Annotated in this window: 54 protein-coding genes (2 of these 54 cut by a window edge); 17 read left to right on the top strand and 37 right to left on the bottom strand. The window is 64.2% G+C overall.

The annotated features are described in order from the left end of the window. From ABFD92_20375 to ABFD92_20390, 4 genes are all read right to left on the bottom strand, one after another. A protein-coding gene (locus ABFD92_20375; protein MEN6506896.1) for a prepilin-type N-terminal cleavage/methylation domain-containing protein crosses the window boundary here: on the bottom strand, positions 1-107 show its 5' end (the start). It extends 433 nt beyond the left edge of the window; the window shows 107 of its 540 coding nt (coding positions 1-107); it begins with the start codon at positions 105-107; its stop codon lies beyond the left edge, outside the window. Between the two features lie 11 nt (positions 108-118). Further along, complete coding sequence (locus tag ABFD92_20380) at positions 119-709, bottom strand: hypothetical protein (protein ID MEN6506897.1); 591 nt, start codon at positions 707-709, stop codon at positions 119-121. Continuing rightward, positions 706-1,530 (bottom strand): AAA family ATPase, encoded by an 825-nt coding sequence (locus ABFD92_20385; protein ID MEN6506898.1) that lies wholly within the window; start codon positions 1,528-1,530, stop codon positions 706-708. Before ABFD92_20385 ends, ABFD92_20380 begins: the two co-directional genes overlap by 4 nt. Before the next feature lie 243 nt (positions 1,531-1,773). Next, a complete protein-coding gene (locus tag ABFD92_20390) occupies positions 1,774-2,742 on the bottom strand; it encodes a hypothetical protein (protein MEN6506899.1) in 969 nt (322 codons plus the stop codon). Positions 2,743-2,879: 137 nt separating this feature from the next. On the opposite strand from ABFD92_20390, the gene ABFD92_20395 reads away from it, so the two are divergent. Together ABFD92_20395 and ABFD92_20400 are read left to right on the top strand one after the other, a co-directional pair. Then, positions 2,880-3,791, top strand: a complete 912-nt coding sequence (locus ABFD92_20395) for a Spy/CpxP family protein refolding chaperone (protein MEN6506900.1) — start codon at positions 2,880-2,882, stop codon at positions 3,789-3,791. A gap of 288 nt (positions 3,792-4,079) precedes the next feature. After that, on the top strand, positions 4,080-4,430 hold the full coding sequence (locus ABFD92_20400) for a hypothetical protein (protein ID MEN6506901.1): 351 nt from the start codon (positions 4,080-4,082) through the stop codon (positions 4,428-4,430). A gap of 95 nt (positions 4,431-4,525) precedes the next feature. On the opposite strand, the gene scpB is transcribed toward ABFD92_20400, so the two are convergent. From scpB to ABFD92_20435, 7 genes are all read right to left on the bottom strand, one after another. Then, positions 4,526-5,431, bottom strand: a complete 906-nt coding sequence (gene scpB, locus ABFD92_20405) for an SMC-Scp complex subunit ScpB (GenBank protein MEN6506902.1) — start codon at positions 5,429-5,431, stop codon at positions 4,526-4,528. Positions 5,432-5,537: 106 nt separating this feature from the next. Then, positions 5,538-6,014 carry a hypothetical protein gene (locus ABFD92_20410; GenBank protein MEN6506903.1) on the bottom strand — a complete coding sequence of 159 codons (477 nt, stop codon included), beginning with the start codon at positions 6,012-6,014 and terminating at the stop codon, positions 5,538-5,540. A gap of 146 nt (positions 6,015-6,160) precedes the next feature. Then, positions 6,161-6,457, bottom strand: a complete 297-nt coding sequence (locus ABFD92_20415) for a HigA family addiction module antitoxin (GenBank protein MEN6506904.1) — start codon at positions 6,455-6,457, stop codon at positions 6,161-6,163. Positions 6,458-6,643: 186 nt separating this feature from the next. Then, on the bottom strand, positions 6,644-7,687 hold the full coding sequence (locus tag ABFD92_20420; protein ID MEN6506905.1) for a Gfo/Idh/MocA family oxidoreductase: 1,044 nt from the start codon (positions 7,685-7,687) through the stop codon (positions 6,644-6,646). 1 nt (position 7,688) lies between these two features. Beyond that, a complete protein-coding gene (locus ABFD92_20425; protein MEN6506906.1) occupies positions 7,689-8,468 on the bottom strand; it encodes a ThuA domain-containing protein in 780 nt (259 codons plus the stop codon). 18 nt (positions 8,469-8,486) lie between these two features. After that, a complete protein-coding gene (locus ABFD92_20430) occupies positions 8,487-9,431 on the bottom strand; it encodes a fumarylacetoacetate hydrolase family protein (protein ID MEN6506907.1) in 945 nt (314 codons plus the stop codon). A gap of 176 nt (positions 9,432-9,607) precedes the next feature. After that, a complete protein-coding gene (locus ABFD92_20435; GenBank protein MEN6506908.1) occupies positions 9,608-10,396 on the bottom strand; it encodes a sugar phosphate isomerase/epimerase in 789 nt (262 codons plus the stop codon). A 162-nt stretch (positions 10,397-10,558) separates the two neighbouring features. On the opposite strand from ABFD92_20435, the gene ABFD92_20440 reads away from it, so the two are divergent. Together ABFD92_20440 and ABFD92_20445 are read left to right on the top strand one after the other, a co-directional pair. Beyond that, positions 10,559-12,583, top strand: coding sequence for an APC family permease (locus tag ABFD92_20440; GenBank protein MEN6506909.1), 2,025 nt, complete (start codon positions 10,559-10,561; stop codon positions 12,581-12,583). Positions 12,584-12,648: 65 nt separating this feature from the next. Next, positions 12,649-14,460 (top strand): ABC transporter ATP-binding protein, encoded by a 1,812-nt coding sequence (locus ABFD92_20445; GenBank protein MEN6506910.1) that lies wholly within the window; start codon positions 12,649-12,651, stop codon positions 14,458-14,460. A gap of 20 nt (positions 14,461-14,480) precedes the next feature. On the opposite strand, the gene ABFD92_20450 is transcribed toward ABFD92_20445, so the two are convergent. The 8 genes from ABFD92_20450 to ABFD92_20485 form a co-directional block, all read right to left on the bottom strand. Then, positions 14,481-15,542 carry an oligopeptide/dipeptide ABC transporter ATP-binding protein gene (locus ABFD92_20450; GenBank protein MEN6506911.1) on the bottom strand — a complete coding sequence of 354 codons (1,062 nt, stop codon included), beginning with the start codon at positions 15,540-15,542 and terminating at the stop codon, positions 14,481-14,483. Positions 15,543-15,849: 307 nt separating this feature from the next. Continuing rightward, positions 15,850-16,863 (bottom strand): ABC transporter ATP-binding protein, encoded by a 1,014-nt coding sequence (locus ABFD92_20455; protein ID MEN6506912.1) that lies wholly within the window; start codon positions 16,861-16,863, stop codon positions 15,850-15,852. After that, positions 16,860-17,771: an ABC transporter permease gene (locus ABFD92_20460; protein ID MEN6506913.1), complete on the bottom strand. Its 912-nt coding sequence runs from the start codon at positions 17,769-17,771 to the stop codon at positions 16,860-16,862. The genes ABFD92_20455 and ABFD92_20460 overlap by 4 nt, the downstream gene beginning before the upstream one ends. Before the next feature lie 8 nt (positions 17,772-17,779). Continuing rightward, a complete protein-coding gene (locus ABFD92_20465; GenBank protein MEN6506914.1) occupies positions 17,780-18,748 on the bottom strand; it encodes an ABC transporter permease in 969 nt (322 codons plus the stop codon). A 5-nt stretch (positions 18,749-18,753) separates the two neighbouring features. Then, positions 18,754-20,964, bottom strand: a complete 2,211-nt coding sequence (locus ABFD92_20470; GenBank protein ID MEN6506915.1) for an ABC transporter substrate-binding protein — start codon at positions 20,962-20,964, stop codon at positions 18,754-18,756. Positions 20,965-21,055: 91 nt separating this feature from the next. Then, positions 21,056-22,486, bottom strand: coding sequence for a hypothetical protein (locus ABFD92_20475; GenBank protein MEN6506916.1), 1,431 nt, complete (start codon positions 22,484-22,486; stop codon positions 21,056-21,058). A 245-nt stretch (positions 22,487-22,731) separates the two neighbouring features. Further along, the gene (locus ABFD92_20480; GenBank protein ID MEN6506917.1) at positions 22,732-23,508 is read right to left on the bottom strand and encodes a hypothetical protein; all 777 of its coding nucleotides are present in this window, start codon (positions 23,506-23,508) and stop codon (positions 22,732-22,734) included. Between the two features lies 1 nt (position 23,509). Beyond that, positions 23,510-24,121 (bottom strand): hypothetical protein, encoded by a 612-nt coding sequence (locus tag ABFD92_20485; protein MEN6506918.1) that lies wholly within the window; start codon positions 24,119-24,121, stop codon positions 23,510-23,512. 184 nt (positions 24,122-24,305) lie between these two features. Here ABFD92_20485 and ABFD92_20490 point away from each other — a divergent pair, with 184 nt between their 5' ends. Both ABFD92_20490 and ABFD92_20495 read left to right on the top strand, forming a co-directional pair. Beyond that, on the top strand, positions 24,306-26,222 hold the full coding sequence (locus ABFD92_20490; protein MEN6506919.1) for a cyclic nucleotide-binding and patatin-like phospholipase domain-containing protein: 1,917 nt from the start codon (positions 24,306-24,308) through the stop codon (positions 26,220-26,222). A 25-nt stretch (positions 26,223-26,247) separates the two neighbouring features. Beyond that, positions 26,248-27,054, top strand: coding sequence for a creatininase family protein (locus ABFD92_20495; protein ID MEN6506920.1), 807 nt, complete (start codon positions 26,248-26,250; stop codon positions 27,052-27,054). Here ABFD92_20495 and ABFD92_20500 read toward each other — a convergent pair. Beyond that, a complete protein-coding gene (locus tag ABFD92_20500; protein ID MEN6506921.1) occupies positions 27,051-28,073 on the bottom strand; it encodes a metallophosphoesterase in 1,023 nt (340 codons plus the stop codon). The two genes, ABFD92_20495 and ABFD92_20500, sit on opposite strands and share 4 nt — an antisense overlap. Positions 28,074-28,221: 148 nt before the next feature. Here ABFD92_20500 and ABFD92_20505 point away from each other — a divergent pair, with 148 nt between their 5' ends. Then, entirely contained in the window at positions 28,222-28,692 is a 471-nt protein-coding gene (locus ABFD92_20505) for a protease complex subunit PrcB family protein (protein ID MEN6506922.1), read from the top strand. A 63-nt stretch (positions 28,693-28,755) separates the two neighbouring features. Here the strand turns inward: ABFD92_20505 and ABFD92_20510 are convergent, their stop codons facing one another. The 5 genes from ABFD92_20510 to ABFD92_20530 all read right to left on the bottom strand — a co-directional run bounded on the left by ABFD92_20510 (position 28,756) and on the right by ABFD92_20530 (position 33,332). Further along, positions 28,756-29,919 (bottom strand): hypothetical protein, encoded by a 1,164-nt coding sequence (locus ABFD92_20510; protein MEN6506923.1) that lies wholly within the window; start codon positions 29,917-29,919, stop codon positions 28,756-28,758. 58 nt (positions 29,920-29,977) lie between these two features. Then, positions 29,978-31,642 (bottom strand): ATP-binding protein, encoded by a 1,665-nt coding sequence (locus ABFD92_20515; GenBank protein ID MEN6506924.1) that lies wholly within the window; start codon positions 31,640-31,642, stop codon positions 29,978-29,980. An 8-nt stretch (positions 31,643-31,650) separates the two neighbouring features. Then, positions 31,651-31,887, bottom strand: coding sequence for a MerR family transcriptional regulator (locus tag ABFD92_20520; GenBank protein MEN6506925.1), 237 nt, complete (start codon positions 31,885-31,887; stop codon positions 31,651-31,653). A 66-nt stretch (positions 31,888-31,953) separates the two neighbouring features. Continuing rightward, positions 31,954-32,781, bottom strand: a complete 828-nt coding sequence (locus ABFD92_20525) for a hypothetical protein (GenBank protein ID MEN6506926.1) — start codon at positions 32,779-32,781, stop codon at positions 31,954-31,956. Continuing rightward, on the bottom strand, positions 32,778-33,332 hold the full coding sequence (locus ABFD92_20530; protein MEN6506927.1) for a LemA family protein: 555 nt from the start codon (positions 33,330-33,332) through the stop codon (positions 32,778-32,780). The genes ABFD92_20525 and ABFD92_20530 overlap by 4 nt, the downstream gene beginning before the upstream one ends. A 136-nt stretch (positions 33,333-33,468) precedes the next feature. Here ABFD92_20530 and ABFD92_20535 point away from each other — a divergent pair, with 136 nt between their 5' ends. Further along, positions 33,469-36,060 carry a MutS2/Smr-associated SH3 domain-containing protein gene (locus tag ABFD92_20535; protein ID MEN6506928.1) on the top strand — a complete coding sequence of 864 codons (2,592 nt, stop codon included), beginning with the start codon at positions 33,469-33,471 and terminating at the stop codon, positions 36,058-36,060. Between the two features lie 123 nt (positions 36,061-36,183). Here the strand turns inward: ABFD92_20535 and ABFD92_20540 are convergent, their stop codons facing one another. After that, positions 36,184-36,603, bottom strand: coding sequence for a type II toxin-antitoxin system VapC family toxin (locus tag ABFD92_20540; protein ID MEN6506929.1), 420 nt, complete (start codon positions 36,601-36,603; stop codon positions 36,184-36,186). Continuing rightward, positions 36,600-36,830, bottom strand: a complete 231-nt coding sequence (locus ABFD92_20545) for a hypothetical protein (GenBank protein MEN6506930.1) — start codon at positions 36,828-36,830, stop codon at positions 36,600-36,602. Before ABFD92_20545 ends, ABFD92_20540 begins: the two co-directional genes overlap by 4 nt. Before the next feature lie 135 nt (positions 36,831-36,965). Between ABFD92_20545 and trpS the strand changes: the two genes are divergently transcribed. From trpS to ABFD92_20560, 3 genes are all read left to right on the top strand, one after another. Continuing rightward, a complete protein-coding gene (gene trpS / locus ABFD92_20550) occupies positions 36,966-37,943 on the top strand; it encodes a tryptophan--tRNA ligase (GenBank protein MEN6506931.1) in 978 nt (325 codons plus the stop codon). Between the two features lie 23 nt (positions 37,944-37,966). Beyond that, positions 37,967-40,045 carry a hypothetical protein gene (locus ABFD92_20555; GenBank protein ID MEN6506932.1) on the top strand — a complete coding sequence of 693 codons (2,079 nt, stop codon included), beginning with the start codon at positions 37,967-37,969 and terminating at the stop codon, positions 40,043-40,045. A gap of 156 nt (positions 40,046-40,201) precedes the next feature. Next, positions 40,202-40,918, top strand: coding sequence for a transposase (locus ABFD92_20560; GenBank protein ID MEN6506933.1), 717 nt, complete (start codon positions 40,202-40,204; stop codon positions 40,916-40,918). A 185-nt stretch (positions 40,919-41,103) separates the two neighbouring features. Here the strand turns inward: ABFD92_20560 and ABFD92_20565 are convergent, their stop codons facing one another. Both ABFD92_20565 and ABFD92_20570 read right to left on the bottom strand, forming a co-directional pair. Beyond that, a complete protein-coding gene (locus ABFD92_20565) occupies positions 41,104-41,622 on the bottom strand; it encodes a flagellar basal body-associated FliL family protein (GenBank protein ID MEN6506934.1) in 519 nt (172 codons plus the stop codon). A gap of 88 nt (positions 41,623-41,710) precedes the next feature. Then, the gene (locus ABFD92_20570) at positions 41,711-42,718 is read right to left on the bottom strand and encodes a dihydroorotate dehydrogenase-like protein (GenBank protein MEN6506935.1); all 1,008 of its coding nucleotides are present in this window, start codon (positions 42,716-42,718) and stop codon (positions 41,711-41,713) included. A 106-nt stretch (positions 42,719-42,824) separates the two neighbouring features. Between ABFD92_20570 and ndk the strand changes: the two genes are divergently transcribed. Together ndk and ligA are read left to right on the top strand one after the other, a co-directional pair. Further along, positions 42,825-43,295: a nucleoside-diphosphate kinase gene (gene ndk / locus ABFD92_20575; GenBank protein ID MEN6506936.1), complete on the top strand. Its 471-nt coding sequence runs from the start codon at positions 42,825-42,827 to the stop codon at positions 43,293-43,295. A 10-nt stretch (positions 43,296-43,305) separates the two neighbouring features. After that, the gene (gene ligA / locus ABFD92_20580; protein MEN6506937.1) at positions 43,306-45,309 is read left to right on the top strand and encodes an NAD-dependent DNA ligase LigA; all 2,004 of its coding nucleotides are present in this window, start codon (positions 43,306-43,308) and stop codon (positions 45,307-45,309) included. 544 nt (positions 45,310-45,853) lie between these two features. Here the strand turns inward: ligA and argJ are convergent. From argJ to rplM, 4 genes are all read right to left on the bottom strand, one after another. Continuing rightward, the gene (gene argJ, locus ABFD92_20585) at positions 45,854-47,062 is read right to left on the bottom strand and encodes a bifunctional glutamate N-acetyltransferase/amino-acid acetyltransferase ArgJ (protein ID MEN6506938.1); all 1,209 of its coding nucleotides are present in this window, start codon (positions 47,060-47,062) and stop codon (positions 45,854-45,856) included. 262 nt (positions 47,063-47,324) lie between these two features. Continuing rightward, complete coding sequence (gene argC, locus ABFD92_20590; GenBank protein ID MEN6506939.1) at positions 47,325-48,362, bottom strand: N-acetyl-gamma-glutamyl-phosphate reductase; 1,038 nt, start codon at positions 48,360-48,362, stop codon at positions 47,325-47,327. 453 nt (positions 48,363-48,815) lie between these two features. Continuing rightward, positions 48,816-49,214 carry a 30S ribosomal protein S9 gene (gene rpsI / locus ABFD92_20595; GenBank protein ID MEN6506940.1) on the bottom strand — a complete coding sequence of 133 codons (399 nt, stop codon included), beginning with the start codon at positions 49,212-49,214 and terminating at the stop codon, positions 48,816-48,818. Between the two features lie 129 nt (positions 49,215-49,343). After that, positions 49,344-49,775 carry a 50S ribosomal protein L13 gene (gene rplM / locus ABFD92_20600; GenBank protein MEN6506941.1) on the bottom strand — a complete coding sequence of 144 codons (432 nt, stop codon included), beginning with the start codon at positions 49,773-49,775 and terminating at the stop codon, positions 49,344-49,346. A 279-nt stretch (positions 49,776-50,054) separates the two neighbouring features. Here rplM and ABFD92_20605 point away from each other — a divergent pair, with 279 nt between their 5' ends. Further along, a complete protein-coding gene (locus ABFD92_20605) occupies positions 50,055-51,488 on the top strand; it encodes a hypothetical protein (GenBank protein MEN6506942.1) in 1,434 nt (477 codons plus the stop codon). A gap of 79 nt (positions 51,489-51,567) precedes the next feature. Then, entirely contained in the window at positions 51,568-52,005 is a 438-nt protein-coding gene (locus ABFD92_20610) for a DUF296 domain-containing protein (protein MEN6506943.1), read from the top strand. Positions 52,006-52,265: 260 nt separating this feature from the next. Here ABFD92_20610 and coaD read toward each other — a convergent pair whose 3' ends face one another. From coaD to ABFD92_20630, 4 genes are all read right to left on the bottom strand, one after another. After that, a complete protein-coding gene (coaD, locus tag ABFD92_20615) occupies positions 52,266-52,781 on the bottom strand; it encodes a pantetheine-phosphate adenylyltransferase (protein MEN6506944.1) in 516 nt (171 codons plus the stop codon). A gap of 104 nt (positions 52,782-52,885) precedes the next feature. Next, positions 52,886-53,224 carry a hypothetical protein gene (locus ABFD92_20620; GenBank protein ID MEN6506945.1) on the bottom strand — a complete coding sequence of 113 codons (339 nt, stop codon included), beginning with the start codon at positions 53,222-53,224 and terminating at the stop codon, positions 52,886-52,888. 85 nt (positions 53,225-53,309) lie between these two features. Next, positions 53,310-53,813 carry a hypothetical protein gene (locus ABFD92_20625; GenBank protein MEN6506946.1) on the bottom strand — a complete coding sequence of 168 codons (504 nt, stop codon included), beginning with the start codon at positions 53,811-53,813 and terminating at the stop codon, positions 53,310-53,312. Continuing rightward, positions 53,785-54,228 carry a YkgJ family cysteine cluster protein gene (locus ABFD92_20630; GenBank protein ID MEN6506947.1) on the bottom strand — a complete coding sequence of 148 codons (444 nt, stop codon included), beginning with the start codon at positions 54,226-54,228 and terminating at the stop codon, positions 53,785-53,787. The genes ABFD92_20625 and ABFD92_20630 overlap by 29 nt, the downstream gene beginning before the upstream one ends. A 272-nt stretch (positions 54,229-54,500) precedes the next feature. Between ABFD92_20630 and ABFD92_20635 the strand changes: the two genes are divergently transcribed. Together ABFD92_20635 and ABFD92_20640 are read left to right on the top strand one after the other, a co-directional pair. Continuing rightward, a complete protein-coding gene (locus tag ABFD92_20635; GenBank protein MEN6506948.1) occupies positions 54,501-56,051 on the top strand; it encodes a YifB family Mg chelatase-like AAA ATPase in 1,551 nt (516 codons plus the stop codon). A gap of 23 nt (positions 56,052-56,074) precedes the next feature. Then, a protein-coding gene (locus ABFD92_20640; protein ID MEN6506949.1) for a hypothetical protein crosses the window boundary here: on the top strand, positions 56,075-56,204 show its 5' end (the start). The gene runs 227 nt beyond the window's last position; 130 of the gene's 357 nt are visible here — the first part of the coding sequence; it begins with the start codon at positions 56,075-56,077; the stop codon falls past the right edge of the window.

Consider the following 56,204-nt stretch of genomic DNA (forward strand, 5'->3'; position numbering starts at 1 on the left):
AGGATCCCCAGGATCACCACCACGATCAGGATCTCGACCAGCGTGAAGCACCGGTCGGGGCCTTTGCCCCCGCGGGCGCGAGTTTCCGGCCAAGTCTTCGTTATCATCGTGATATTCCTCAGAGGCGCACTACCAGCGTTTGTCCGTCAATGGTCAGCAGGACTGACTGACTGTCGATTCGCATCACCCGCGCCCCCTCGATCTGATCGCCCGTCTGCAGGGCGTGCCCGTTGATAATGGCTGCCGGGCCCGATGGTCCGTACATCACGCCGCTGAGCTTGAAGGAACTCGCCGTGGGAGCAGGCGCTATGGTTTGCGGGCCTGTCGCGGCCGCCACCGCTTGCGGTGCAGCGTCCTCTGGGCTGATCGTTTCAAACGCCACCGCCGCGCAAGGCTTGGGCGTGTTGCAGGGCAATCCGTCCCTGTTCACTGCCGGTACGTTTTGCTGGGGGTCGACGTCTGGGGCCCCTGCAGGGACGTCTGTCTTTACTGTCGCCGCCGGCGGCGCGGCATGCGGACGGGCGGCGCCCGTGATGACAAGTGTTGCCAACGCCGCAGCGCCCAGGAGGAGCGCCCCGACGGCCGACTTCGCCGCCAGACTCGACCGTCCGGACGGGGAAGGCAGTTCCCGCAGCGGCGACGCCATAGCAGGATCGAGGCGGGGCTTCTCCAGTTCAGCTCGCTTCAGCGCGTCGTTGATCAGGCTCATGACACGCTCCCTTTGAGCTCACGGGCAGCCAGCCGCACCAGCCGGCGGCTGATCGCCGGCGTCTGGCTGACGTAACCGGCCAGCAACGCCTTATCGCCCAGGGCGTTGATCAGCCGCGGCGTGCCTCGGGCGAAGCGGTGGATCGCCCGGACGGCGGAGGGTTCGAAGTGCAGCCCGCGCGAACTGCCCGCCAGGCCCGCCACGTTCAGGCGGTGGCGCAGATATTCGGCCGTATCGGTGCGGGTCATCGTGCCCAGGTGATAGCGTACGGTGATGCGCTGCGAGAGCTGTCGCAGGTCCTGCCGCGCCAGCGTGTGCGCCAGTTCCGGCTGACCGACCAGGATGATCTGCAGCAGTTTCTGCTTTTCGGTTTCGAGGTTGCTCAGCAACCGAACCATCTCCAGGGCCTGGACGGACATCGTCTGGGCCTCGTCGACGATCAACACCGCGTCCTGTCCGGCGCAGTTGACCTCGATCAGGTGGTAGTTGATCGCCTGGAGCAGGTCGAAGTGGTCGCGACCGACGCCGACGAGCCCGAACTCCTGCGCGATCGCCCGCAGCAGGTGGGTTTCGCTCATGGCCGCGGGGTTGAGCAGCAGGGCGGTCTGGTACTTCTCGCCCAGGCGGTTCAGCAGTGCGCGGCAGAGCGTGGTCTTGCCGGCCCCGACCTCGCCCGTCAGAAGAATGAATCCCTTGCGCTGCTGCACGCCGTAAAGCAAATGGTTCAGCGCTTCCTGATGCTGGTCGGTCAGGTAGAGAAAACGCGGATCGGGCGTGATGTTGAACGGCTCTTCTTTGAGCCCATAGAAGTCTATGTACATGCCGCAAATCCTCGATTCCATTCACGCGGCCGACATTTGGTCCATCAATGCCGTGTTACTTTCTTCGGCGAAATGAGAAATGTTGCTTGATGGTTTCACGTGGAGGGGAAATGCGAGGCATTGCTTGTCTTGTTAGCGGTCGAGCCCGCCACGGCGGATCTTCGACTTGCTCGACGGGTCTTTCCTGTCGCCAACAACCGCGCGGCGCAAGCCCCGCCGCTGACATTCGCCGCTGGTTGCCCCTCACCCAGCCTGCGTCAGCAGCTTGTGCAGGGCCGGCAGGGTCGCCCGGTGGTCGCCGCGGATGTAGAAGCTTGTCCCGCCGTCGGCGACGGTGCGCACCAGCACGGTCTTGTACGGGCGGTAGTAGTACTCGAAGCTGTCCTTGGGAGCCTCGGCGTGTATGTCGCCCGACAGCGGCAGCAGATCGAAAACTGCCGAGGTGATATGACGGATCTGGCGGCCTTGCTGAAACGCCACATTGCGGGCCATCGCCAGGGCCTTGAGGTAGACCTCCGGTCCCATGACGGCAGAGCCGTAGCAGAGCACGGCGCCGTCTTCGATAGTCTCGATCGCCCGGGCGAGGATCAGGAAGTCGCGATAGCTCGCCTCGCCGACGGCCGCCCCGTCGCAGTTGGGGTGCTCATGCAGGATGTCGTAGCCGATCCCGACATGCACCGTCGCGGGCACCGACGCCTCGTACGCGGCGGCGAAGATCGAGACGTCCTTGTGCGGCAGGTTGTCTCGGCAAATCGCCCGGCCGACGGCTTCGCCCAGGCCCAGGCCCTCGACGTTGCCGGTTGACACGATCGTGTTGAGGTCGCCGGTTTCCTGCCACAGCCCAAACTGCCCCGCGCGGATGTAATGCGCCACCGACTCGGTGCTGGCGCCGATGCGGGCCAATTCATAATCATGGATAGCGCAGGCCCCGTTCATCGCCAGGGCGCTGATCCACCCGCCGCGGATCAAGTCGATCACGTAGCGGGACAGGCCCTGCTTGATCACGTGGGCGCCCATGAACATCACCACTCCGGCGCCGCGGTCGCGGGCGGTTCGCATAGCCGCCGCGACGGCAGGCAGATCGGGGTGCTCAAAAGGCACAGGGCGCTGGCCGACCTGCAACACCGATCCGAGATCCATTTCGTGCCGCCGCTGGTCCAGCGGCTCAAGATGCAACGCGCTGCGGTCGAACAGGGGGTATTTGCTGGGCATGTCGTGCTCCCGTGTCTGGTGAGTGATTATCCCCAAATGCCGACAACGAAGCAATATGCGGCGTCAGACCGCGTTGGGCCTTGCGGTGCCGGACCATGCGACCGGCCGACGAATGGTGACGAATCAGGAGCACTGGGATGAAACACGTATTGAGTGTGGTGGCAATGGCGTTTGTCGCGTTGACAGCGAGCTATGCGATGGCGCAGGCGGAGGCCGATCAGGGACAGGATGCCCCGCCGCCCCAGCGCCAGCCCGGTCCGCCGCTGTTCATCGGCCCCATCCCCGATCAGGCGCTGGCCTCGCTGGACTTGACGGCGGAGCAGAAGAAGCAGATCGAGGAGATCCGGGCCGCCAACAAACAGGCCATGCAGGAGTGGATGAAGAACAACGAGGCCAAGCTCAAAGAAACGATGGATAAGGTCCGCGCCGCTGAAGAAGCCGGTCAGACCGACCAGCTCAAGGAACTGCGAGACCAGGTCAAGGCCCTGTACGATTCTCGTCGCGAGCTCGCCGTCGCGTGCAATAAGAAGATCGAAGGCGTGCTGACCGACCAGCAGAAAGCCAAGATGCGCCAGACCCGGACCCGCGGCGGACGACGCACCCAGGAGCAACAGGGCCAGGGCAGGCAAGAAGGCCAAGACGCCCGGGGCGGCCAGCGCGGCGCCAAGGGCCAGCGCGGCGGAGAAGCTCAGCGCGGCGGTCAAGAGCGGGGGGACCAGCGAGGGCCCGCCGGCATGATGCCCATGGGACCGATGGGAGTGGCAAACCTCACCCCCGAACAGCGCCAGAAGATCCGTGCCATCATGGAAGAGGCCCAGAAGAAGATTCACGACGAAGTGCTCACCGATGAACAGCGCGCGGCGATTGAAAAGATGAAGAACCGCCTCGGCGCCCGCGAGGGCGGCCAGGGGAGAGACGCCCAGGTCCGCCCCGGCGGCGAAGAGGGCGGCGACCAGCAAGCCCCACGCGAACGATCCCAGCGCGGTCGTCGCCGAGGCCCCGGCCGTGAAGGCGGCGAATCTGCTCCGGCGCCCGCGCCGAACGAATGACCGCGAAACCGTCGTTTGTGGCAATCCCCCCGTGCCTCGCGCGGGGGGATTGCTTTTTGGGGTTTCACAAAAACCAAGCTTGTCTACTGTCGCTTGACGCTCCCGTGGGAACCATTTCCTGCCTGCCGGCGAAGATAGGTGACGCACCTGCTGCCGCTGGGGCAAGAATCTTATACCTTTTAGGGGAGCGGGGCGGGATTCCTCCTACGATTATTACAGGAGGCGCTGAAGTTGAGACGCCTTTGGTCCGATTAGTAGACGGAAGAGTTTGTGCAAGGAACACATTGCATGGTAACTGTCCGAAATAATTGGGTTGAGTTCAGCTTCTTCCGAGACGCGGCGAAGTCAGTCTTTGTGGCCGGCGACTTCAACGGCTGGCGGCAGGACGAATTGCGCATGTCCAACGACGGGCGCGGCAACTGGCAGGCTCGCCTGAAACTTCCTGTCGGCGAGTTCAAGTTCCGCTACTGCGCCGACGGGCAGTGGTTTACCGATTATGCGGCTTTCGGCCTCGAGCCCGGGCGCTTTGGAATGGACAGCATTGTCCGCGTGCCTGAGAAGTCGCCCGCCCTCAGCCTTGCCCCGATCAAGAAGATCCGCCCGGCGGCAGTGCATCACAAGAGAAGCTTTGCAGCGTAGCCTGACCGTCCCGCCCCTGCATCCCCGTTCACCACGGGCGAGACGCCCGTGGAACTCATGGGCAAGACCTGCCTGCCGGCAGGCAGGTGCCCATGCTACTCCTTTTCCCCGTCCTCCTCCTCATCGTCATCATCTTCCTCATCATCATCCCAATCATCTTCGTCATCTTCGTCATCTTCATCGTCATCCCAGTCATCATCGTCTTCGTCAGCTTCATCCGCTTCTTTGGCAGCGGCGGGATCGAAGAATTCCTCGTCGGCTGGGGTTGCATTCGCCGCTTCCGCGGCGGGCTCTTCCGTTGCAGGCGGGGCCTGGCCCGGATCGACTTCAGCGGGCTCTTGCACGGCGGCCTCGTCGGAGGTCTGGGGCGGGACGGGCTTGTCGCCGCTCTTGAGTTCTTCGACGTTGGGCAGGTCGTCCAGGCTCGCCAGGCCGAAGACTTCAAGGAATCGCCGCGTCGTGCCATAGAGCATCGGCCGACCCAGCACCTCGGCGCGCCCGACGATTTTGACGAGCTGCTTGTCGAGCAGACCGCGCAGCACTTCACCGCACGCCACGCCGCGGATGGCCTCGATGTCGGCCCGCATGACCGGCTGGCGGTACGCGACCACGGCGAGAGTCTCCATCGCCGGCTGCGTGAGCTGCGTTTCTTTGTGTACCTGCAGCAGTCGCCCCAGCACGCCCTGGTGTTCGGGCAAGGTCATGATGAGGAACCCGCCGGCCACCTCTTCGATGCGAAACGCCCCGCCCGTCTGTTCGTAGCGATCATTGAGGGCTTCAATCGCCCCGCGGACCTCCGCCTGGGGCAGCTCGGCCACCGCCGCCATGCGGGCGGCAGTCAGCGGAGCGTTGCTGGCGATGAGCATGGCCTCGACGGCCGCCTGCCCCTGCGCATCGGCGGGGGAGGTGGAAGTATCTTCGGGGGAAGGAGCAGCATCGTCAGGCGAGTCCTGCGCGGCTCCATCCTGCACGGGCACTTCAGATTCAGGGGCGTCATCCATGGGCACCAAGGTATCGGCACACCTCGCGCCGGTCAAGACCTATGGGATGCGGCGGGCTCAGCCACCGCTTTGGATACTGCGGGCACAAGGACCGACTGCGCGGTGGTCAGCGAAACCGCAGGAGATAGAAGACGATGACGGTCAATAGCATTGGCGCAAAGCAGAGGATCGTTCCGGCCACCGCCAGACCTTTCCCGCGTCGGATGCGCAGAGCATTCTGGTAACCCGTCAATCCCAGGATGCCGCCGGAAACTGCACAGACGACCTCCATTATCAACGCGGGACACAGCAAGGACTGGAAAATGAACCCCGATATTGGGATTACGATGCATGCAATGCCAAGCGCAAAAGCGGCGACCGCGGAACGATTGGGAACTGGCACAGCAGGGGCCGGAAGACGTCGCGGTCGTCTTCCCGGCAATTCCGGCTCAGCTAGGGTATCAGCGAGCGACTCCAGCGGATTGCGCTGGTCGAGAGGGACCTGCAACGGTTCGTCGCACTGAGGACAGGCAATGGTGCTGCCTGCCTGGTTTGTCATGGCGGCGATTTCTCGTCCGCAATGTTCGCAGGTGAAGGTGATCATAGGTATCCTGTCGCGGCGTTGAGTGCCCCCGGCGCCGACAGGGGGATATGGGGGCCACTCATCAGCAAGAGGATATGCGGGGTGACTGAGCCGGTCAAGGACTCATGGTAACTGCCAGTGCAGCGGGGGAGCCGCCGCGCCTTGCATCACGCCACACGAACGACCACTTCTTTTTCAATCCGCTTTTCGAGCCGCTCGCGCGCTCGTTCGAGATCGTAGTAGGACTGGAGGTTGAGCCAGAACTGCGGCGACATCCCGAAATAACGCCCCAACCGCAATGCCGTATCGGCCGTGACCCCAAGCCGGCCTTTGATGATTTGGTTCACGCGGGTAGGCTGAACGCCGATATCCTTCGCCAGGCGATATTGCGTAATCCCCATCGGTTTGAGGAACTCTTCCTGAAAGATTTCACCGGGATGAACGGGTTTGAGAACCGTGCTCATGTTCGACCTCAGCGGCTATTATTCCGATCACCAATAGATACAAAAGCCCCGGGCTTCGCTTTCGCGTCACCCGGGGCTGTGTGATCGGTCGCGGACATGGCGGCTGGGAAACGGCCGCCATGGCACCCGATTTCATCGTTCTCGTCGTCGTCCTCGTCCTCGTCGTCGGTTTTGTCTCTTGTTGCGCTACTTTCCGATCTTGATCGGCTTGCCTTGCTTGGCGCTGGCGTAGATGGCGTCGATGAGTTCCATCACGACGAGGCCTTCTTCGCCGGTGGCGGTGTGGGGGCGGTCGTTGACGATGGCGTCGACGAACTGGTAGTAGCAGCTTGCCGCGCCGGGCATCGGCGGGTGCAGCTTCATGTCGAACTGCGCGCCTTCACGCTCGACGAACAACTCGGCTTCAAAGCTGTACCCTTCGCCCAGGTTCCGCTGCACGAGGCCGCCCTTGGTGCCCAGGAGGCGGGTTTCCATCTTCTCGTTTTCGGCGATGTTTCCGGCCCAGGAGGCCTTGACCATCATCGTGGCGCCGTTGGCGAACTTGATCATCGCTGCGGCCATGTCTTCGACGTCGAAGGTCTTGCCCTGCGCCTTGGCGATGGGACGGGCAATGTGGTCGTACGTGTTAGCCAGCACCCACACCGGGCGCGGGTAGCCCATCAGCCACAGCGCCAGGTCCATGCGATGCACGCCCAGGTCGATCAGCGGTCCGCCGCCGGCCAGCGCCTTGGTGCCGAACCATCCGCCGAAGCCCGGCATGCCGCGGCGGCGCATCCAGGTGGTCTCGGCGAAGTACACATCGCCCAGCACGCCCGATTCCACCTGCTTCTTCAGCGCCCACGACTGGTCGTTGAAGCGGAACGAGAAGTTGATGCCCACTCGCTTGCGGGCGGCCTTGGCGGCGGCCAGCATCTTGCGCCCCTCGGCGGCGTTCATCGCCATGGGCTTTTCGCACAGCACGTGGCAGCCGGCCTTGAGGGCCGCAATCGTCAGAGGCATGTGGAACTTGTTAGGCGTGGCCACGCTGACGATGTCGAGCTTTTCGGTCTTGAGCATCTTCTCAACCGAGGTATAGAGCCCCGGGATCGCCAGTTGCTTGCCCTGAGTTTGCAGGCGGGCGACGTTTACGTCGGCCGCGGCGACCACCTCGGCCATCGGATGCTGGCGATAACCATGCACGTGGGCCTGGCCCATTCCCAGGCCGATAACGCCGATGCGTTGTTTCTCCATGTTATTTGCCTTTCAGGTGCGGGACGTTGCTGAGGTCCATCTCGCGGTGGGGAACATTCTCAATGGGTTTGTAGTTGGGGCAAGCCAGGCCGGCGTCGCCGTAGGACAGCGGGCGCGCCCAGCGCACGGCGTTGATGATGACCTTCTGCACGTCGGGGTTGTAGAAGATCGGGCACGTCTCGTGGCCGGGTCGGAAGTAGAACACCTTGCCCAGCCCGCGCGTCCAGCAGCAACCGCTGCGGAAGACTTCGCCGCCTTCAAACCACGAGATGAAAATCAACTCGTCCGGCTCGGGAATGCCGAACGGTTCGCCGTACATCTCGACGTTGGGGATCTCGAAGTAGTCGCCGATGCCCTGCGTGATGGGGTGGCTGGGCTTGAGGTTCCAGAGGCGCTCCTTCTCACCGATCTCGCGCCATTTGAGCCCGCAGCCGGTGCCCATGAGCTTCGTGAACGGCTTGGAAAAATGCCCGCTGTGCAGCACGATCAGCCCCATGCCGTGCAGCACGCGCTGCTGCACCTTGGTGGCAATGGCGTCGCTGACGTCGCGATGGGCCATGTGACCCCACCACGTCAGCACATCCGTCGACTCGAGCACCTCGTCGGTCAGACCGTGCTCCGGGCCGTCGTCCAGCAGGGCGACGCGGACGTTCATGTCGCTCTGGGCCCGCAGCGCGCCGGCGATGACCTCATGCATGCCCTTGGGGTATATCTTCTGGACGGCCTCATGGCTCTTCTCGTGGCGTCCCTCGTTCCAGACCGTAACGTTGATCTTGCTCATCAGTGTCTCCAGGTTCGGTTACCGATTGCAGGGTTCATAAAACTCGGCAGGGGCGCTGCCGAGTGTGTTCGTCAAGTCGCCGATCTTCTCGATCGTGCAGGTGATGCGGTCGCCGGCAGCCAGGAACCGCCCGCTGGCCATGCCCACCCCGCTGGGCGTGCCCGTGGCGATCACGTCGCCGGGCGCCAGCGTCATCAGGTGGCTGCAGAACGAGACGATCTCGGCCACGCTGTGGATCATAAGTTCCGTGCTGGACTGTTGTCGAGTTTCGCCGTTGACGCTCAGGCCGATGGCCAGCTTCTGCGGGTCGCCGACCTCGTCGGCTGTCACCATCCACGGGCCCATCGGGCAGAACGCATCGGCCCATTTGCCGTGCAGCCAGTCGAAGAAATCGTCCTTGGGCCGCTTGCCACGCCCCTGGGCGTGCGTGCAACTGCGGGCGGAAATATCGTTGGCGATGGTGTATCCGGCTACGAAATCCATCGCGTCTTTGGCGCTGACGCGGCGGGCGGTTCGGCCGATCACGACGGCCAACTCGACCTCGTAGTCGATCTGGCGGCTGAAGGCCGGCCAGGGGATCTCGTCGCCCGGGCCTGCCACTGCCGTGGTGGGCATGAGGAAGGGGCGCGGCGTGGTGGTGCGCGAGGGATCGTCGGGCATGTCGTGGCCGCGGTCGAACTCGCGATGATGCTCGAGGTAATTGACGGCCAGGCCCAACAGCTTGGGCGGGGCGGGCAGGGGGGCCAGCAGACGCACCGATTTGAGATCGTGAGTGGCCAGCGGCGAGCGGTGAGCGGCAGAGGCCAGAGCGGCGATCGTTGCCAGTGCCTGTGGGCCGGCTTCAAACGCCGCTAGCAGCGTGGCAGGCCCGTCCGGCCAGAGCGTGGGAATGTCGACGACGCGATCCTCCCGCACGACGCCGAAACTCTGCCGCGATGCAATCTCAAAGGTTGCCAGTTTCATGGCCGGTAGTCTAGCGAGTGGGTGGGTAGACAACAATAATTTATGAAGTGCGCCTGGAGAGGAGTCTATGGAGTGCGGCAGCCTTAGCTGCCGCTTTGGAAGTTGTTCGATCGCGGGGGAAACTTCCGGATTGCGAGAAACTCCCAAAGCGGCGGCTGGTGCCGCCGCACTCCGTATTACCTCAAGCCCTGGAGGTACTCACGCGAGCGGAGCATGCCCTCCGGGGTCACGCGCGAGGGATTGAACTCCAGCGTCATGCCGTAGCGGTAATGGATTGCCGCCAGGCCGCGCATCATGTCGGCGAAGTCGATCAGGCCGGTGCCGGTCTCGATGTGATCCACCTGGCCGTTATGGTCATGCACGTGCAGGTGCATCAGGTGTGGGGCGATCTTGCGGATCAGGCCGCTGATGCCGCCGATCTTCTCGATTCCCTCAACCCCGCCGACGGCCGAGAACAAATGCCCCACGTCCAGCGTCACGCCGATCTGCGGCAAGCGCCAGCGGCCTAGCCACGCGAAGTCGCCCAGGATCTCCAGGCCGATCCTCACTCCAGCCGCGGCGGCGGAAGCGTTGATCTGCCCCATCGTATCGAGCCACTCCTGCGAGGCGGGGTCAGCTTCAGCGGGCAGGGCGGCGTGGGCGGTGATGACATCGACGCCCAGGTCGCCGCCGAAGGCAATGATCGGCGTCAGGGCCGCGGCGGCCTGGGACAGCTTGCCCTGGACGAACTCGATCTCGAAGGGCGCGTGAACTTCCCGCAGGCGAAAGTCGGCAAGGTCGCTGCGCCACTGGCGGCGGGCGGCCGCGTCGCAGGCGGCGGGATCTATGCCCGCCCACCAGGGCAACTGCCCTGCGCAGGCGTGGAATGCCACGCCGTCGAAACCGCCCTGGCGGATCCAGCGAACCTGCTGGGTCGGCTCGACGATATCGCCGACGGCCCAGACCATGTTTGCGATTGGCCACATGACCGTCCACGCTACCGGAGGAAGGCCCCAAAAGCAACGGCACGCGCGCTGGAGCGGCAGAGGCGAATCAAGATTGCGCCACGGCGTCTTGCATCGGTGCGGAATTCCTGACATGATAAGCCCCTTATCAGGCTGGGGCGCGGCCCCAAGGCGGCAATAGCGGTGTCTCAAGACGACAGCAAGAACCTGTTTCAGCGAGCCCGGACGCTGGTTATCGGTGGCGCTCACAGCCTCAGCGATAAGTCGATCTTTCACCGCCTGACGCTGGTGGCGTTCTTCGCCTGGGTCGGGCTTGGGGCCGACGGGTTGTCCTCGACCGCGTACGGACCCGCCGAGGCGTACCTGGCGTTGGAGGGGCACATCTACCTGGGCATCTTCGTGGCGATCGGAACGGCGATCACCGTCTTCGTCATCAGTGCCAGTTATTCGCAGATTATCGACCAGTTTCCCAGCGGCGGCGGCGGTTACGTCGTCGCCAGCAAGCTGCTGACGCCCGAGTTGGGCATGGTCAGCGGCTGCGCGCTGCTGATTGACTACGTGCTGACGATCTCGGTGTCGATCGCCGCAGGCAGCGACGCGATCTTCAGTTCGCTGCCGAAGGACTGGCTGCCTTACGTCGGTCCGTACAAGCTGGCGTTTGCGGGCGTGGGCGTGGTGGGCCTGACGGTGCTCAATCTCCGGGGCGTGCGGGAATCAGTCATGCCGCTGGTTCCCATCTTCCTGATCTTTCTGCTGACACATGCGGCGGCGATCATCTACGGCGTCATCGACAACGCCGGGCAGATTCCCGAAGTGGTGGATGCCGCCCGCCTCGACGTGCACAACGCGGTGACGGAGTTGGGCCTTATCGGAACGATCCTGATCGTCCTGCGGGCGTACGGCATGGGGGCCGGAACGTTCACGGGAATCGAGGCCGTCAGCAACGCCATGCCGCTGCTGCGCGAGCCTCGCGTCAAGACCGCCCGCCGCACGATGCGATACATGGCCTGGTCGCTGGCGCTGACGGCCGTGGGGCTGATGGTCGGCTACATCCTTTACAACCTGGGCAAGCCCCCGGCCGATAAGACCGTCAACGCCGTGTTGCTGGAGACGATGACGTCGCACTGGCCGGCGGCGTGGGCGGGGGCGTTTGTTCTGGTGACGCTGGTGAGCGAGGCTGCGATTCTGTTCGTGGCCGCCCAGACGGGTTTTCTGGGCGGTCCGCGGGTTCTGGCAAACATGGCCAGCGACCGCTGGTTTCCGACCAAGTTCAATATGCTCAGCGACCGCCTGGTGACGCAGAACGGCATCTTGCTGATGGGGGCTGCGGCGCTGGTGGTGATGCTGGGCACCGGCGGCGAGGTGCATCTGCTGGTGATTCTCTACAGTATCAACGTGTTCATCACGTTCTGCCTCTCGCAGACAGGGATGGTTCGGCACTGGTGGCAGGAGCGAAAAGCCGGGGCGAAATGGCGGAGGGGTCTTGCCATCAACGGCATGGGCCTGCTGCTTAGCGCCTTTATCCTGGTATCGTTGACGGTGCTGAAGTTTGGCGAAGGCGGATGGGTGACGCTGCTGATCACCGGGTCGCTGGTAGCCATTGCCTGGTACATCCACCGCCAGTACCAGGTCGACAGGGCCCTGCTCAAACGCCTGGACAGCCTGGTGCCTACCGAGGCCATGCTGGCCAAGGCGCCCGTCCCGGCCAAACCGGTGAAGTTCGATCCGCAGGACAAGACGGCGGTGCTGCTGGTGAGCGGCTTCAACGGCGTGGGGCTGCACTCGCTGCTCAACGTGGTGCGCCTCTTCGGCGAAAGCTTCCAGAACTTCGCGTTCGTCAACGTCGGGGTGATCGACGCGGGCAACTTCAAAGGCGCCGAGGAAGTCGAACACCTCAACACATTCATCAAGGCCGAAATCAACCGCTATGTCAACTACGTCCAGGCCGAGGGGCATTACGCCGAGGGCTTCTGCCGCGTCGGGGTCGATATCGTCGACCAGACGATGGAGATAGTGCCCGAGGTGCTCCAGCGGTTCCCCCGGGCCGTCTTCTTCGGCGGCCAACTGGTCTTCGCCAAGGACTCGCTGCTGACGCGCCTGCTGCACAACAACATCGTCTTTGCCATCCAGCGACGCTGCTACCAGCAGGGCATTCCCTTCGTGGTGCTGCCCATCCGCGTCGAGCAGGCCGTCAAAGGCGCCCGGTAGGCGGGATTGTTCTTTCTTTCACGCCGGCCGGTGATACAATCCCCAACTTTGTCCGGCGAACCACCATGAGCGAGCAGCTTCGCGAAGCCTCATTCAACCTGAAGAAGTATTCCCTGCAGGAGATCGCCCGGCGGATGTGGCCGCTGGTGCGCCCGCACCGATGGCGGCTGTTGTTCGCCAGCAGCGTGGTCACGGCCTGTGCCGTGGCGGTGGCGGCAGGTCCGATTTTCACCAAGTACGTCATCGACGTGGCGATTCCGGAGAAGAGCCTGGCGCTGGCGGGCGGGGCGATGGCGATCTTCCTGCTGATGCAGTTGTCGCGAAACGGTCTGTGGTACGTCTCGCAGAAGATCATCATCCGCGACCAGGAGGCCATCGTCTTCAAGCTGCGGTCGATGAGTTTCCGCCACATCCAGCGGTTGTGCCTGCGATTTCACGGACAGTACCCCTCGGGCTTCTTGCACGACCGGGTATTCGTTCAGTGCATCGTTCGGATCGGGGTGATGGTCTCGTTCCTTTTTTCGCACATGGCCATTCACCTGACCAGCCTGGTCTTCGCCCTGGTGATGTGCGCCTGGCTGAGCTTGCCGATGACGGGGGTGATCCTGCTGGGCGCGGCGGCGTACGTGCTGGTGGCCAAGGCGATGGGGCCTCGGCTGCGGGAGCAGGCCCTGGAGTGCAACGACGCTCACAACTTCGTCTGCGGCTATATTCTGGACAAACTCCAGGGCAACAAGACCATTCAGGCCCACGCCCTGGAAGACCGCGTCGACGGCGACTTCGACCGCGAGATCTGGTCGGTGCAGGAGAAGTTCATCCGCGCCCGCGTCGAGCAGACGCGCCTGGGCTTGATGTCCTCCTCGCTGAGTTTCACCATCACCGCGGCCATCCACGTGCTGGGAGCCTACTACGTCTTCCAGTGGGGCATGAGCACCGGGACGCTGGTGGCGTTCATCACGTACCAGGCCATCTTCGTCAACGTGATTACGTCGCTGACGGAGGTGTACGGGCAGATCGTGACTGCCCGCACGGGCTTCGATCAGCTTTTCAGCGTGCTCGACACCCAATCGAGCGTCATCGACAAACCGGCGCGCCCGCTGCCGGCGCGCCTGACGGGGCGGACCGAGTTCGCCGACGTCATGTTCGCTTATCAGGACAAACCGGTGCTGTCGGATGTGAACTTCTGCGTCGAGCCGGGCCAGAGCGTGGCGCTGGTGGGGCGCAGCGGGGCCGGAAAGAGCACCGTCACCAATCTGCTGCTGCGGTTCTACGATCCCAATGTCGGGCGCATCGCCATCGACGGACACGACATCCGGAGTTTCTCGCTGCGCCAGTACCGCGCGCGGTTCGGCGTGGTGCTGCAGGAACCGTTCCTGTTCGACGCCACGATCGAGGAGAATCTCAGGTGCGTGCGCCCCGATGCCTCGGCGGAAGATGTAAACCGTGCTTTGGAACAGGCCTGTGCGCGTGAGTTCGTGGAGCAACTCGCTGGCGGACTCAATTACCGCGTCGGCGAGCGGGGCATGGGCCTTTCCGGCGGGCAGCGCCAGCGCATCGCCATCGCCCGCACCTTGCTGCTGAACCCGGACCTGCTGATTCTTGACGAGGCCACCAGCGCCTTGGACAACGAGTCCGAAGCGCTGGTCCAGCAGGCGCTGCAGGCGGTCTTTCGCAACCGCACCACCTTCGTGATCGCCCACCGGTTATCGACTATCCGGACGGCTGACCGGATCCTGGTCTTCGATTCGGGGCGGCTGGTCGAGGACGGCAACTACAAGGAACTGATGAGCCGCCAGGGGCTCTTTCACCACCTGCACACCGTGGCCACGTCGACCAGCACACGGCAGTTCAAGCTGGATGAGGCGGGCTTCGCGTAGTCGCGGCGGCGGGGCGGGCATTACTGCCGCAGCAGGCAGGCGTGGCTGTGCGAGGCGTCCGCTTCTGTGGGCAGCAGCTCGGGCACTTCCTGCGTGCAGCGGGCGACGATGCGGACGCTCTGTCCTTCGCTGGCGATGGCGGCGGTCTGGCTTTCGGGCAGGCCCTGCGCCAATTGCCGCGTCAGCGGACAGCGGGGATGGAACGGGCAGCCGCTGGGCGGGTTGATCGGCGAGGGCATCTCCCCCTGCAGGCGAATGCGCTGCGTGCGCTCCTGCGGGCGGATGCGAGGCACAGCCGAGAGCAGCGATTCGGTGTACGGGTGCCGCGGACTGCCGATAATGCGGGTCTTGGAGGCGATCTCGACGATGCGGCCGAGGTACATGACAGCCACGTCGTCGGCGAAATGCTCGACGACGGCCAGGTCGTGGGCGATGAACAGATAGCTCAGGCCCAGTTCGTCCTGGAGATCCTGCAGGAGGTTAAGGATCTGCGCGCGGACGGAGACGTCCAGGGCGCTGACAGGCTCGTCGCAGACGATGAACTCCGGCTGGGACGCCAAGGCGCGGGCGATGCCGATGCGCTGGCGTTGGCCGCCCGAGAACTCGTGCGGGTAGCGCGACGCGTAGGCCGCTGCCAGGCCCACGCGCTCGAGCAGTTGGGCGACGCGCAGACCGATGCCGCCCGGGGCGGTCGTGTGATGCACGCGCAGCGGTTCGGCCACGATATCGCCCACGCGCATGCGCGGATTGAGCGAGCTGAACGGGTCCTGGAAAATGATCTGCATGCGCCGCCGCAACTGGCGCATCGCCAAGCCCCGCAGCGACATCACGTCCCACTCGTCGAAGACAACCTGCCCGGCCGTGGCGGGGATCAGCTTCATGATCGTTCGGCCGACGGTGGTCTTGCCCGAGCCGCTCTCGCCGACCAGGCCCAGCGTGCGTCCGCGGGCGATGGAGAAGTCCACGCCGTCCACCGCCCGGACGTACCCCTGGACGGTCGAGAACACGCCCCGGCGAAGGGGAAAGAACTTCCGCAAGCCGCGGACGGTCAGGATCGGATTGTCGAGGGCGGTGTCAATCATGCGGGTATCCCAACAGCAACAACCGACGACCTGCCTGCCGGCAGGCAGGCGAGGAAGAGGACGACGACGAGGACGAAGTAACCAACAGGTTCCCGGCGCGCCTCGTTAGCGGTCGAGCTTGCTCGACGCGGTTGTTTCCCTGTCCGCAAGGTAACGCGGAGCAAGCTCCGCCGCTAAATGGAAGACCCACGTTTTTCATCCATCCATCCATCCATCCATCCATCCATCCATCCATCCATCCATCCATTCGTCTTGCCCACCCTCATGGCGACGCGCTTCCCGTGTCGCCATGCCACCCATCACTCCCTTATTCCATTCTTCCGCTTTTGCCCTTCTCGTATCCTTTGCATTCCCAGCAGGCGGCCCAGTGCCCAGGCGCTACCTCGCGAAGTTCGGGCTCTTGCGTTTGGCAGCGCTTCAGGTCATGACCGACCGGGCAGCGCGGGTGGAACTTGCAGCCGGCCGGGAACGCCAGCGGGTTGGGCACCGAGCCGGCGATGGCGTTGAGGCGCGCGGTTTCCTGGCCGAGCTGCGGCACGGACGCCAGCAGGCCCAGCGTGTACGGATGCCGCGGGTCGTCGAAGAGCGTCTGCTTGTCGGTCGTCTCGACGATCTTCGAGGCGTACATGACGGCCACGCGGTGGGCGGTTTCGGCGACGACGGCCAGATCGTGCGTGATCATCAGGATGCTCAGGCCGGTGTTGGCCTGGAGTTCCTGGAGCAGGTCGAGGATCTGGGCCTGAATGGTCACGTCGAGGGCGGTGGTGGGCTCGTCGGCGATGAGCAGCTTGGGGTTGCACGACAGGGCCATGGCGATCATCACCCGCTGCCGCATGCCGCCGGACATCTGGTGAGGGTACTCGTCGAAGCGGCGCTGGGGTTCGGGGATGCCCACCTTACGCAGCATCTCGATGCCCAGGTCGCGGGCTTCCTGCCCACGCAGGCCCCGGTGCAGCTCGACGGCCTCGATAATCTGGTTTCCGCACGTGTAGACGGGGTTGAGGCTGGTCATCGGTTCCTGGAAGACCATGCTCACCAGTCGCCCGCGCACGCGGCGCATCTCGTCCTCGCCCAGGCGCAGCAGGTCCATGCCGTCCAGGTCGATCGCGGCGGCCTCGATGCGCCCCGGCGGGCAGGGCAGCAGGCGCAGGATCGAGTAGGCCGTGACGCTCTTGCCGCATCCGCTCTCGCCGACGAGGGCGAAGACCTCGCCGCGGCCGATCTCGAAGCTCACCCCGTCGACGGCGCGCACGACGCCCTGGTCCGTATGGAAATACGTCTTCAAGTCGCGCACGGTCAACAGTGGTTCGCGGGGCGTCATATCTGCTTGGTTTCCTTGGGATCCATTGCCACCCGCATGCCTTCGCCGGCGACGTAAAACGAAAGCGTCGTGATGAAGATCGCCACCGACGGGAAGACGATCAGCCACCACGCGTCGAGGATGTACTGCTTGCCGCCGGAGATAATGTTGCCCCAGCTCGGGTCGGGCGGTTGAACGCCAAAGCCCAGGTAGCTCAGGGAGGCTTCGGTCAGGATTGCGCCGGCGACGCCCAGCACGGCCGTCACGAACACCGGCGGAAGGGCGTTGGGCAGGACGTGGCGGAAGATGATCCGGGCGTGCCCGGCCCCGGTGGCGCGTGCGGCCTGCACGTAGTCCATCTCGCGCAGGGAGAGGAACTCAGCGCGGACGAGGCGGGCAGTGCCCATCCAACTGGTGATGCCGATGATCAGCGCGACGATCCAGATGCTCGGCTGGAGCAGCGCCGCCACGGTCAGGATCAGAAAGAAAGTCGGGATGCACATCATCATGTCAACGAATCGCATGATGGCCGTGTCGATCCGTCCTCCGAAGTATCCGCTGACGCTGCCGAGGATGATCCCGATGACAATGGCGATGCCGACGGCGACAAAACCGATCATCAGCGAGACGTGGGCCCCCAGCAGCACGCGGGCCATGACGTCGCGCCCCAGGTCGTCGGTGCCCAGGGGATGCTCCCAGGACGGCGGGATCAACTGTGCCGGCGGGTTGGGTTCCAGCGGATCGGCAGGCCAGTTCACGCCCATCCCATGCAGGGCCCAATACCCCATGCCGATGACAAACAGCAGGACCATCACGACCAAAGCCGTCACGGCCGGTCCGTTTTTGCGGAATCGCTGCCAGAACCCGATCTGCTTGAGGACCGGTTCCTGCGGGGCATCGATTGCGGGTTGTGTCGCTCCGTCTGGCATGATCTCGCTCAGTTGGGTCTCACTCGGGGGTCGACCACCGCGTACAGCACGTCGGCGATCATATTGCCCACCAGCAGCAGCGCCGAGCCGATCGTCAGCTCGACCATCAGGACCGGCATGTCGCGCTCCAGCAGGGCCTGGTACATCAGGCGCCCCATGCCGGGGTATCCGAAGATCTGCTCGATGATCACCGAGCCGCCCAGAAACGCCGGCAGCAGATACCCCACGAACGTCACGATGGGGCGCAGGCTGTTGCGCAGGGCGTGCTTGTACGCCACGGCAGATTCCGACAGCCCCTTGGCGCGGGCGGTGCGGATGTAATCTTCGTTCATGGCCTCGACCATGGAGGCTCGCATGTAGCGGCTTTCCCCGGCGATGCCGCCCAGAGCCAGCACCACCGCGGGCATGAACACGTGCCAGGTTACGTCGACGGCCTCGGTGAAGCTGTTCTGGAAATCCACCCCGAAGGTGCTCAGGCCCAGGGCGGGAATGTGCAGAACCCTCACGATCAGCAGCACGAGCATGTAGGCCACCCAGAAGCTCGGCAGCGAGAGCATGGCGAAGCTTAGGACGCTGATGACCTTGTCTCGCCATCGGCCTTTGTGGCGGCTGGCGTAAATCCCCAGCGGCAGCGCGCCGCCGGTGCTGATCAGGAACGCCATCACGCTCAAGGCCAGCGTGGCCGGAAGGCGCTCGAGGACCTTGCCGATGGCGCTGCGCTGGTCCTTGAAGCTGGTCAGATCGCCGGTGACCATGTCTTTCATCATCAGGACGTACTGCACCGGAAGGGGCTTGTCGAAATGGAACTGCTTGGCGATCATCTCGCGAACCTTGGGATTAAGCCCCGGGTTCATTTCCATGCCCGGCAGGGCCGCCTGCCCCCCAGGGGCCAGGTTGATGATCAGGAAGCTGATGATCGTGATCCCGATCAGCAGCGGGATCGAAATCAGCAGCCGTCTTATGATGAAAGTCCACATAGGCGTCAGGGCTTCAGGTTCGGCGCGATCGATCGCGGCGCCCACCATTGCATGTAGTACGTCACCCCGGCAGGGGTATTTTCAATCGGGCCGACGACCCATCCGCCTTTGCCGTCGGGGCGGCGAACGACGTACTGGTCTTTCCAGATGGCCGTCGTCGGGATCGGCGTCGAGAGGAACAGGAATGGCTGGTCGTCGTAGATGATCTTCTGCATCCGCTGGCAGAGACTCTTGAGCTTGTCGCGATCGAAGGTAGTGCGGATCTCCGACAGCAGGACGTCGACCTCTTTGCTGTTGTACGAGCAGAAGTTCAGGCCCGGAGGCTTGATCATCGAACTGTGCCAGAGCTGGAACTGGTCGACGCTCTTGCCCAGGCTCCAGCCCAGCACGCAGGCGTCGAAGGTCTGCGTGTTGATGTAGTTCTTGATGAAGGCCGCCCATTCGTACGTCGAGGTGTTGACCTTGATCCCGATCTTCTTCAGGTCGCTCTGGACGAGCACCTGGATCGCCAGGCGCAAGGGATTGCCATTGTTGGTGATCAGGTTGAACTCGAACCGCTTGCCGTCCTTGTCCAGATACCCGTCGCCGTCGTGGTCTTTCCACCCTGCCTCGGCCAGCAGCGCCTTGGCCTTTTCCGGATCGTATGGGATCGTCGCCAGGTCCGGGCTGCCGTACCATTCGTGATAGGGGAAGGGGCCGTTGCTGGCGCGGGCCTGCCCGCGATAAATGTACTGGATGATGCTGTCGACGTTGACCGCATGCGCCAGGGCCAAGCGGACGCGCTTGTCCTGGAACAGGGGCTTCTTGAGATTCCAGCCGATGTAGTCGTACGCGTCGGCGGGGCGGCTGAAAGTCCGGAAGCGTGGATCCTTCTTGTACTGGGCCACCTGGTCGGGTCGGACGCCGTCGACGTCGAACCCGCGCGCCTCAAAGGCCACCTGGTTGACGAACTCGTCGGGCAGAATGCGGTAGGCGAACGACTTGAGATTCGGCGCGCCTTCGAAGTAGTCCTCGTTGGCCTGCATTTTGAGGTATTCGTTGTGGACCCACTCGACGTTCTTGTACGGTCCGGTCCCGATGGGCGTGCTGTTGAAATTCTCCGCCCACCAGTTGCCGCTCTTGCCGTCCAGGATGTGCTTGGGAATCAGGCCCATCATCCAGCTTGAGGTGCAGTCCGTGTACGGAACGCGATAGGTGACGATGAACGTGTAGTCGTCCGGGGTGGACACGCTCTTGATCGTCCAGTAGTCCGACGCGCGGGGCGAGCGGTACTTGGGGTCGATGATGCTGTAATATGTGAAGCTCGCATCGTGCGACGTCAGCTCCTTGCCGTCGTGCCAGCGAACGCCCTTGCGGAGCCGGAACGTGAAGACCGGCTCGTTGAGCAGCGCCTCGTCAAGCGACTCCATGATCGAGACGGCGGCCGGTTCTGGCTCGGATGGTTTCTGCCCCGCCGGCTCGGCTGGGGCAGAGGCCGCCGGCTGCGTGGCGGCCGCCTGTGCCAGAGGCATCGAGAAGCTTCTGGTGAGCACGTCGGTGAAGGCCTTCGTGTCGCCGGCAACCGAAACGCTTAGCAGCGAATCGCCGATCGCGATCATCTCATGCATCGTTGCCGAGGCGGTCTGATGGGCCACGGCGGCAACGAGCGCCTTGACGTTCTCGGTATTGGCGGCCGCGCCGCCGGGGAGCTTGCCGTCCTTGTCGAACTCCAGGGTCAACACCGTCACCGGTCGAAGTGCCTTGCGGTCGATGACTTTGAAGAGTTCTTCTTCATAACTGGTTCCGGCCGTCACGCGGTCGGTCTCGCTGCCGAATTGCAGCACGAGGCGATTGGCGTTCTGGTTGACCGCCTGAAGCTTCATGGCTGCCCAGCGGTCCCTGGCGGCGTTCAGTTTGCCCATCGTGGCCGCGGCTTCGGCGTCGGAATTGAAGAACGCCGTCGAAGTTTGCGTGATGCGGTAGTCGTCCGCCAGGTCGCCGACGACGTTGTAGTCCTGGTCGTATTTCAGGAGCCCATTGAAGAGGAACTGGGCCACTTCCGACGCCGAGGTAGTTTGGGAAATAATCGGATTCAAATCGTCCGGTTCGCCGATGCTGCCCAGCGTCAATTCATCGACCTTATGCGCGACGTGGACGTTGCGCACGACAAAAAAGGCCATGATCATCCAGGCGATGATGACGATCAGCGGAACCAGCAGCAGTTTGCGAAGGAGCATCGATTACCTTGCGTGGGGACTACTTTTGGTGGGCATCCTCGGCCGGCGCCCACCAGTTCATGTAATACGTCGCACCGACCTTGGTTTGGGCCTATTTTCCAGCCGGGGCTGCGGGGTCTGCGGTGGGGCCGAAGTCCGACTCGATGGGCAGACGGATGCCGTCATCCTTGAACGCTTCGACCCACTCGCTGACGGCGCGGATGACGTTGATCCCGCGATTCTTGTCGTCGCCGGAGGCCAGCGCCCGCCGGATGGCGTTTCGCGAGCTGCCCGAGGCCGCGGCCATGGCGATTTCGGCAGACCGCAGCAGCGAGGAGTTCGCCGTCACCAGTTCTCCCAGCGAATCTTCCTCAATGCTCCGCTTGATGATCGGGGGCGGGGTGACTTTGGGTCTGCTGGTGGGTTCTTTGGCTTTTCGCACCGGCCCGCCGGCGGTGGGGTCGCCGGCAAGATGGTCGACGTTCGCCGGCGGCTGCTGGGCGGCGGGGCGTTTGGTCACGGGGGGCTGGGGCTTGGCCGCGGTTCCTGCGGCAGCCTTGGGTTTCACCTGCGTCATCGCCCCTTCGAGCAGGTTCTGCGCCACCTTGGTTGGGGTTGGGCTGCCCGGACCCTCCGGGACGGCGACTCCGGCGGGCGGTTGGTCATCGGCGGGGGGTTGCACGGCAGGGGGCTGCACGGCGGCCTCGGCGGCCTTGGCGCGTTCGGCTTCGACCTCGGCCAACTTGGTGTCGGCCTTTTCGTATATCCGCGCGGCGCACCAGGCCATGTCGACCATCATCTGGCGGACTTTCTTTCGGGCGGCTTTGTCGCTGCCCAGTCCGGCGTCCAGGTCGGCCAGGATGGGCATGGCCGCGGAGCAGGCATCGGCCCATGCGGGATCGGCGGCGAGCACCTGGCGGCAGTAGGTTTTCCAGTTCCGCGAGAGGACGTCGAGGATGGCTTTGCGGACCGGGGTGTTCATCGCCGCTGACGTTCCGCCCTGGCTGAAGCTCATTGCCTCAAGCATGGCGCCGACGACCATGGGGGAGTCTTCCTTGCCCGCGGCGGCGCTGACGGTGGCAACGAGGTCCAAGGCCGGAGCATCGCCGCCGCTGAGCAGTGCCGGGCGGATGCGTTTGTATCCGCCCCATCCCATGTACCGCACAGCCACGTTGGAACTGCCCACCATCTTCTTCAGCGCCGGCTCGATGGGGGCCTGGGCTACCATGGTCAATGCCATCGCCAGGTTGATCTGCTTGGCCGCCAGCAGCGGGTCGTCGGCCTTGAGACCGTCCAGCAGCGGCGTGATAGTGCTTTCAAGACTGGCCGCGAAGGCGTTGGCGAACTCCGAGCCGGAACCGGCGTGGAAGTCCAGCGTCAAGCCGCGCCGCGCGTCGTAGATCTGGGTGCGGCTGGATGCCTTGGCGATCATGCCGACCCAGTACGAGATCCTGGCTTCGAGCGGTTGCGTCAGATCGAGTCCGGTAGCTCCGGCCGGCGGCGCCGGCGGCGCAGCAGACTGGGACAGGGCGGTGGAAGACATGCCTGCCAGAAGGAGGCAAGCGGCCAGTGTTATGGACAGGGCGCTACGCATTATTTTCCCTTCATTTAGCACCAGGCAGAACAACTGAATTGATAGTAGACCGCCCCCTGCGGCCTGTCAAGAATCATATGCGACTGGCAGCAATCGCGACTGAAGGGTGCGGGGATAGCGCGACCGCTTGCGCAATAACTGCTAACCCGCAGGCGGCTCATCGCTTCAGATGCTCTTGCCCTGGGCTACGTGTATTACTTGCTGTCGGCGATGCTGCCCTTGGGCGGCCAGGGCTGATCGCTCAGCCACAGCGGGGCGGCCCGAAGGACGAGCTGTTCTTTGGTCACCAGAAAGTGCGGATTGCCGCTGACGCCGGCGCGGCTGGCGTTGATCTGGTAGAGCTTGGGGTACTTGCCGTAGACGCCGGTGCGCCCGGCAGAGTCGCCGTGTCCGCCGTCGACGTTGCCGAACACGGCCGTGCCGGCTCCCAGCAACCGCGTGTCGTCGGGGTTATAGATGTTGCAGATGCCCTTGCGGGTCATCGTCATCGCCGCCGCCAGCGGGTAGTCAGCCGAGAGGCTCGCGGCCAGCAGGAACGCGCCCTCGATGGGCTTGGCGCCGGGGACCGTCGCCAGGGCTTCGAGCGTGAAGACGGCGATCCCGCCGCCGCCGCTGTGCCCGACGAGGTAGACGGGCTTGCCCGGGTGATCGAGCTGGTATGCGGCGATGCGCTCGGCCAGCGACTCGGCGGCGCGGCGGTTGCCGTCGCTGTCGGTCTGGTTGACGATCAAACCCAGACCGGGGATCGGGAAGCCCCACTTGTGGATCACCAGCGCGTACGGAATGTTCGAGTTCACCAGGCCCTGGCGCAACTCGCGATTGGCCGAGCTCTCGCCCTCGATGCCCGGAAGGATCACCACCAGGCCCTTGTCCATGCGATCCGAGGAGGCAAACATGGCTTCCTCGCCGCAGCCGCCGAGCAGGAGGGCGGCCGCCAGCATCGCGATCGTCAACAGCGCGGTTCCAGACATGTCAGTTCTCCTTTGCCGCCGCCGGCTGGGTCGTTGCGGCTTGCGTGCCGCTGAAGCGGGTCACTTGTCCATCCAGTTCAATCTCGCGGAAGCGGGTCTTGGTTTTGAGCAGGACCTTGACCAGTCCGCCGGGCACAGCGGGGTTTCGCCACGAGCGGATCCACATGTCCTGGCTCTGGTCGACGAATCCGGGCACGGCGGCGTTGACGGTGAGTTCCCAGATGGCGCAGAGCACCTTCCGGTCGCCGACGAGTATCTTTTGAGTGCCCTTGGGCTTGATCTTGGCGCTGGGATGCGTCCGGGGATGGTCAGCCGGGTCGATCATCGCCTTCTCGACGCGCGATGCGACGTGGGGCGGGCCTTTCTCCAACTGCACCGTCCGCTCGATGACGACCTTCTCGGCATCTTTGGAGACGAGCTTTTCGGTCATGGTGACATTTTCGGTGCGCTTGCCGTCTTTCTGCGTGCCTTGCATCGTCACGCTGGCGCCGGTCTCGAAGGGCGCCCATCCGGCATAGTTGGGGTTGGCGACCAGTTCCGGCTGACATCCGCCGAAAACCGCTACACAAAAACCCGCAATGATCGCACAGGCAAAGGGCAGTCGCTTGTTCATTCATGCGTCCTCGAAAAAGTGCCGCTGCTGGCAGCGATTCTACCGCCGAGTGCGACAAATCATAATTCAAACTTCAAATTACATGCAAGAATGCGAATGAAAATGGACGCTCAGTGCAGGAGCCCCGGCGGTCAAGCCGTGATGCCTCCTTGTCAAAACCGCGATCTGGGTGGATAATACCGCCATGACAGCCACGCCATATTCCCCGCGTGATGAATCCGCATCGCCCCAATGGTCGCGCCGCGAGCAGTTGCAGACGATCCTGCCCCGGCTGCTCGGACCGGTAGACGAACCCACCCTGGCGGGCATCGAATCGGTCGTCGAGTGGGTTAATCTTAAACGCGGCGACGTGCTCTTCCGCCAGGGCGATTCGGGCGACAGCCTCTATCTCATCGTCACCGGGCGCGTCTGCGTCGTACGGCAGGGACGCGACGGGCCCAGCGTCATCGCCGAACTCTCGCGCGGCGAGAGTGTCGGCGAAATGGCGCTGATCACCGGCGAGGCGCGGTCGGCCGACATCTACGCCATGCGCGACAGCATCCTCCTGCGACTGTCCCGCGAGGCCTTCGACAAGATCGTCGAGCAGTGCCCCGTGCTGATGCGGTCAATCGCCAAGACGCTGATCGGCCGCCTGCGCGCCGCCGATGAGTCGCGAGCTGAAGGTGGCTTGCTGCGGACCGTGGCGGTGCTTCCGGCCTCGACAACCGTACCGGCGGAGGACTTCTGCAACCGCCTGGTGATGGCCCTGGCGCCGCTGGGCAGCGTGCTGCACCTGACCAGCCAGCGCGTCGAGACGATCCTTGGGACCGGCGCCGCACAGTCGGCGGCCGGCGAAGCCCAGGCCGCCGCCCTGGCCGCATGGCTCGACGAGCAGGAGGCGGCCCATCGCTTCATCGTCCTGCAGTGCGACGGCGACGCCTCGGCATGGACGCACCGGTGCATCCGCCAGGCCGACCGCGTCCTGGTGGCCGCCCGTGCCGACGCCGATCCGACCGTCGGGGCGGTCGAACAGGCGGCCTTGGCGGGGCAGACGCAACTGACAGCCGCCCGGCGGACGCTGGTGCTGCTGCACGCCGACGGGTCGAAGCTGCCCTCGGGCACGAAGCGCTGGCTGATGCCCCGCAGCATGCACGACCACCTGCACGTTCGACTCGATCGCGACGGCGACTTTGCCCGCATGGCTCGCGCGCTGGCGGGGCGGTCTATCGGCCTGGTGCTTGGCGGCGGGGGAGCGCTGGGGCTGGCAGAGTTGGGAGTGATCCGTGCCTTAGAAGAGGCCGGCGTTCCCATCGACATGGTCGGCGGAACGAGCATGGGAGCCGTCATCTCCTGCCTGCACGCGCTGGGGCACGACTACCACAGCGGGCTGAAAATGAACCGCGCCGCCTGGATCGACGCCAAGCCCTTCCGCGCGTACGCCCTGCCGTTCGTGTCGCTGTTCCAAAGCCCGCGGTTCGACGGTATCGCCAAGACCGCCTGCGGCTACTGCGATATCGAAGATCTGTGGCTGCCCTTCTTTTGCGTCTCCAGCAATTTGACGCACTCGGACATGAAGGTCCATCGCAGCGGAACGCTCTGGCGCGCCGTCCGCGCCAGCGCCACCATCCCCGGCGTGGCCCCGCCGATGGTCGACGACGGCGACCTGCTCGTCGACGGCGGGGTCGTCAACAACCTTCCCGGCGACGTCATGCGGGAGCAGGGCGCCAACACCGTTATCGTCGTCGATGTACACCCCGAGGAGGAAATGCACGTCGAGTACGAGGACATGCCCTCCTGCTGGCAGATCCTCTGGAGCCGCGTCCTGCCCATGCGAAAACGCATCAACGTCCCCAGCCTGCTCTCGCTGCTGGTCCGCTCGACCATGATGAGCAGCCACAACCGCAAGAAGGCGGTACACGCGGCCGCCGACCTGCACTTCACGCCCCCCGTGACGCACTACAAGCTGCTGCAGTTCGCCGCGATGGACGAGATCGCACGGATCGGCTACGACTATGCCCGCCAGTACATCGCCCAATTGCACAGCGAAGGAAAACTCCAACCTATCCTCCAGGCCGCCGGCGTGACGAGCGCGACGTCTGGCAATCCGACAGCGACTGCCTGAAAGATAATAGAAAGCGGGTGCGGACATGGGAAACTACTCGGACCGCCTGACCACCGAGGTGCGGCTGGAACGCATGCGGCCGGAACAGATCGAAATCGCCAAGCGCGTCCGCCCGGCGATCTATGTTCCCCTGGGGTCGATCGAATGGCACGGGCGTCAGAACCCCGTCGGGCTCGACGCGATCAAAGCCCACGAACAACTGGTGGCGCTGGCGGCCCGCGTCGGCGGCGTGGTCTATCCGCCGGTGTTCTTCGGTTGCGGCGGCGGACACATCTGCTACCCCGCGACGTACATGGTCGCCGCGCAGCCGATGGTCGCGATCGTCACGGACCTCCTGAAGGGCTTCGAGCGGGACGGGTTCAAGATGGCCATCCTCGTCAGCGGACACTACCCCAACCGCAGCGAGTTCATGGACCCTGCCGTGGCGGCGTATCATCAGGGCGGCGGAACGATGCGCATCCTCAGCATCGTCGAGTGCGAAGTGCCCGACGTCGGCGGCGACCACGCGGCGTACTGGGAAACTTCGGCCATGCTCCACCTGCACGGCGAGACCGTAGACATGTCCGCCTTGGGCCCGCCCCCCGCAGCCTTGGCCGATCAAGCCGAGAACTTCATGCCCATTGAGTTCCACGACCACCCCTGCTACGGGATTCTCGGCCTGGACCCGCGTGGCCGCGCCAGCGCCGTCGCCGGAAAGACCCACACCGACCGTCTGGTGGAGTTCTTCGCCCGATGGCTCGACGGCGAGGAGCCTGCCCGCGGCAACGGCTGGCTCAGAGCCCCTGACCAGCCAGAGCCCTCCCGCCAAGGCACCGGGCTTGATCCCGGTTAATCGTGTACTGCCGCACCCGCGGGCGCTGTCGCCGGTTGTGTCGCCGGGGCGGGCCTGGGCGGGGGGACCAGCGGGAACTCCTCGACCACTTCGCCCGAGGCCGTCATCGTCGTGCCGGTGATCTTGTCGCCGTCGACGTGAATGGCCGTCAGCATCAACTCGTATCTGCCGGTCTTTTCACCGGCCGGCGTGCGGATCTTCGTCGCGCCGCCGCCGGTGCCGATGACGTACGAATCGCCCTCGATTGCCTCGGCAATTCGCTTGCCTTCGTAGATGCCCGCCCCGCCCAGCGCCTGAATGATGTACGTCACGCCGTCGCGGTGCGTGCGATAGTAGCTGTGGTCATGCCCGGCAAAGTCGGCCACCACGCCATACTTGGTACACAGCCGCGTGAAGGCTGTCGGGCGGCCCGGAATTTCCGCCTTGGGCTTGACGCCGATGGTGTAACTGGGCACATGCTGCCAGACGAAGAGATGTTTGCCGGCCTTCTTGCCCTGGGCCAATTGCTCTTCGAACCACGTCAGTTCGTCTTTGGTGGGTTGGGTCATGGCGGCGTCGAGGGTGATGAAGCGGCAATTTCGCACGTCGAACGTGTAGTGCTTGGAATCGATGCCCCAGAATTTGACGTACAGGGGAAACTGCTTTGCCTGGAGTCCGCCGACATCATGGTTGCCCACGCAAGGCCACAGGGCCATCTTGCGGGCGAATGGCGAAAGCTGCCTCTCGAACTGGTCGTAGTTCTTGGGCACGGCGCTGGGGACCATGTCGCCGATAAGCAGCACGTGCGAGGGCTTCAGCGCCTCTGCCCGATCAAGCAGGCCCGTGAAGCCGGGGTTGCACTTCGAGTCGCCCATGACGACGAAGCTGAACTTGTCGGCCGTAATGCCCTTGAGCGCCTGGGCCATCACCGGGCGCGGGTCGAAGGGCTCTTTCGGCGGAAACGCCAGGGCAATGGCCGGCAGCAGAACGCAAGCGACGGCGGCGGTCGAGAACCTGGCGAAAGATTTCGAACGAGGCATGTCGGGAGTCTCCATCTTCTGTAGGATTAACCCCGGCCAAACGTGGGCGATTCTATTCGCTATTGAAATTTCAATTTCATGGATCGAATCCGCCCCTTGTGCGTCGAATGCAGCGGGTATCATTCGACAGAACATGGAGTCGACGACTATGAGCAAGACGATATCGGCGTTAACGGTCGGGGCAGCTTCGTTGCTTATGCTCTGCCTGGGCGGGCAGTTCGGAGTGGCCGCGGAGAAGGGCACGGCCGTGGCGGTCGTTCAGCAGTGGCGGGGGTTCAACGCCAGTCAGGAGGCGCCGCGGCGGGTCGTTGTCAAAGACCAGAAGGCGTGGGAGGAGGTCTGGTCGGCCATGGTCGGCTATCTCGAACCCAAACCCGAGGCGCCCAAGGTCGACTTCGACAGTCAGATGGTCATCGCCGTCTTCATGGGCCGGCGCAGTACGGGAGGCTTCTCGATTCAAATCACCGGCATTGAGCTCAATGACAAGATGGTCGTCGCGGTCAAGCAGTCTTCCCCTCCGCCCGGCGCCATCACCACACAGGCGCTGACATCACCGTATCACGTGGTGGTCGTCGCCAAGACGGACAAGCCTGTTGAGTTCGTCGACGATAAAAAGTGACCGCACTGCCCGGTGACGCTGCAATAACGCGCGTCGCCATGCCACCCTCCGCTGCAGCCACCCTTAACGTGGCAGGGAGGGTGTTTGGACTTCAGGCGCCACGACCCCGGCGGGCGCCGAGCCCGATGCGGGGCGGCTGGTCGCCAACTTATGCCCGTTGGCGGCCGTGAAGTACTTCTGAATCACGTTCATTGCGGGTTTTCCGCAGGGCACGTAAGAAGTGTCGCGCGGGCCGATCTCCTGGTCGGGGTGGTTCTTCCATTCCCAGACGAGGATTCCGCTGACGGCGGTTTCTTTGCCCCAGGTGCGGAAGAAGGCCTCGAAGCAGTCGGCCTGGACGAGTGGGGCGGGCTTGTCGGGCGAGCGATAGTAATCCCAGGGATACTGGGCGCAGGTGGCCTGGTTGGGCCAGCCGACCTCGGTGAAGATGATCGGTTTGTTGACCTTGGCCTGCCAGGAGAGGATGTCTTTCTTGATGGGGATCCAGCCCTGCATGAGCCGGTCAAGCGTCGGTTCGGCGCCTTCGGTCAGATCGTAATAGGTCGTCATGCCGACGACGTCCAGGTCGTCCCAGAACTTCGGGACGGTGTAATGGTCCCAATTGGCCGAATATGACAACCGCCCGCTGAAATGCTTTCGCACCTTGGCGATCAGCTTGCGCCACTGGTCGGTCTGATCTTCCGTCGAGATCAGCTCGGACCCGACGCTGAAGATTTCAACGTTGTTGCTCTGGGCCGTCCACACGAAGTGCATCACGAAGTTGGTGTAGTCTTCCCACCAGTCTTTCCAGTTGACGGGGTTGATCTGTCCGCGCCATTCCTGCTTGCGGGGGTTCTCCAGCAGCACGATGGGCATGAAGACCACGCGCAGCCCCTTGCGGTGGGCGTGCTGAAGCAACTCGCCCAGGTCGCGGTCGGAGGGGACCTTTCGCGAGTCGATGAAGATGCTGGTCGATCCGCCGTGCTCCTGGTAGCCGGCCACGGAAATGCAGATCGTGTTGGCTCCGGTGGCGGCGATCTCGTCGATGGACTTGTGGTAGAACTCCACGTTCTGGGCGTTGTCGAACTGCAGGCAGAATCCGCGCATCTGCTCGACCGGCGCCGGGGCTGCCAGAAGCGACGGCGGCTGCATCGGGGCATTGCGCGGCGAGCCCAGCATCCCTACCGCGCCGATACCGACGAGGGCGGCCGCAAAAATCACCAGGATCAGCAGTTTGTCCGTTTTCATGAAGGTCCTCAATATCTCAATATTAAACGCTCGCCGTGGGCGGGAGGTTGTATTTTTGTCATGGCGCCCCGTCGGGGGCGGGGCGGTCCTGGGCGGCGTTGTCGCCCGCGGGGGCGAATCGTCTGGCGGCGGCGGCTTCGGCATCCAGCGGAACGATCAGCGTAAATACGGCGCCCTTGCCGGGGGTGCTCTTGACCATCAATCGCCCGCCCAGCAGCAGCGACAATTCCTTTGCGATGGCCAGGCCCAGCCCCGTGCCCTGGGCCTGCTTGGTCAGCGAGCGGTCGACCTGGTAGAACTTCTCGAAGATGTGTTCCTGGTCGGCCTCGGGGATGCCCGGTCCGGTGTCGGCGACGGAGACGGCGACTTCATCGCTGGTCTGCCCCGCGCTGCGGCGGATGCGGACGGCGGCAGAGAGCACGACCTCGCCGCCGGGCGGGGTGAACTTCAGGGCGTTGGACAGCAGGTTGTAGAGGATCTGCTGCAGTTTGCCCGAGTCGGTTACGATCAGGGGCAGGGCCTCTTCGATCTTGGCCTCGAGTGACAACTGCTGCTGGTCGGCCAGGGGTTTGAGCAGCGCCACCAGCGTCTGGCAGACGTCCGAGAGCGAGACCTTGTTGAATCGCACGTCGGCCTTGCCCGCCTCGATCTTGGCCAGGTCCAGCAGGTCGTTGATCATTCCCAGCAGGTTCTTGGCCGAGGTGATGATGTTGGCGGCGTAGCGGCGGTTGCGTTCCTCGCCGGTCTCGGCCAGCAGGTCGGCGAATCCGATGATGCTGTTGAGCGGGGTCCGCAACTCGTGCGAGACGCTGGCGAGGAACTCGCTCTTGACCTTGTTGGCGTTGAAGAGCGTGACGTTGGCTTCGGCCAGTTCGCTGAGTTTGAGGTCCAGCGCTCGGTTGGCGTTGCGGAGCTGCTCGTGCTGGGAGTTGATGGCGTCGAGCATGTCGTTGAAGCTCTGCCCCAGGCGCTGCAGCTCATCGCCGGTCGACAGCGCCGTTCGCACCGACAGGTCGCCCTCGGCCACCTTGCCGGTGACCTTGTGCAGATGGCGCACGGGGCGCAGCACCAGGCGCTGGGTGATGATCGAGAAGAGGATGAACGCCAGCAGCCCCGCCATCGCCACCCCGACGATGAACGCCCCGCGCGCCCACCAGGTCATCGGCTCGGCCGAGGCGGTGTCCGGAACCGTCACCTCGGCCACCGCCACCAGCGTGTCGGGCTGCAAGAGCATGGCGGCGCGGGTGGCCGTCTCGCGGCCGTGGCAGGCCAGGCACTTCTCGTTGACCCTCACCGCCCGGTAGCATCGGTAGACGGGCCGACCGCTACGGTCTTTGGTCTTGCCGACGGCGGTGTCCTGGTCTGGATTTTCGGCAAAGGCCCGCGCGGCGCGGGCGGCCTCGGTGCTCAGCAGCGGGTTTTGCGCCAAGTCGGGGCGCAGGCGGATGACGGAGGGTCCGCGACGCTGCGAGAGCTCCTCATTCATCGTGTAGAGTTGCGCCAGGCGGCTGGGGGTATCGCCCTGCCGCATGTGCTCCTGCATCCACTCGTTGACGCGAAGGCGCGTCAACTCGGCCCCGGGGCGCTCGATCCCCTGGTCGCTGAGCAGCTCCAGGAAATACCACGGCGCGCCCATGGCCGCGGCGATGATCGTCAGCACCGCCACGCCCAGCAGCAGGCGAAACTTCGTCGCCAGCGAGATTCTCACCACTTGCCTTGCCATAGTCGCCGTTACCGCCGTGACAGGTACGTCTGGGCAATGTCGCGCAGCGTGTATCCGGTACGGTTCAGCCGCCGGATCAACCGCACCCGCCGGACCAGCTTCTGATCGAACAACCGCCGCTGCCCCTGGCGCAGCGGACACACCAGCCCCAGCAGGATGTAATATTCCAATGTCGCGGGGCTCACACCAGCCGCCGCCGCGGCGGCAGAGAGCCGCATCAGCGTCGTCTTGCCTGGCTCGTTCATGGAACCTGCAGTGTATCCGCTGGACGGCGGGCAGACAAAAAAGAATCACGCCACGCTGTCAAAGCACTACATCGCCAGCGAGACCAGGTAGTCCGTCAATGCCGGCAGATTTGGGAATTGAAGCACCTTGTCAGGAAGCGGTTTGGGTGTGGGCGCGCCGATCATCACGACCTTGCACCCAAGCCGCGACGCCTGGCGGACCAGCGCCTCGTCTTGGCTGACAAAGTACAGAACGTTGGGGGGGGTCTTGCGCAGCCCGCGAAGTGCGGCCTGAAGGGCCTCCAGGCGCGTTCGGGCCTGCGCGCCGGGCAGCACCAGGGCGGGGGGCAGGTCCCGGCGAATCGCCGCCAATGACTCGACGAACTCGGCCGGCGGGCCCGACCCCACGAACGCGACGATGCCCAGCCGGGACATCGCCGCCACGGAGGCTTTCAGACCCGCTGCGCTACTGCCCGCCAGGCGGCTGTCCACAAGGAAGACACGCTCCTGCGGCCGCACGCCTGCGATGATGGCGGAGGCTTTCTCGAAGGCATAGGGACCATATGGCGCGCCCTGGACCGTCCCGCGCTCCACGCCTGCCTGCGCCGGGCCGAAGTTGACTCCCGCGACCGTTCCGCCGCCGCCGAAATGTGCGGGCAAGACGCTGCTGTAGACGAGGGTCTGCCCTGAGGAGCGTTCCAGCGCTGGCGGAATGATGCAGAGCTGGCTGGATGCGGGGACACTGGGCGTCGCGACGGTGTCGCAAAGAACGAATGTCCGATGCGACTGGGCGGTGACGTCGCGGCAGGCCTCGATGCCCAGCCAGACCAGCGCCAGCAGCGCCGCGGCCGCCAGGGCCAACATGCCCCGCCGACAGGCGACGCCGACCGTCATGCGCTGGATGTGATCCATCATGCGTTCCCGGGCGGCGTGGCGCCGGCCGCGTCGACAATGTCGCAGCGGACCTGGGGTTTGAGGCCCAGCATCCGCGCCACCAGGCTGGCCGGAAGGGTCGTGAGCGTCCGGTCGTAGTCTTTGGCCGTCTCGTTGTAGTGCTGCTGGGCAGTGGCGATAGCGGCGGTGACGGCGGCGCGTTCGCGAAGTTGGCGGGCCAAATCGATATTAACGGCCAGGGTGGCGTGGCGGCTGCGCAGGTCGATCACGTCCTGAAGGCATGACGCCAGAACGCGATGGGCCTGACCGCGTGCCCTCACGCCGGAAGACTGCCGCAGGGCCTGGCGTGCGTCGGCCAGTCGCTGCAGCGAAGAGCGCCCGGCGCTTCCGAGGTGCAGCTCGACGGTCGCGGCGACGCTGGCGGCCAGTTCGCTGTATCGCTGCAATTGCGAGTCGACGCCCGCCCACGCCTGGCGGCAGCGGTTGCGGCTGGCGGCCAGTTGCGCCTGCCCGGTCAGCATCGCCAGGGCCAGAAAGCCCACAGCGGCAAGAAGCATCCAGATGCCCAGCATGGTGTTTTGTGCGGCATGACCGGTTAAGTCACGCCCTCGCTCCTCATACGGTTGCAGGCAACGGGCCGTGCAAATAATTTATCGGCAAACGAACCCTCTTGCGCATTGAAGATCGTGTGTTTATAATACGCGGATTATGGACGCATTCACGCTGGACAAGATCGAGTTCGACAAGATCCGGGACATCCTGGCAGGCTTCTGTCACTGCAAGCTCGGGCGCGACGTGGCGGCCCACATCGCCCCGGCGCGTAGCGGCGACGTCATCCGCCTGTGGTTGGCGCAGACCTCCGAGATGGTCGCGGCCCTGCGCGACTACTCGCCGCCGCCCTTCGGCGGCATCACGGACATTCACCCGCACCTGGCCCGCGTGCAGGACCCCAGCCAGTCCGAAGCCGAAGACTTCTCCGTCGTCGCCGCCACGCTCGAAGGCGCCGCCAACGTCAAGACGTTCCTGGACTCCCTGCCGGAGAGCTTTCCGCACCTGCGCGAGATGGGCGAGAAGGTCGAGACCTTCGACGGCGAGGTCAAGGCCATCCGTGCCGTGATCGGGCCCGACGGCCTGGTGGCCGACTCGGCCTCGCCGCGGCTGGGCGAGATGCGGCGCGAGATTGTCGCGGTGACGGATGAGATTTACCGCGTCATCCACAGCTACCTGCACGTGCCCGAGGTCGCCAAGCTCCTGCAGGACGAGACCGTCACCCTCCACGGCGACCGGTACGTGCTGCCGGTGAAGTCGGAAAACCGCGGGCGACTGCCCGGCGTCATTCACCGCACCAGCGGATCCGGCGCGACGGTCTTCGTCGAGCCGCTGGCCAGCGTCGAATTGAACAACCGCCTGGCCGACATCCGCGACGATGAGCGCCGCGAGGTGCGCCGCCTGCTGGGCGAGTTGTCCGTCCGCTTGACGGCGCGTGGGGCGGCTATCGCCTCGACGCTGCGCACGCTGGCGCAGGTCGACCTGCTTTCGGCCAAGGCGCAGTACGCCTACCAGTTCGACATGACCTGCCCCGAGGTGACGGACCAGGGCGTGCTCGAGTTCCCCCAGGCGCGCCATCCGCTGCTGGTCGACCAGGCCTGGCGGCAGGAGCAGGCAGGCATGCGGCCGATCGACCGCCACCCGGTGGTGCCCATCGACGTTCGGCTCGGTCGCGACTTCGACCTGCTGGTGATCACCGGTTCCAACACCGGCGGCAAGACCGTGACGCTCAAGACCGTGGCACTGCTGGTTCTCATGGCCCAGTCGGGTCTGCACATCCCCGCCCGCCGCGGCGCCACCATGCCGGTGTTCTCCAACGTCTTCATCGACATCGGCGACGAGCAGTCGCTCGAACAGTCGCTGTCCACCTTCGGCGCGCACATGAAGCGCATCCACTACGTGCTGAGCAAGGCCGACCGCTTCAGCCTCGTGCTGCTCGACGAGCTCGGCAGCGGCACCGACCCCGACGAGGGCGGGGCGATCGGCCAGGCCGTGCTCGACGAGCTGCTGCGTGTGGGATGCCTGGGCGTCGTCACCACGCACCTGAGCGTGCTCAAGGCCTACGCGTTCAATCACGACCGCGCCGATAACGCCTCGGTGGCCTTCGACACCCGCACCATGCGCCCGACGTACCACCTGCACATCGGCACGGCGGGGGAGTCCCACGCCATCGCCGTCGCCCAGCGACTGGGCCTGCCGCATCACCTGATCGACGCGGCGCGGCGGCACCTCAGCGGCCAGGGCAAACAGTTTACCCAGGCCATGCGAACCACCGGCGCCGCCCGCCGCTCGGCCGAGGCCGCCCGCTCCGACGCCCAGGCCGCACAACTGGCCGCTCAGGTCGAGAAGGAAAACTTCCAGACCAAGCTCGGGCAACTGCGCAAATTGCAGGACGAGTTCTGCGCCTGGCTGGCCGGACTGATGGAAATGAAGCCCGGCGACCCGCTGCCCGTGCCCGACCTGAACCGCCCGGGCAAACTGGTGCGACTCGAACTGCACCGGCAGATTGCCGTCGTCGATTCGGGATCGATGCAGGTCGAGGTGCCCCTCCAGGCCCTGATGCCCGACTTCGGCCAGGAACAGCAGCGGCAGGAGATCGCCAACCTCAAGGGCCAGATCGCCGCCCACGCCCGCGAGGCGTCGCTGGCCACCCAGCAGGCTAAACGGGTTCAGGCCCAGTACGAAAACGAACTCAAGCAGCTCCAGCGACGCGGCAAGCAATACGAGGATTGGCTGCGCAGCATCGCCGCCGTCAAGGTCGGCGATGAAGTCCCTATCGCTCGCGAGCCCGGAAAGGGAACGCTCACTGCCGTTGACCTGGCGAACCTCAAGGCCACCGTCAGCACCGGCCAGGACCAGCACGAGGTGCGCCTGCAGGAACTGTTCCCGCAGACCGGGCCTTTCGCCGCTCAACCGCCGCGACCCAGGCCTCAAAGCGCGCCGCCGCATCCACAGCAGCAGCACGGGCGTCGGCCGCAGGAGCACCAGCCTCGCACGCCTCGCCCGGTCGACAACCGCCCGATGCAGCGTCGCACGAGCGACAGCAACGCCGCCCGCGCCAGCCGCGAGGCCATTCTCGCCCTCGAACCCGGTCAGCAGGTCTACGTCGTGCCGTTCCACAAACGCGCCACGCTGGTGCGGTTCAAGCAGGACAAGGACCAGGCCGTCGTCTCCAGCGGCGCCTTCGAGATGACCGTACCGCTGGCCGACCTGGACCTGGTTCGCGACGGCGAGGGTTCCCAGAAAAACTAAGAGCCCCATCGCCGTGAGGCGCGGGGCTCTCCCTCCTCTAGTCTGTCCGCTGCGAGCTATCGGGGCGTCGCTACAGTCTCTATCGACCGCCCGCGGCGGGACATTAATAAGAGCAATGCGATCTCAGACTTCCCCCACCCACCGAACATGAGATGCCCAAGGCGTGGATCTCAGACCATTCACTAATCGCCGGTCAGCAGTCAGGAGGAGGCAGCCCTCTTGTATTGCCACAACCAGATACAAGCAATCGTAGACGGATCGGCCCGTCGTGTTGGCCAAGCGCAGGGCGTCCGCGGCGATGCCTCTAGTAGGCAAAATGCGAATTGGAAGCATCAAACATGCCGCAAGAATATCGTCTGCCTCCGCGTGGTCTATCGCCTTGCGGCCGACGCGTTTCCAGATGATGTTCGCCAGTTCCGCCCAAACCAGGTCGGGCGCTACCAGTTCGGCGGCCGCGGCGATAACATGCTCGCACTGGGCCGAGTGCTCCTCCTGAAAGTAGAGCTTGGCGAGAACGCTGGCGTCAGGCACCAGACGCATCATCGGCGGCGGTCCTGACGGATTAATTTAACGCTGTCGGAAAACTTGCGCCCTGCCCGTCGCGTTCGAATGGCGGCGGCTGCAGCAAGGGCCTCGGCAATAGATGTTCCCGCCGCCTGCTCCAGAAGCATTTTCGCCTCGCTTTGCAGTGATCGCCCGTTCTGTCTCGCGCGATCCTTGAGGCGCTTTAGGGTCTTGATGTTGACGTCCCGCACTAGAATATCAGGCATGGCCATTCTCCGTATCGCGTTCCTATCGGCTATTACTATGATAGCATCAGTAAAGCCGATCGACAATCCAATCCTAAGCTCTCGAAGCATTGCCGCCGTTGACAGCCCGGCGCGGGGGACCTACCATATTCGCCCATGCGAGTATTATCTGGAATACAACCGTCCGGGCGGCTGCACGTGGGCAATTATCTCGGCGCGATCCGCCAATACCTGACGCTGCAGGAGCAGGGGCATGAGTGCTACTACTTCATCGCCAACTATCACGCGATGACGAGCCTGTCCGATGCGGCCGAGCTCGAAGCGGCTACCCTGCACGTGGCGATGGCGTTTGTGGCGTTGGGGATCGACCCGGCCCGCAGCGTGTTCTTCGCCCAGTCGGACGTCCCGCAGGTGACGGAACTGTGCTGGATCCTCAACTGCCAGTGCCCGGTGAGCCTGATGGAAAAGGGCACCAGCTACAAGGACAAGATCGCCAAGGGCCTGCCCGCCAGCATGGGCCTGTTTGACTACCCGGTGCTGCAGGCGGCCGACATCGTCATCTACGATGCCAACTGCGTTCCGGTGGGGCAGGACCAGAAGCAGCACGTTGAGATGACGCGCGACATCGCCGCCAAGCTCAACAAAGCCGTCGGCTCGGAGGTGCTGGTGCTGCCGGAGGCGTACATCGTGCCGGATGTGGCCATCGTGCCCGGCGTCGACGGGCAGAAGATGTCCAAGAGCTACAACAACACCATCGAGATCTTCGCCAACGACAAGCAGACGAAGAAACGCTGCGCCCAGATCGTCACCGACTCGACGCCCCTGGAGGCCCCCAAGAACCCCGACACGTGCAACGTCTTCGCGCTGCTCAAGCTCTTTGCCAAGCCCGACGAGTTGCAGGACATCGCCGCCAAATACCGTGCCGGCGGGTACGGTTACGGCCACGCCAAGAATCGCCTGGCCGAGCTGATCAACGAGACGTTCGCGGCCGCACGCGAAAAGTACGCCCAACTCGAGCAGCACCCCGACGACGTGCGCGACCTGCTAGCCGAAGGCGGCCGCAAAGCCCGGGCGACCGCCGAAGCCACCATGCAGCGCGTCCGCAAAGCCTGCGGGCTCGTGCGGACGCATTGAACAGCCAAATTGGAAATTGGAAATTGGAAATTGGAAATAACGCCGCTTGGTACGCTTTGCGTCGCACCTTGCCGCCGTGGCGGTTTGAGGAGAATCTGCAGGAACTGGTCGAGTGCGCGCCGCGGTATGGGATCGACGAGGTCATCGTCGTTGTCGATACCGAGGAGTTCACGCACGGCCAGCCCCCGCTGGGGTGGATCAAACGCTACATGCCGATGCTGCAGCGGGCGGCCGACGAGCTGCGGCGAGCGGGCATCGTCTATTCGCTCAATCCGTGGATTACGGTAGGCCACTGCGACCGGGCGCGCGACGACCGCAAAACCCTGCCCGGGCTCCAGACGATGGTCGGCGACAACGGCGTGCAATGCACCAGCTGCGCCTGCCCGCTCGACAGCGTCTGGCGCAAGCACACCCAGAAGATCTGGACGCTCTACGCCAAGACGCGTCCTCACGTGGTGTGGGTCGAGGACGACATCCGCACGTTCAACCACGAGCCCATCCAGTACGGGTGCTTCTGCCCGATCCACATGGCGAGGTTCTCAACGATCGTCGGGAGCAAGGTCACGCGTGAACAACTGCTGACGGCCGTGCTCGCGCCGGGGCGCCCGCACCCGTGGCGCAAGGCCTGGCTAGACATGCAGCGCGACGCCATGAACGAGACGGTCGCATTTCTCACCCAGGCGATTCACCGCGTCAGCCCGCAAACATGCATAGGCCTGATGTCCAGTCACCCGCGAAACCACGTGATGGACGGGCGCGACTGGAAGAGCTTCTGCGATGCCCTCGCCGGCGGCCGGACCCTCTACAGCCGCCCGCCGATGGGCAACTACTCCGAGGGCCCGCTGCGCGGATTTTACTACTCGCACGATTCGATCAAGATCACACGGGCCTGCTGCCCGGCCGGAACGATCGAGCAGACCGAAGTCGAGAAGGTTCCCTTTACGCGCTACGCCAACAGCAGCGTCTTCACGTTCCTGGAGATGGCGGTCTCGTTCGCGTACGGCTGCCAGGGCGTGACGATGAACCTCTTCGACCATGTCGGCACGCCGATGGAAGAGGACGCGTCAGTGGGGCGGATGCTCGGCAGCCGCAAGCCGTTCCTCAACGCGTTGGCGGCCGCGGCGCAGCGACCGGGGATGTATCGCGGCGTGCGGCTGCTGCATCGCGACGGTAGCGCTTACGTCAAGCGTCTGGCTAAGGGCAAGCTCCGCTACGGCGCGCTGGGCGAGGAGGGCGCCGAGATGGGCGCCATCCTCGAAAGCCTCGGCGTGGCCACCACGTACGAGACCGATCCGGCCGGTGTGACGGCGGTTTCCGGCCAAAGCGCCCTGCGGGCCTGCACCGATGACGAGATCCGCCAGATGCTCGCCGGCGGGATGTATATCGACGCCGTCGCGGCCGGCGTGCTCGTCGAGCGCGGGTTCGGCAAGGAAATCGGTCTGACCGCGGTCGCCCCGCCGGTTTGCATCGACGACATCGAGCCGCTCTCGGCCGAGGAGTTCCACAACACGCAATTCGGCGGCCGCGAGATGGACTACATGACCCTCACGCTGCCGGACCTGATGGGCCGCCCGAGCTTAAGTATCGTCAAGCCCGCCGGCGGGGCGCAAGTGCTCAGCCACATGGTCGACCCCGACCGCCGCCGGCGGTACGTGGGCATGACGGCTTTCGAGAACGCCTTGGGCGGGCGCGTGGTCGTGCATGCCTTGGCGCTGGGCACGACCGTCGGCGGAGTGATCGGCGAGGCGTTTTTCAGCCCCACGCGCCAACGGCAGATTCTGTCGGTGATGGACTGGCTGTCCCGCGGCCGCCTCCCGCTGGTCACCACCGGCGACGGCGTCTATCCGCTGGCTTTCCGCAAAGACTGCGGCGACACGACGCTGCTGGGCATGTTCAACCTGAGTCTGGATCCATGGCCAGCCGTGCAGTTCGGCTTGGCGGACAGCCGTCACGTAGCGTCGATGAAAGTTTTGGGTTCCAATGGCAAGTGGTCGGCGACCCGCAAGCTCTTCGCCAAACGATGCGACAAGAAGAGCATTGTGCGATTCATGGACGGCGTTTCGTTTAATCAACCTCTGTTCGTCCAGATTCGATGGGTGTAATAAGTTGGGACGCTTACCACTTTTCTCTCAGCCTGTCGGTGTTCTCGCCGGCACAAGAGACCCTGGGAGTAGAAATGTGTATAGAAAGCAAAGAAAAGTGGTAAGCGTCCCAACTTATTCTTGCAAAGCGGATGGGCCGAGGCTTATCGTGACGGCATGCCACGAGCAGCCAGACTGGTCATCCCGGACTGCCCGCACCATGTGGTTCAACGGGGCAATAACAAGCAGGACGTCTTCTTTTCTGACGACGACCGGCGGTACTACTTGAGGTCTCTCAAGCAATGTGCTCGGGAATACGGCCTGAACGTGGTTGCCTACGCCTTGATGTGCAATCACGTTCATCTGGTTGTGGTGCCCAAGTCGGTTGAGTCGTTGGCGAAAGGGATCGGACGCACCAACTTCTTTTACACCCGGCATGTGAATGCGCTTCAGGGCCGATGTGGTCACCTATGGCAGGATCGTTTCTTTTCCTCGCCTCTCGATGAGAGCTACTTTTGGAACGCGATGGTCTATGTTGAGCGTAATCCGGTCCGTGCTGGAATAGTCTCGGCCGCTTGGGATTATCCCTGGTCCAGTGCGGCGGCTCACTGTAACAATCACGATCTGACGGGCCTGCTCGATATGCAGACGTGGCGTTCGGTGCAGCCGCCGGAGGGAAGTTGGCACGAATCATTGGCCGAGGGTCTTGACGAACAGACCGAGTTGAAGGTTCGGAGTTTCTCCAGTCGCGGGCTGCCGCTGGGGAGTGACTCGTTCGTCAGTAAGCTCGAATCCGACCTCGAGCGTCGCCTCAGGCCGGCCGAGATGGGTCGGCCAAGAAAACAGAAAGTTGGGACGCTTACCACTTTCCAAGGACCAGCCAGCCAGGCGTGAAAAGTTGGGACGCTTACTACTTTTCCTTCAAGCATGGGTCCTGTCACGGGGGAGGGTAAATAAATAGAAGATCGTTCGGCATCGAAACGAAAAGTAGTAAGCGTCCCAACTTTTAAATAGAAGATCGTTCGGCATCGAAACGAAAAGTAGTAAGCGTCCCAACTTTTCTAGTCGGGCGTCGCCACTTATCGGGCGGGTTGGGTCGCGGCGTCAGCCTTGTGCGAGCGAACCAGGACCCGTGCGAACAGCACAGACTGCACCTCAACTTTGACGGGCATCCGGCGGGCGCGCTGTTGCAGCCCGGCGAGGATCTCACCGCGCAGCGTCTCAAGGGCCGCCGATCCGTCAAACTGTTCCGGCGTCTTGCCGGCAAGGAAAACGATCAGCCAATCCTCAAATTCCGGATGTAGTCGCTGCAAGGCGTATTGCTTGGTGAAACTGGACTTCAGATTGAACTGCCTGACATCCTCGTCCTCTTCTATCCCTAGAACCGTCACGTTCAGTGCCAGCAGCACGTGCTTGTCGCCGCCTTTGAGATCGATCGCCATTTCGTTCATCGCGATCTCGCGCTGCTTGAGTTCCTGCTTGGGCGAAGCGTTTGGGCTGGGCGCCTGGGAGGGGGCGTACGGGTCGCTGAGCGTGGAACATCCGCCCAGCACTGCCAGAACCATGACGGCCGTCAGGCCATAGAGAGCCTTGCACATGTTCGTTCCTTTCCAAGTGTGCGCTGCACGCGACGGCGATAACTCTAGCCGCACGCGCGGGCCTACGCAACGCAGAAAGGAACGCGGGTTATTCCAAGGTGCCCGTCGCCACGAAGCTCTGGAGCGTTTTCATGTAGTTGGCTCGCTCGAAGGCCGCGGGCTCGGCGGTGTTGCGGTGGCTGAGCACGCCCTTCATCTGCTCCAGCGACTCGTATTCCATCTCTTCCATGATCGCCGTCATCTGCTCTTGCACGGTGGCGATGTGCCCAGGACCGTTGCGCAGCAGCGCCGAGCACATCATCGTCACGTCGGCCCCGCCCATGACGAGCTTGACGGCGTCGCGACCGGTGTGGATGCCGCTGGTGGCCGCCAGCGAAGCCGCCGTTCGCCCGAACAGAATCGCGATCCATCGCAGCGGCAGGCGATTGTCCTCGCTGGTCGAGAGCACCAGTCGCGGGCGCACCTCGAGGTTCTCCACGTCGATATCGGGCTGGTAGAAGCGGTTGAACAGGACCAGCGCGTCGGCGCCGGCCTCGACGAGTTGGTGCGCCATGTTCGAAATCGATGAGAAGAACGGCGACATCTTCACCGCAACCGGGATCGAGACGGCGGCCTTGACCGTCTGCAGGATATCCAGGTGTACCTGCTCTATTTCGTGCCCGGAGACCTGCGGGTTGGTCGGCAGAAAGTAGATATTGAGCTCCAGCGCGTTGGCGCCGGCTTGCTGCATCTGGGCGGCGTACTCGGCCCAGCCGCTTTTGGAGACGGCGTTGAGCGAGGCGATCACCGGGATCCCCAGTGCTTCGCGGAACCGGCTGATCTTGGCAAGGTATTCTTCAGGCCCGGTCACGTAATCGGGCTTGTCGGGGAAGTACGTCAGGGACTCGGGGAATCGCTCCGTGCCGTACTCCAGAAAGTAGTTCAACTGCCGCACGTCGTACTGGATCTGCTCCTCGAAGAGCGAGTGCATGACGACGGCCGCCGCTCCGGCGTCTTCAAGCCGGCGCACCGTGTCCAAGTCGTGCGACAGCGGCGAAGGGGATGCCACCAGCGGGCTGCTCAGGCGCAGGCCCATGTACGATGTTGAAAGATCCATGGCGTATCCTTTCCTGTTCCTATACATGATAGTCGCCCGCCGCGCGGCGGCTGGCGCTTGACCGGCGGGCGGTGCGGGCATAAAGTTCCGCATCAGGGAGTACCACATGGAACGGACATTAACGCTGCTCAAGCCCGACGCCGTCCAGCGCCAGCTCGTCGGCCGCATCATTGAGCGGTTTGAGTCCAAGGGACTCAAGATCGTCGCGATGAAGTTCCTCCGCGTCACGCCCGAGATGGCCGCAAACCTCTATTCGATGCACCAGGGCAAGGAGTTTTACCCGGCGTTGATGCGGTTCATCACGTCGGGCCCGGTGGTGGCGATGGTTCTGCAAGGGCTGGACGCCGTCAGGATCGCCCGCACGCTGATGGGCAGCACGTTCGGGCCCGACGCCGCGCCCGGGACGATCCGCGGCGACTTGGGCGCCTCGCGGCGGTACAACCTCATGCACGGCAGCGACAGCATGGATGCTGCCGCCCGGGAAATCCCCATTTTCTTTCCCGAGAATGAACTGATCGAGTACGACATGAGCATCGAGTCGTGGATCTATGCCCGGCACGGGCGCAAACATCTGTAGCGGGTTGAATATGTCCGACGACGCCCTTCGCATCGAACAGCTTCGCCAGCAGCTCCGCCGGCACGACTACCTGTACTACGTCGAGGCCGCGCCGGAAATCTCCGACCGCGACTATGACAAACTGATGGCCGAGCTCAAGGCACTCGAAGCCGCCCACCCCGACCTCGTCACCCCCGACTCGCCCACCCAGCGCGTCGGCGGCCAGCCCGTCGAGGGCTTCGCCACTGTCGAGCACGCCCAGCCGATGCTGAGCATCGACAACACTTACAGCGAGGCCGACGTGCGCGAGTTCGACGCCCGCGTGCGGAAGATCCTGGGCGAAACGCCGTTCCACTACCTCGTCGAGCCCAAGATCGATGGCGTGGCGATTTCACTGCGATACGAGCAAGGCGCCCTGGTTGCCGCCGTTACGCGCGGCGACGGGCGGCGGGGCGACGACGTTACCGCCAACGTGCGGGCGATCCGCTCCGTGCCGCTGCGCCTCCTGGGCGACGGCGCGCCGGACGTGCTCGAGGTGCGCGGGGAGATCTACTGGCCGCGCGAGGCGTTCAGCGCCTGCAATGCCCAACGGGTGGCCGAGGGGCTGGTGCCCTTCGCCAATCCGCGCAACGGCGCCGCCGGCACACTCAAGCAACTGGACCCGCGCGTCGTGGCCCAGCGCGGACTGGCATTCATGGCCCACGGGATCGGGCAGGCGTCTGGGCTTCCCGCCGATCGGGCCAGCGCGATCATGGCGGCCGTGGGCAAGTGGGGCGTGCCGGTCAACCCATCCATGAAGGTGCGCGAGAACCTGGAGCAGGTGCTCGAGGACATCGCGGCCTGGCTCACGCAGCGCAGCGAAGCCGACTACGAGACCGACGGCATGGTCATCAAGGTCGACGAGATCGCCCTGCGGCAGGAGCTGGGTTTCACCAGCAAATACCCGCGGTGGTGCATCGCGTACAAGTACGAAGCCGAGCAGGCCCACACGCTGCTGCGCGAGGTCGAGTTTCATATCGGGCGGCTGGGCACCATCACGCCGGTGGCGCATTTCGACCCGGTGCAACTGGCCGGCACGACCGTCACCAGCGCGTCGATGCACAACTTCGACCAGGTCAAGCGCCTCGACGCCCGCGTGGGCGATACGATCGTCGTCGAAAAGGCCGGCGAGATCATCCCGCAGGTGATGGCCGTCGACTTCGACCGCCGCCCGCACGAGGCCCAGCCCGTCGCGCCGCCGGACAAGTGCCCGTCCTGTTCCGGACCGGTCCATCGCGACGAAGGCGGCGTGTATCTGCGATGCGTCAACCCCGAATGCCCCGCCCAGATCCGCGAGCGACTGCGGTTCTTCGCCGCCCGCGACCAGATGGACATCGAGAACCTCGGACCGGCTGTCATCGACCAACTGGTCGACCGAAACATGGTGAACCACTTCGCCGACCTGTACACGCTCAAGGCAGACGAGATCGCCAAACTGGAACGCATGGGCGAGAAATCCGCGGCCAACCTCGTCGCCGCCATCGAAAAGAGCAAGGCTCGCCCCGCCCAGAACGTGCTGGCGGCGATGGGCATCCGCCACGTCGGCGGACGCGTGGCCGAGGTGCTCGTCGACCACTTCGGCAGCATCCCCGCCATCGCGGCGGCAGGCGAAGAGGACCTGACCGCCGCCGAGGATATCGGGCCCGTCATCGCGGCCAGCGTGCGCGAGTTCTTCGACAGCCCGGCCGGGCGCGAGGCCATGCAGCGCCTCGCCGACGTCGGCCTCAAGATGGAGGCGCCGAAGCGTGCCAAGGCCGCCGACTTGCCTCTGGCGGGCAAGAGCGTCGTGGTGACCGGCACGCTGGAAGGCTTCTCCCGCAAGGAAGCCGAAGACGCCATCAAGGCCGCCGGCGGCAAGAGCGCCTCCAGCGTCTCAAAGAACACCGCATTCGTGGTGGTGGGGGCCGACCCCGGCAGCAAGGCCGACAAGGCGCGGCAATTGGGCGTGGAGATCATCGACGAGGCAGAGTTCGCGCGGCGGTTAGGGCGACAGTAGCATGGGCATCTTGCCCATGAGTAGCACGGGCGTCTCGCCCGTGGTCCCGGAGCGTGTCGCGGACGTCTCGTCCGCGCGTGCCGAGGGCGTCCCGCCCTCGGTCCCCGATCCTGAACAGTCAGGGACACGCACAACGGAGTTGTGCGTGGCACCCATCCTGCTCGCGCTGCGGGCGCATGAAATAGGCCCGCGTTGGCGGGCCTTTTGCACAACCGGAGGCGGCGCTCAGCACATCGTCGCGTAGCTCAGGACGATGAACAGAACCATCTTCCACTTGCGGTCGATCACGTTCCAGTTACGCTGTACGAATCGGTCTAACATATCGCCTCCTAAGGCGGTTCTAACTCGACAGTCGAATTGTATCACACTTTAATAATTTGTGTGAAAAAATCCAGCCGGAAAGGCGCGGTTATAAGTCACAAGTATGGAAGATGTTACAACAGCGGTGCAGGTTAGCGGTCGAGCTTGCTTGAGCGGTTTCATTCGGGAACCAGCGCCGGGGAAACAACCGCGTCGAACAAGTTCGACCGCTAACTTGCCCTCACTACGTGTGGTAGTCGGCGTTGATGGCGATGTATTCGCGCGAGAAGTCGCAGGTGACTGCCGTGAAGGCGCCTTTGCCCAGGCCCAGGTCTGCGTCGATGAGGACCGGGTCGCCGGACATGTGGTCGGCGGCTTTCTTCACGTCGAACTTCGTGCCCATGCCTCGTCGGAAGACGAGCATTCCGCCCAAGCGGATCGAGAGCTTCTCGGGCACGACGCGGGCGGGGCTTTTGCCCAAAGCCGCGGCGATGCGCCCCCAGTTGGGGTCGCCGCCGTGGGCGGCGCACTTGAGCAGCGGGCTGTTGGCGACGCTCTTGGCGGCGATCATCGCATCGGCGTCGGTGGCGGCGCCGCGAACGGTGATCTCGATGAGCTTGGTCGCGCCCTCGCCGTCGCGGGCGACGGCACGGGCGAGCTGGTTGCACAGGCGGAAGACGGCCGCGGCAAAGATGATGAACTCTTTTGAAGCCTCGGTGATTTTCTTGTTACCAGCGCGGCCGCTGGCCAGCAGCACCAGCATGTCGCTGGTGGAGGTATCGCTGTCGACGGTGAGGGCATTGAAGGTTCGGCCGGCGGCTCGCTTGAGGGCCTTGTAGAGAGCGGCGGGCGCGACGGCGGCGTCGGTGGTGAGGATGGAGATCATCGTCGCCAGCGAGGGGGCGATCATCCCCGAGCCCTTGGCCATGCCGGCCAGCGTGACAGTCGTGCCGGCGATCTTGATCGTCTCGACGGCGTACTTGTCGGCCAGGTCGGTGGTCATGATCGCGTGGAGGGCTTCGGCGTCCTGGTCGGTACCGAGCCGGGCGGCGGCTGCGTCGATGCCGGTCCGCACCTTGGGCATCGGCAGTTGATGTCCGATCACTCCGGTGGAGCCGACGAGGATCTTGTCGGCTTGTGTGCCCAGGAGGCGAGCTGTCTGCTTGGCCATGGCGGCGGCGTTGGCGACGCCGGCCTTGCCGGTGCAGACGTTGGAGTTACCTGCGTTGACGACGATGCCGCGGACGGTGCCGTAGCCCTTGGGCAGCATCAGGCGGCTATAGATGACCGGCGCGCCGACGACCTGGTTTGAGGTCGTGAGCATGGCGCAGGCGACGTCGGTTTCGCCGGCGACGATGGCCATGTCATTGCGGCCGGACTTCTTGATCCCGCAGGCAACGCCGGCGGCGAGGAAACCTTTAGGTTGGGTAATGTGCTTCTGTTGTGGGGCCATCAGGAACTCCTTTAGCCCGGGCTGCGCCCGGGGAACAACCGACGACGAGGACGAGGACGAGGACGAAGAAACAGAACTCTCATACGATCACATCCATCCATCCATCCATCCATCCATCCATCCATCCATCCATCCATCCATCCATCCATCCATCCATCCATCCATCCATCCATCCATCCATCCATCCATCCATCCATGCTTCGATCCGCCGCCGATCGAAAGCGGCAGCTAAGGCTGCCGCACTCCATAGGCGCGGTTTGTATCAATACAGTCCCGTCTCCTGGGGCAAGTTGAACATGATGTTCATGTTCTGGATCGCCTGGCCGGAAGCGCCTTTGATCACGTTGTCCAACGCCGAAAAGACGATTACCTTGCCCTTGGCCATCTTCACGGTCATGTCGCAGTAGTTGGTGCCGCTGACGTACTTGGTCGCGGGAAGCACTTTGGTGCGCACGCGCACAAACGGGGCGTCGGCGTAGGCCTCAGTCAACGCGGCGATGAGGCGTTCTTCGGTCGCGCCGGCGGTGGGGGTGGCGTAGATGCTGGCGAGCATCCCGCGGTCCATCGGGCACAGGTGCGGCTGGAAGAGCAGCGAGACGGGGCGGCCGACGACGTCGGTGAGGATCTGTTCCATCTCGGGCATGTGGCGGTGGTTGCCGACGCCGTAAGGCTCGAAGTTTTCGTTGCGCTCGGGGTAATGGTTCTTGAGGCTGGGCGTTCGCCCCGCACCGCTGACGCCGCTAATGGCGTTGACGACGATCCCGCCATCTTCGATCAGGCCCGCCCGCAGCAGCGGCGCCAAGGGCAGAATCGTACACGTGGGGTAGCAGCCGGGGTTGGCGATAAGGTTGGCCTTGGCGATCTTGTCGGCATAGTACTCGGGCAAGCCGTAGACGGCTTCGGCTAGGCCTTCCAGGTCGGTGTGCGGGCAGTACCACTTCTCGTACTCGGTCGCGTCGCTGAGGCGATAGTCGGCGGACCAGTCGATGACCCGCATGCCTGCTTTGCGAAGCTGCGGGGCGTAACTCATGGCGACCTTGTGTGGCACGCACATCATGGCCAGTTGTACGTCGAGGGCGGCCAGCCTGGCCGGGTCGAACAGTTCCTGGCTGAGCTTGACCTGCTTGCTCAGCAGGGGGTAGAAGTCTTCCATCGGCCCCAGTTCGTTGGCCGGTCCGTAGACGCCCACCAGTTCGGCGGCCGGGTGGCGCAAGAGCCACCGGATGACTTCGAAACCGGCATAACCGCTGCCGCCGATGAGAGCGATGCGGATTTTCTTCTGAATGTCTATCTTTGTCACGGGGGCTCCTGTCGGCCGCAAGCTATTGCGGATTTTTGATTTCGGATTGCGGATTACGTTCATCCTATTCGTTCCCGTCGGGGAAACAACCGCGCGGAGCAAGCTCCGCCGCTAACCTTGCCCAGTTGTTGCCTTGTTCTATCTCTCACCAATCTTTGTCTCTTTCTTAATCCTCTTAATCTGCTTCTCTAAATCCCATAAATCCCGCACTCCCCGTCCCTGTCCTTGAGGGCAAAAAAAAACCGACGACGAGGACGAGGACGAGGACGAGGACGAGGACGAAGAAACGTCTCTGGCCAATCTTTGTCTCTTTCTTAATCCTCTTAATCTGCTTCTCTAAATCCCATAAATCCCGCACTCCCCGGCCCTGTCCCTGTAAGTGTGGGGCAGAAAAAAAGCTCCGGCGGACCGTAGCGGCCGCCGGAGCCAGGGTGTTCGGTTGCCGCAGGGGGGTTAACGCTTCGAGAACTGGAAGCGTTTGCGGGCGCCCTTCTGCCCGTACTTCTTGCGCTCGACCATGCGGGCGTCGCGGGTGAGCAGTCCCTTGGTTCGCAGGATGGCGTCGATCTCGGGGGCGGCCTTGCACAGGGCGCGGGCCAAGCCGAGCATGACGGCGCCGGCCTGTCCGGTCGTTCCGCCGCCGTTGACGTTGACGAAGATGTCCCACGAGCGGGGCATGCTGACCGCTGCCAGCGGGGCGTCGACGGCATTGCGGTCGACCTCGCGGCAGAAGTACTCGTCGCGTTTGCGTTTGTTGATCAGGATGTTTCCCGTACCGGGGCGGATGCGCACCCGGGCAACGGCCGACTTCCGGCGACCGACGCCCCAGATGAACTTCGCGCCTTCGGGCAGGGGCGGAGCGGGCTTGGAGACTTCCTGAGCGGGCGCCTCGGCGACCTCGACTTCGGGGGCCTGTTCGGCGGGGCTTTCAGAATCGGCGGGGATGTTTTCGTTCTCTGCCATGGAATCGTACGTCCTGAACTAGACCTCTAGCGGTTGGGGATTCTGGGCCTGGTGACGGTGCGTCGGACCGGCGTAGACCTTGAGCTTCTTGAGCATGGCGCGTCCGATGTTGTTCTTGGGCATCATGCGCCGGACCGCTTCGATAACGACGAAGGCGGGCTTCTTCTGGATCATCTTGGCCAGGGGCACCTGCTTGAGGTGTCCGGGATAGCCGGTGTAGTGGTCGTACGTGCGGTCGGAAAACTTCTGATCGCCGATGATTCGCACCTTCGCGGCGTTGACCACGATGACGAAATCGCCGGTGTCCACGTTGGGCGTGTATTCCGGGCGATGTTTGCCCATCAGGAGCATGGCGATCTTGGTCGCGGCGCGCCCGAGGACCTTGTCGGAAAGATCCACAACGTGCCAGGCGGTTTTGACTTCGCCCTTCTTTGCCATGTACGTCTTCATTCTACGGCCTCAGTAGCTGTAAGCGGAGCATCCAAAACGAGTCGCGCATTATCCGGGCGGTCTGGGCGACAGTCAACCCCAAAATTTCCAACCGGTTGAAAAATCATCATCCCCCCGCACGCGCTGCCGCCGAGTATTTCATTAACGCCGTTCTTCAGCGTTGCTCCGCGGCGGTTTCTTCCGTTGCGCCGTGCTCGCCGCGCGGGGTTTTTGCTGCAGGCGGCAGCGGGTTTTGCTATTGTATCGGAAAGTCGCGGCGACTGACTGGAGATTTCTACGATGGAAAAACGTTCGCTGTTCATCCTCACGATGGCCGCCTGCCTTTGTGCAACGGCCGCAGCGGATGCGCCCGACACGCAGCCGGCGACGACGGCCGTTCGCGCCGCGACTACCCAGGCGGCCACCAGCGCCGCGGCGACCTCGGCCAGCCAGCCCCAATGGACCGAGCAGGCCAAGCGGCAGGCGTATCTCGACGCCCGCACCAGAGCGTTTGTAGATCTCGCCGCGCAGGTCCGATTCCTGTCCGTGACGCCCAAGGTCACCGTCAAAGATTTTCTGGCCGAATCAACCGACCTGGAAACGGCGCTGATGATCCGTCTGCCTGCACTGGCCAAGATACTCGACGAGCAGTATCAGCCCGCTAAGTGCTCACTGACGCTGGTCGCCGACGTGCCTGCCCTGGCCGAGGCGCTGGCGGATATCTGCGCCGCGGCGTACAAGGGCGACAAGGTCAAGGCCGGCGATTTCAAGAAACTCGCCGCCGACAAGAAGGGGCAGATCCTCCTGGCGGCAGGAGAATCCGCTCCGGAGGCGCAGGAGGCCTGGAGTCCGCCGATCGAACCGGCCCCGGGCGAGAATGAGCCTCGCCTGACGAATGCCCCGGCCCAGACGCTGGCGTTCTGGCAGGAGCACTGCAATGCCTGGGGGCTTCGAAAAGTCGAGCAGGACGCTTACAAGGACGCGCTAAGCCGCCTGGCCCGGCGCGTGCGGGGAATGCAGATCAGCCCGAAGGTGACGGTGGCGGATTTCGTGGCCGCCAGCGACGATCCCGGCGTCGACGTGAGCAAGTTTCTTCGCGGGTCGCGCGAGACGGCGCGGCGGTATCGCAGCGACGCACTGTTTGTCGAGTCGGCGGCGCAAATTCGCCTGCGGTCGGTTTACATGAGCATCCGAAGCTGGTCTCGCATGCACAACCGCAAGGCCCCGCAGGCGCAGATGGACGCGTTGGAAGAGCGGATTTTGAAAGGCGACGACGAGGTCATCAGCGCCACCGGCGTCGCGGCAGCGGCGATCAAGCACGTCACCAACGCCTCGCCGGAGATGCTCAAGCGGCTGTCGCTGGCCTCGATGAGGCCCGCCTGGATGGGGCGTGTCGAGCGGGCCGAGGGCACCGCCGCCCAACCGTCCGTCGGCGACAGCGATGAATCGCTGCGCAAGGCCATCCAGTCCGCCGCACGGGATGCGGGGCGGGCGTTGGTCGTGAAAGTGCTGGACCTGCCCGTGGGCGAGCAGACGACGATGCGAGAACTGATGGGCGCCAGCGAACCGATCCGCGCGTGGGTGGCCGCGTATCCGCTGGACGCGCGGGTGGTGGAAGGCTCGCAGAAGATCGGCGACGACGGCAGGATAACCCTCACCATCGAGGTGGAACTGGGTCCCATGTGGGAGGGTCTGCTGCGGTACCAGGACACATGCACGATCATGATCAAGTGAAGAAGCTATCCGCCATCAGGCAGGCTGTCGCAACCGAGAGCTGATGACTGAGACGATAGCTGTTCTTTTGGAGAAACTCATGGACTACCAGGTTGGCGGCGTCGGCAGAGTGATCGTCATGCGCGGGTTCGAGGGCGAGGACGTCTACCAGGAGATCGAAGGGCTCGCCCGGCGCGAGGGCGTCAAGAGCGCCGCGGTGCTGGTGGTGGGGGGGCTGCGAAAGGGCAAGGTGGTGGTCGGTCCCAAGGACCCCAACGGCCCCATCGAGCCGCTGTACAAGGAGTTCAACGATGCCCGCGAGATCGCCGGCGTCGGGACCCTTTTCTGCGACGAAACCGGACCCAAACTGCATCTTCACGGCGCTATCGGCCGAGGCGATGAGGCGATCAACGGTTGTCCCCGTGGCGGGGCGACGGTCTTCTGCGTTCTGGAAGTAGTGATGATCGAGATAACCGGAACGACCGCCTGCCGCGCTCCAGACCCGCAATTGGCCCTGAAGCTGCTCAATTTCGCATAGCCTGAATATCGCGAGAATCGCGTGTGATCCCGATTAGCGGCGGGGCTTGCCCCGCGCGTTCTGCAGCACGATCTGCCTTTACGCGCCTCTTGGCCAGGTTCTTGCTGCGAAATGAAATGAAATGGTTCCCTGAGGGGTTTTCCCTATAACCCTATTTTTCGGGGTTTCAGGCTTACTTCTTGACGAATTTCACCCTTTGGAGTATATTGAGAAGCGTTGGCGGCCGGACTCCCTCCTCTGGCTGTCAAGTTCAATGGGCGTCAGGCTCCCCTCCCCTGACGCCTTTTTTTATTGGCCGGCAGAGGTAGGTGCTTGAGCACTTCCGGCGGGACCATTGCCGCGACATCCCCTCCGCCGGCAGCGATCTGCTTGATCAGGCTCGACGACAGGAACAGGTGCTGCGGGGCGGCCATGATGAATAGCGTGTCCAGCCCGCTGGCGGAGCGATTGGTGACGGCCATTCGCATTTCGAAGTCCAGGTCGCCGACGTGGCGGATGCCTCTGAGGATGACCCCCGCGCCGATTCGCTGGGCGAAGGTAACGGTCAACCCGCGGTAGATCTCCACCGAGACGTTGCCCAGGGCGGCGGTGAGTTTTTCGATCAGGGCCTTGCGCTGGGGCAGGGTGAGCATGGCGCTCTTTTCGGGATTCTCACCGATGCCCACGACCAGGCGGTCGAAGAGAGCGGCGCTGCGCTTGATCAGGTCGACGTGCCCGAGATGGATCGGGTCGAACGTTCCGGGAAAAACTGCGATGCGTTGGTTGGAAGCGGCCATGAGCCCTCCGCCATGTTCCCGCGGCGCCGGCGGGCGCAATAGGCCCGCCGCAGGAGCCTGCGGGAGCGGGGTTTCGCAATGGCGGCGCGACGCTGCGCGACCGGTCAGGGGTGTCCGAAACCAGCGTGCCAGTACGACAGGCGCGTGCTGTGGTCGATCAGCCAGAACGCGTCCCAATCGTCGGTGCGCTGCTTGTCCTGGAGGTCCTGAATCTGCGCCACGCGGAAGTCACGCTCGTCGGCCGATTCCGTCGGCGTGGCGCAATGCACACAGTTGAGCGGGTCCATGTGGCAGCATGCGGTGCCGTTGCAGGCGCCACAGCCGCTGGTGGCGACGGCACGGTCGCGGCTGCTGGTTGCGACCGCACGGTCGCGGCCGCAAGTGCATCCGCTGGCCAGGAGAAGAATCGCACCCAGTGCTGAGATCACCATAATCTGCTTCATAAAGTTCCACCTTATATTCTTTCCGGGCCCGCCATGGCCCAGATGGAGATCCGCGCCGGAGCCACGTCCGCGCGGATCTTTCATATCATTTATCGGCTCGTGCGGCCAGAGTAGTTTTGAAAAAATCCGACAGGATTCTGACCGCGGCGGTCATCTCGACGTACGCGTAGGGCACGTGGCTGCTCTGATGCAGTTGGCGGATCTGTCCGTGCAGGGTTTCGTACAGGTCGTCCCACTGCTCCGGGGCGTTGCAGAAGTACACCCGGCAGCCCAGCGGCCGGTGGCGCCGGGCGGTGCAGCGGTCGTCGATCTGGTAGGGGCATCGCGATTCCAGCCACGTCGCCTGCGGCAGCGGCGCCATCGACAACAGCGCCAACTCGCCCGTCGAGACAAACAGGCGGTGCCCGGCCTGGTCGAACTTGCAGCAGCGTCCGCAGGCGCGGCAGGAGAGGCTGCGAGACGCGACGGCGTCGTCGCCGCCGGAATAGATCAGCGCCAAGGCCTCCATGAAGGCCTGACTGGAGCGGCAGGCGCCGACGGCCGACGCCAGGGCCCCGGAACTACTCGCGCGTGCTGAGCTTCCGCTCATCGATTTCCTCTGGGGAAAGGCAGCGTCCGCGGTTGATCCCGACGCATCGGGCGCCGGCTTCGGCCCAGGTGTCGGGGTGCAGGAGGTTGCTGGGCCAGAACGGCCAGGTGCGGCATTGGATCGGCCGCACGGGGTAGATGCGGCAGGTGCGGGCGCCCTGCGACTCGGGCGTCAGGAACACGCAGTCGTGCGTGCGTTTGAATTCGAGGAGGCTGTACCGCCGCCCGACGCGGCGCACGTACTTGCGGCGCATCTCCTGGGGCGTGATGTGCAGGTAGTCGGCGATGGCCTTGATGTCGGTCTCGGTCACCCAGACGTACCCTTCGTCCGGACCGGCACAGCACCGTCCGCAGGCGGTGCATTCAAACGCCAGGCCAGTGAAGTACCAGGGCGCAGTATCAGTGTGGGAATCCATCTTCGGTAGTATAGCCAACGCCCCCGCCGCGGCGACACAGGATTTTGCGTCCGCGCCACAAAACGGCGTCGGCTAACGGGCAACAAGCATCACAGCCTTGTCTTTGGGTACCATGCGATGGTATACCAACGGGGCACGCCAACTGGGTCGAAGGGTTATCTGGGCGCACAGCATATGCACGGTGACCTGCGATCTTTGCCCGGTCTGTCGTTGGCGACGGTTGCAATGGCCTTAACAATCAAAGAGGCACAGCGCCAAAGGATTAATGCGACATGATGTCACGTGTGCATAGTGCGATTCTGCAGGGCATCGACGCCATCGGCTGCGAGGTCGAGGCCGATGTCGCTCATGGCGGCGAGGCGACTGTCAAACTCGTCGGCATGGCCGAGACGGCGGTCAAGGAATCCGTCAGCCGCATCCAGGCGGCGCTGCGCAACAGCGGGTATCGCTGGCCGGGGCCCAAGGTCACCATCAACCTCGCGCCGGCGGATGTGAAGAAGGAATCGGCCGCCCTGGACTTGCCCATCGCCTTGGCGGCGATGCTGGCGGCCCAGCATTTCACCAGCGAGAAGATCGACGACTATCTGCTGCTGGGCGAACTGGCGCTGGACGGGCGGCTGCGGCCGGTGCGCGGCGTGCTGGCGGCCGCGATGCTCGCCCTGTCGCAGGGCAAGAAGGGCGTGATCGTTCCGGCGGACAATGCGCCCGAGGCGGCGGTCGTCAGCGGGATCGACGCGATCCCCATCTCCTTCCTGACTGACGCGGTGGGCTTTCTCACCGGCGAGCTGGAACTCGAACCCGCGCGCGTCGACCTGGAAGAGATCTTCGCCATCGAAGGGCGCTATGACGTCGACTTCGCCGACGTGCGCGGGCAGGAGTCGGCCAAGCGGGCGCTGACGGTCGCGGCCGCGGGACATCACAATATCATCATGGTCGGCCCGCCCGGGTCCGGCAAGACGATGCTGGCCAAGCGCATCCCGACGGTGCTGCCGCCGCTGACGCTCGAAGAATCGCTCCAGACCACGCGCGTCTATTCCGCACGGGGACTGCTTGAGCCGGGCAAGAGCCTGATGGCCGTGCGCCCGGTGCGTACGCCTCACCACTCCTCCAGCGCCGCGGCGCTGATCGGCGGCGGGGCGATCCCCCAGCCCGGCGAGGTGTCGCTGGCGCACCATGGCGTGCTGTTCCTCGATGAATTTCCCGAGTTCGCCCGCCCGACGCTGGAGATGATCCGCCAGCCGCTCGAAGACGGCTGCGTGACGATCCCGCGCGTCCACAGCACGCTGAAGTTCCCCGCGGCGATCATGCTGGTAGCGGCGATGAACCCGTGCCCGTGCGGCTATTACACCGACCCCAAACGGCGCTGCACGTGCAACCCGTACGCGATCGAGCGGTACATGAGCCGCATCAGCGGCCCGCTGATCGACCGCATCGACATCCACGTCGAAGTGCCGCCCGTGCCGTGGAAGCAGCTCCGCGGCGAGTCGGCCGGCCTGTCATCCCAGCAGATGCGCCAGCAGGTGCTGGAGGCCCGGGCGGTCCAGCGTAAGCGCTTTGCCGCCGACGGCGAAGCGGGCAATGGCGAGACGACTACAACCAACGCGACGATGTCGTCCAAGCAGCTTCGCAAGTACTGCAAGCTCGACGACGCCGGCGAGACCCTGCTCAAGCAGGCCATGATGGAGATGGGCCTCTCCGCCCGGGCGCACGACAAGGTCCTGCGCATCGCCCGGACCATCGCCGACCTCGAGGCCGCCGCCGACATCCAGGCCCACCACCTCGCCGAAGCCGTCCAATACCGCAAGCTCGACCGGGGAAACTGAGTCAGGCAAACCGGAGAACAGCGATGAACAGAAACGACTGGATATGGATAGCCATCCGCATCTTTGGAATCTACTTGCTGGTATTGGCTGTCTGCGCCCTGCCGGACGTGATCAACTCGGGCTTCAACTTGTGGATGTTCTCCCGGCTGCACT

It is taken from the genome of Planctomycetaceae bacterium, from assembly GCA_039680605.1.
Classification (GTDB): Bacteria; Planctomycetota; Phycisphaerae; order SM23-33; family SM23-33; genus JAJFUU01.

Bases quoted from the DNA above. Each gene is read 5' to 3' on its own strand.
- ABFD92_20380 (MEN6506897.1), bottom strand. From the start codon at position 709: ATGAGCCTGATCAACGACGCGCTGAAGCGAGCTGAACTGGAGAAGCCC.
- ABFD92_20385 (MEN6506898.1), bottom strand. From the start codon at position 1,530: ATGTACATAGACTTCTATGGGCTCAAAGAAGAGCCGTTCAACATCACG.
- ABFD92_20390 (MEN6506899.1), bottom strand. From the start codon at position 2,742: ATGCCCAGCAAATACCCCCTGTTCGACCGCAGCGCGTTGCATCTTGAG.
- ABFD92_20395 (MEN6506900.1), top strand. From the start codon at position 2,880: ATGAAACACGTATTGAGTGTGGTGGCAATGGCGTTTGTCGCGTTGACA.
- ABFD92_20400 (MEN6506901.1), top strand. From the start codon at position 4,080: ATGGTAACTGTCCGAAATAATTGGGTTGAGTTCAGCTTCTTCCGAGAC.
- scpB (MEN6506902.1), bottom strand. From the start codon at position 5,431: ATGGATGACGCCCCTGAATCTGAAGTGCCCGTGCAGGATGGAGCCGCG.
- ABFD92_20410 (MEN6506903.1), bottom strand. From the start codon at position 6,014: ATGATCACCTTCACCTGCGAACATTGCGGACGAGAAATCGCCGCCATG.
- ABFD92_20415 (MEN6506904.1), bottom strand. From the start codon at position 6,457: ATGAGCACGGTTCTCAAACCCGTTCATCCCGGTGAAATCTTTCAGGAA.
- ABFD92_20420 (MEN6506905.1), bottom strand. From the start codon at position 7,687: ATGGAGAAACAACGCATCGGCGTTATCGGCCTGGGAATGGGCCAGGCC.
- ABFD92_20425 (MEN6506906.1), bottom strand. From the start codon at position 8,468: ATGAGCAAGATCAACGTTACGGTCTGGAACGAGGGACGCCACGAGAAG.
- ABFD92_20430 (MEN6506907.1), bottom strand. From the start codon at position 9,431: ATGAAACTGGCAACCTTTGAGATTGCATCGCGGCAGAGTTTCGGCGTC.
- ABFD92_20435 (MEN6506908.1), bottom strand. From the start codon at position 10,396: ATGTGGCCAATCGCAAACATGGTCTGGGCCGTCGGCGATATCGTCGAG.
- ABFD92_20445 (MEN6506910.1), top strand. From the start codon at position 12,649: ATGAGCGAGCAGCTTCGCGAAGCCTCATTCAACCTGAAGAAGTATTCC.
- ABFD92_20450 (MEN6506911.1), bottom strand. From the start codon at position 15,542: ATGATTGACACCGCCCTCGACAATCCGATCCTGACCGTCCGCGGCTTG.
- ABFD92_20455 (MEN6506912.1), bottom strand. From the start codon at position 16,863: ATGACGCCCCGCGAACCACTGTTGACCGTGCGCGACTTGAAGACGTAT.
- ABFD92_20460 (MEN6506913.1), bottom strand. From the start codon at position 17,771: ATGCCAGACGGAGCGACACAACCCGCAATCGATGCCCCGCAGGAACCG.
- ABFD92_20465 (MEN6506914.1), bottom strand. From the start codon at position 18,748: ATGTGGACTTTCATCATAAGACGGCTGCTGATTTCGATCCCGCTGCTG.
- ABFD92_20470 (MEN6506915.1), bottom strand. From the start codon at position 20,964: ATGCTCCTTCGCAAACTGCTGCTGGTTCCGCTGATCGTCATCATCGCC.
- ABFD92_20475 (MEN6506916.1), bottom strand. From the start codon at position 22,486: ATGTCTTCCACCGCCCTGTCCCAGTCTGCTGCGCCGCCGGCGCCGCCG.
- ABFD92_20480 (MEN6506917.1), bottom strand. From the start codon at position 23,508: ATGTCTGGAACCGCGCTGTTGACGATCGCGATGCTGGCGGCCGCCCTC.
- ABFD92_20485 (MEN6506918.1), bottom strand. From the start codon at position 24,121: ATGAACAAGCGACTGCCCTTTGCCTGTGCGATCATTGCGGGTTTTTGT.
- ABFD92_20490 (MEN6506919.1), top strand. From the start codon at position 24,306: ATGACAGCCACGCCATATTCCCCGCGTGATGAATCCGCATCGCCCCAA.
- ABFD92_20495 (MEN6506920.1), top strand. From the start codon at position 26,248: ATGGGAAACTACTCGGACCGCCTGACCACCGAGGTGCGGCTGGAACGC.
- ABFD92_20500 (MEN6506921.1), bottom strand. From the start codon at position 28,073: ATGCCTCGTTCGAAATCTTTCGCCAGGTTCTCGACCGCCGCCGTCGCT.
- ABFD92_20505 (MEN6506922.1), top strand. From the start codon at position 28,222: ATGAGCAAGACGATATCGGCGTTAACGGTCGGGGCAGCTTCGTTGCTT.
- ABFD92_20510 (MEN6506923.1), bottom strand. From the start codon at position 29,919: ATGAAAACGGACAAACTGCTGATCCTGGTGATTTTTGCGGCCGCCCTC.
- ABFD92_20515 (MEN6506924.1), bottom strand. From the start codon at position 31,642: ATGGCAAGGCAAGTGGTGAGAATCTCGCTGGCGACGAAGTTTCGCCTG.
- ABFD92_20520 (MEN6506925.1), bottom strand. From the start codon at position 31,887: ATGAACGAGCCAGGCAAGACGACGCTGATGCGGCTCTCTGCCGCCGCG.
- ABFD92_20525 (MEN6506926.1), bottom strand. From the start codon at position 32,781: ATGATGGATCACATCCAGCGCATGACGGTCGGCGTCGCCTGTCGGCGG.
- ABFD92_20530 (MEN6506927.1), bottom strand. From the start codon at position 33,332: ATGCTGGGCATCTGGATGCTTCTTGCCGCTGTGGGCTTTCTGGCCCTG.
- ABFD92_20535 (MEN6506928.1), top strand. From the start codon at position 33,469: ATGGACGCATTCACGCTGGACAAGATCGAGTTCGACAAGATCCGGGAC.
- ABFD92_20540 (MEN6506929.1), bottom strand. From the start codon at position 36,603: ATGATGCGTCTGGTGCCTGACGCCAGCGTTCTCGCCAAGCTCTACTTT.
- ABFD92_20545 (MEN6506930.1), bottom strand. From the start codon at position 36,830: ATGCCTGATATTCTAGTGCGGGACGTCAACATCAAGACCCTAAAGCGC.
- trpS (MEN6506931.1), top strand. From the start codon at position 36,966: ATGCGAGTATTATCTGGAATACAACCGTCCGGGCGGCTGCACGTGGGC.
- ABFD92_20560 (MEN6506933.1), top strand. From the start codon at position 40,202: ATGCCACGAGCAGCCAGACTGGTCATCCCGGACTGCCCGCACCATGTG.
- ABFD92_20565 (MEN6506934.1), bottom strand. From the start codon at position 41,622: ATGTGCAAGGCTCTCTATGGCCTGACGGCCGTCATGGTTCTGGCAGTG.
- ABFD92_20570 (MEN6506935.1), bottom strand. From the start codon at position 42,718: ATGGATCTTTCAACATCGTACATGGGCCTGCGCCTGAGCAGCCCGCTG.
- ndk (MEN6506936.1), top strand. From the start codon at position 42,825: ATGGAACGGACATTAACGCTGCTCAAGCCCGACGCCGTCCAGCGCCAG.
- ligA (MEN6506937.1), top strand. From the start codon at position 43,306: ATGTCCGACGACGCCCTTCGCATCGAACAGCTTCGCCAGCAGCTCCGC.
- argJ (MEN6506938.1), bottom strand. From the start codon at position 47,062: ATGGCCCCACAACAGAAGCACATTACCCAACCTAAAGGTTTCCTCGCC.
- rplM (MEN6506941.1), bottom strand. From the start codon at position 49,775: ATGAAGACGTACATGGCAAAGAAGGGCGAAGTCAAAACCGCCTGGCAC.
- ABFD92_20605 (MEN6506942.1), top strand. From the start codon at position 50,055: ATGGAAAAACGTTCGCTGTTCATCCTCACGATGGCCGCCTGCCTTTGT.
- ABFD92_20610 (MEN6506943.1), top strand. From the start codon at position 51,568: ATGGACTACCAGGTTGGCGGCGTCGGCAGAGTGATCGTCATGCGCGGG.
- coaD (MEN6506944.1), bottom strand. From the start codon at position 52,781: ATGGCCGCTTCCAACCAACGCATCGCAGTTTTTCCCGGAACGTTCGAC.
- ABFD92_20620 (MEN6506945.1), bottom strand. From the start codon at position 53,224: ATGAAGCAGATTATGGTGATCTCAGCACTGGGTGCGATTCTTCTCCTG.
- ABFD92_20625 (MEN6506946.1), bottom strand. From the start codon at position 53,813: ATGAGCGGAAGCTCAGCACGCGCGAGTAGTTCCGGGGCCCTGGCGTCG.
- ABFD92_20630 (MEN6506947.1), bottom strand. From the start codon at position 54,228: ATGGATTCCCACACTGATACTGCGCCCTGGTACTTCACTGGCCTGGCG.
- ABFD92_20635 (MEN6506948.1), top strand. From the start codon at position 54,501: ATGATGTCACGTGTGCATAGTGCGATTCTGCAGGGCATCGACGCCATC.